Below are 47470 nucleotides of genomic sequence, written 5' to 3'. Positions count from 1 at the left end.
AGGTACATGACAGCGTTCCGGCCCCAGAGTTAATTCAGGGACTTCAGGCTGAATTTGTAGCCGCCGACAAGGCTTATGACTGCAACAGCTTCATAAGTCTCATTATCGGACAGAATGCCAAGCCTGTTATTCCGCCCAAAAAGAATCGTCGCAACCAGCGGAAATACGACAAGCACATTTACAAAGAACGACATCTCGTAGAGTGCTTTTTTTGCAAGCTCAAAGAGTTTAGACGAATCGCTACTCGTTACGAAAAATTGCAGATGACTTTCTTGGCAATGGTTACTATCGCCTCATGTCTCATCTGGTTGCGGTAATTTAGAAACACGCCCTAACAAAAACTAGCCAATCATCTTGATGATTCTTATTTCTTTCAGGGGGAGGTGATTATGAAGCCCGCTGAATTTGAACGCCTGTGGACGATAATTGAACCCATTTTTCCCCAATAGCCTCCCAAACCTAAAGGGGGGAGTGCTACGCATTCGCTATGAAAGAAGTGCTGACGCCTATCTTGCCTGTGTTCCTTGGCTTGCTCTGTCATTACTTTGTGGTTTTGTTAGTGGCTCTTAATTTTTGATTATCGAATTAGCAATTTCGATCGATATATCGATTTGTATAGATAATGTTGATTAATATAGCTTGTGTGGAATAATCTTCCGGCCGGTGGGCAGCGACAGGTAGAATTTTCTGGTCTCATAGGCATAAAATGGCATGAATCGGTGTATTGGCGATGTGATGCGTGCGCAGCGACGAGAGATCGACGTATGATGCAAATTAATGTCATTGACAGGGAATATCCTTTGTTGTGCATTGCCTATGTATTTTTTGGCATAACAACCTATAATTGAATGAGATTTTTTGATTTAAAAATGTAGGTGAGTCAAAAGGGAAAAGAAGAAAATCTTGCTTTAAGAGTTGAAAGTATACCCTATAAGGATGAATAAGTGAACCGTTTTTAAAATGGCATGATAGATGCTTCTCGTTGGGTGAGTTTACTTACAAAGTATACATAAACCTAATGAGGTTAATATTATGATAACTGACCCCACAGCAGATTATAAGCATTATAGCTTTAATAGTGTTCCAAGCACGTCGAAACAGACCTCGACAACAAGCTCCACAAGCAGTTCAAGTACATCAAGTGATTCAACGGATCTCACCTCAACTTCCGGAGCGATCCATTTTACCGGTCTTGGAAACGGCACCGACTTCGACTCTATGATCAACAGCTTGCTGGCCGTAGAGGGCATGCGCAAGACCACGTTGGAAAACTGGAAAGCATCATGGAATAACAAAATTGAGTATTTTCAAGCGTTGAACGTCCAGATGTTGAGGTTGAAGACAAGTCTTGAGGGTATGGATACTGTTGGGGAGTTTTTGACGAAAGAAGCAAATGTTACGGATTCTTCGGTGTTGACAGCAACGGCAGACGCTGACGCCGATGAAGGATCTCATACTATTGAAGTCAATCAAACGGCCCAAACTTCAGTCATGGTCTCTCAAGCGTCCTTTGCCAGTGAGGATACATCTGTCAATGGTACTGGAGGGGACCTTGTTTTCGCGTATTCCTATGGTTCCGATCCGACGGTCTATTCTCTCACAGTTCCCAATGGCTCTTCTTTGAAGGATCTCAAAGATATTATCAATGCGGATAGCGATAATCCCGGTGTCAAAGCGTCTGTCCTATACGACGGTACATCGTATTATCTTCAGATACGTAGTATGGATACGGGGGCAGACGAAGGGGAAATCACGATTGATGGCACGACAACCGTTACGGATTTCGACGACAACTCGAAATTTGATGAAACGCAAGTCAACCAGGACGCCCAGTTTAGAGTTGATGGCTGGCCTGCGGCTGGTTGGATTGAACGTTCGACGAATACCATTTCCGACGTCATCGCAGGACTAACACTGAATCTCAGGAGCGATAGTGGAGGCTCAACGGAAACAATCACGGTTGGGACCGATTACGAAGCCGTGAAAGAAAATGTACGTACTTTTGTCGATCAAGTGAACCAAGTCCGTAATCTCATTAAGTTGATGACGAAGTTTGATGAAACGACACAAAGAGGGTCTCTCTTGACAGGGAACTATGGGGTCCAGCTCATTTCGTCACAGCTCAAGACAACTGTTTCCGATAAAGCCCCTGGGTTTGACTACGATGACGATACATATTGTACCCTGTCTCAGCTCGGTATTTTGACAGATGCGGAGGAAGGATCGGTCAATGCGGGGTTACTTGTCCTTGATGAAGAAGAATTGGATGAGGCTCTTGATGCTGATCCGTATGCCGTCGCGTTATTGTTCTCCGCTGTGGATGTCGGCAGTACGAATTCATCCGATATTTCTTATGAATCGTGTATTTCTGGGACAACAGAAGCTGGTGTCTATACTTTTGAATATACCGTCGATGCATCTGGTGACATTACGTCCGCATCCGTCGATGGTGTAGCAGTCAATCCGGATTTTATTGGTAATACGAAGCATACGATTATGTCAGACTCGGGAGGTTCTCGCGGTATTGTCATTTCGGTCAATAACCTGAATGCGGGAACCTATTCGCATCAAGTCAATTTCAAGCAAGGAAAAACCGGGGAACTCATCGACAAACTTGAAGTATTGACTGCAGACGAGGTTGGCCCGCTTGCTATTTTGGAAGAGAACTATGACGATATCGTGGATAATATTGATAAAAAGATAGACTATGAAGACCGCCGTATTAAGACAATGGAGACGCGATTACGCGAACGCTATGCTAACCTTGACGCGAGATTGGGTTATTATGATGATATATTGTCACAACTGAAAAGTCAGATTGCCCAACTTGATAACTAACGAGAAGACGTAAATGAATTTTTCTTGAGGAATATCGTATGAGGGCGAAGCCTGGAAGCGTTATGATAATTTGTTCTTGTCAGGCAAGGTATTTCGGTGTTCACTTCGCGTGGTGCAATCTTTAATTACACCCCGTTGAGAAGGAGTGACCGTGCCCCCAGTTCGCGTTCTGCACGTTTGTCAAAGTTTGGGCCTTGGAGGAACCGAAAAAACGTTGCAGTACTTTGTCGAGCATCTCGACAAAGAGGCATTCGATCCCGCTGTTTTTGCTTTTTCTGATGGAGAACGTGGAAAGGCAATTCGCGCTGCGGGCATTGATACCTTTATTGGTAAGGACTTGTTTTCCTTTCTTGTTCGTATTCAACCGGATATTATTCACGTTCATCGCGCTGGTTCACCGAATCGAAAGGTCTTGATCCCCATCCAATTATATCAGCCGAAAGTACTTGTTGAGACCAATGTATTCGGTCGATATGATCCGACTCCGCTTGCGCAAATGATTGATTGTCATCTCTATGTATCCCATTTTTGTCTTGATCGTCTTATCAACGGGCTTAATCGAGAGTTTGATCCCTTCAAGCACAGAGTTCTCTATAATCCTGTCGACACGGATCTTTTTCGCATTCTCGTCCCTGGACATCAATTTTCTAATCCCATTGTGGGGCGGGTTTCACGTGCTGATTTGGGAAAATGGTCGACGCTCGTGTACGAATTTTTACCGCGTATTATTGCACAACGGAGCGATATCCAATTCAGAGTCGTTGGGGCAACAAAAGAGTTTGAAGCGTTTGTCAAAAATCGTGGGCTTTCTCACCATGTTATTTTGCATAAACCGCTTGTATCGGATATGGCCTTGGCAGTGTTTTTAGGAGGGCTCAGTGTGTTCGCCCATGCTAATGATTCTGGAGAATCTTTCGGCATGGTCATCGCGGAAGCCATGGCCTGTGGACTGCCTGTCATAACACACCCGGCACGGGAGGATCGCGACAATGCCCAACTTGAACTTGTTGAGGATGGAAAAACCGGGTTTGTGGTGAATACGGCGGAAGATTATGCCCACGCTATTCTTTGGCTGTTGAATAGGCCCGACCAGGCGCGTCTGCTTGGGGAAGCCGGGCGTGCCAAAGCTGCACGCTTGTATCGAGTCCAGAATATTGTCCGACAACTTGAAGATGTTTACCACGAACTGCTAGAAAAAAAGAAGGCGCAACGTATTTTATGAACCTCGTTGAGAGTTCCCGATATAGTGACGAAGTTCTGAATTATTGCCTTGGCCAGCCTGAAAAAGACGCCACTGTCTGTGCTCCTGTTTCTCAGCGAATAGAAGATCGCCTCATCAAGACAGCGCTTCGTCAGCCCGTAGCAAATATTGTTTTAGCCGGGGTCGGTTGCGGGCGAATTGTGGAACGACTTGTCCGCGAACTCCCATCAACGGTATCGTTGGTGGTTGTGGAATGGGTTATGGATGCGGCCCGACAGGCACGCCATGATTTTCCTGAACGGTCGTTTTATCTTGTGGCGGATACTTCCGCCATGGCGTTGTTTTGCCTTTTGCGACAATCCGGTTTGACTCCGGAGAATACGCTGTTTCTCAATAATCCGGAAATTGCAACCAGAGTGCAATCGGAGACAGGGGCGACGCTACGGCAATTGTTTTTCAAAACGCAGCCTGTTGCCGTGCATTCTTCTGACGAGTCACGAACCTTGACCACAGCCGCTATTCTCAGACCCGGTGAACCAGATTTGTCTGGGTTTGCTACAGCTCTGCCTGATTATGCGCATCAGACAGTCCTTGTTTGGGATGCTCTCGACGTTCCGGTTGAAGAGGGGGCATTGTTTTCCCATTTGCGGGGCATCACACAACGCGCCCGTCCCTTGAATGCCGATTTTGCGGCGCAACGCAATGCCATGCTTGAACTCTGCCAGTCGGAAATGGTTTTTTCGCTCGATGCGGATGAACGCATGTCGCCTGCTCTCCAGCAGATTCTGCCGACACTTGTCGGAATGGACTTTGATCTTATCTACTTTCAGCGTGTTACGTTGTATCCAGACACGCACCATACCAAGATCGGGTTTGGTCTCTGGCCAGATCTCCAACCGCGTCTTTTTCGTCGATATCCGGGAATCCGGTATATCCGACCCATTCATGAGCGACTAGAAGGAACCGGCTCTCGGGTGGGGCTTCTTCTCGGCGCACCCATTATTCACCTTCAGGGCATATTGAAAGACCACTGCACGCTTGCCGACAAGCTTCGCGTCTTCGACGCGGCCGCGTCGTATGGCATTAAGCATCATCTTAGTGATGAATATCCCTATGTTCCGCTTACGAGTCTTGTTTTGTCATCACCGGAATTGGTGTTACTTCCCTGACGAGTCTTCGTACAGCTCAAGTGGAAGCCGTTGCTGTTATGGCATGACCACCGGCGTTAAAGCGCTGGCACCGTTATGATTGATCGCTTGAATGGCGTATTGTGGGGCAGATGGAGGATTGAGGTCGGTATATACCTGAGCCGTGGTAATGGCGATCACGCTCGGGGTGTCCATCGTATCAAATCTGAAAATACGGTAGCTGGTTGCGGACGCCGAAGGGGTCCACGTGATTGCAATGTGTTCCGGACTTTCCGGGATACGGCCGGCTGCTGCAAGCGCAGGAGCTTCCGGCACCGCAGGAGTGTTGAGAGAGAGCACCCGTAAGTGGTGGTAGGGAATGGATCTGATGGAATGCTCATCAAGCAGACCGCTCCAATCGGCACTTCCTTCATATTCAATCATGATTTTGGGATGTCCGCCTTTATCCACAACAATCAGTCCATACGTTTGCATCGCACGGGCAAGAATGCGAGCCGGCTCGCTTAACCCCATTGCATCGAAATCTGCTTCAGTTAATGATGGATCAAGCTGGAGGCGTGCGCCTTCCGGGATATTGGAGATTGGGCCATCACCATCGCTTTTGATCGCAGGATAGACAAAAAGTGGTGATGGATCATTTACGGCGAGGGCCAGGGCGTGATCAATGTGTCCTTGCAGAAGTTCACATGGACGTACCAGCCCGGCAAGATAAGGCATGCCGGCTCCCCGGCTCATAAAACCGGAAGGAGGTACACCCGACCAGTGTGTATTGTAATGATACCCATTCTGCGTTTTGAACATGGGGCCCTGTTTTTTCGATTTCCAAAAGCCCCATTCGTCTCCTGTCACCGGATTGTGAAGAATAATCTGCGCGTCATGTCCTTGCGCCGGTTTGGCACCACGTGGTGCTTTGAGCGTCAAAGAAATATTTTTTCGTCGATCGAGTCTCGTTCCGTTATCAACGACATTTGAGTAGATCCCCGTAACAAGAAAAATGCGATCTGGTGTTGTTGGGGTAACGGAGTATACAGGATAGGTATATGCTGAAGGATTGCAGCCAAAAATACCATCAAATTGCCGAATGAAATGGTCGCTTTGTGGATCGATGACCGGATCGGGACCTATGGGAAGGTTCCAAGGAGAATCATCGGTGTACGGACGTAAGCATAGTGTTTCTGTGAATGCGAGACATGATAGTGCAAGATTGCATCCGATAGATATGATGAGGACAAAAAGAATTCGTTTCATGACTGATACTCTACACGCCCACGAAGGATGTCACGCCAGGCTTCGAAAATACTCACCATTCGGCTGCATTCACTTCGATCACCGATAACCAAAGCGGCAATGGCGATCAGCATCCGTGACAAGGTGTACCCGGTTAATGCGTAATAGAAAAAGCCCCAGCTCCACCAGCCTGTTTTGACGTAAGACTTGAAAAAGAGATAACGGCCAATGAGAAATTTGTGGGATATCTTGCCTTTCTTCGGCCGTGAGAGCGGAGATTCAAAATGTTGCAACCGCGCTTTGGGGGTGATGAACAACTTCCAATGCTGGGCAACGCGGTATGAAAAATCATAATCCTCATCAAGTGCGTAATTGTAGTAATTTGGGCGGAAAAGAAATTGCTTGAATACATCACGGCGAAACGACGATGTGCAGCCCATAAGAACATCGACCTGGGTCAAAGCGTGTAAGGGGAATTCGGTCGTATTATAATTGGTAACAAAGCCGGAAGGAAGAACCTTTCCTTCACGAAATCCGGAAATACCAAATGCCACGTTGACAGGGCGACGAAGCCGCATAATCACCCCCAATGGCTTGGGATTCGTGACATATCCACCAACACCGCCGATTTCATGCTTCGGGTCGTTTTGGTACACAGTGAGAATTTCTTTCAAATAATCGGGTTCGACAACAGTATCATCATCCAAAAAGCAGATGATCTCTCCCCTTGCGCGAGCGATACCAATATTGCGTGAAGTCGTCAGGTCAGGAGTGTCCTTGGGAATGCAGATAAGGGGAATTTGGGCCGCAGCAAAAGCATCATATTGATCGATATTGCACTCGCCACCATCGTCGATAACGATAACCTCGAGTGGTTTGACCGTCTGCGTGATGATGGAGGCCAAGCAATTGGTCAGTTCAACTGGGCGATTGAACGTCGGAATAATAATCGTGGCAGAGGGCAAATCAGGCATGCTCGGAGCGCTCCATATAGAGAATGCGGAGAGTATCCGCCGTTATGGTTAATGCAATAGCATCCTGGTCGCGTATGGGGCCAAAGGTGCTGCGCTGTTTGAACTGGGTGAGCAGGACGGTCTCAGCTTCATAGCCGAGATCCTGAATGCGGGTTGCTGCTTGCGCATGTTGGCTTGTCACAGCGCGAACGTGAAAACCGCGTTCGAACAGTTGCGTCATGACGGCGGGCATATTGCGGCCGTGGGTATAATACTGCGGATGAACTTCAAAAAAAAGTTTTGTCGGGCATAATGCCGGGGCACGATCATAGAGTCGGATGAGGGAGGAAAGCACTTCGACTTCACCGCCTTCGATATCCATACGTACCGCTATTGCCCCGTTGTGTGCTTCAAGAAAATCGCCCGTATCCTCAACCGGCACGGTACGTACGCTTTCGAAGGCATTGGCCGATTCGTTTTCGGCAAGGAGACGGCTCAAATTGGCTTCTGACGCTAAACCGAAACGAAGACTTCCTTCTGTATTGGATAATGCCGTTTCATGAAGGCTGACGCGGTGGTCGAGCTGGTTGATGGAAATATTTTTTTTCAAGAGGGAAAAACTACGTGGATCCGGTTCTACTGCGAGAATACGGCCGGAAGGTGCAATACAGGCGGCTTCATGCAAAAGATAATATCCAATGTTGGCCCCCAGTTCGAGGACAGTATCTCCTGGGTGAAGGAAACGGCGGAAGAGGGCAAGCTGGTCGCGCTCCCGTTCACCATATTGGAAGAGAGTTTTGGAAATTCCACCGGTATGGAGGTCAAGCATCATGGCAAAACCGTCGACGTGGCGAAGAGCCGTTTTTTTGCCAAGGAGCCGTTTAGAGATGTGGTACACAAAAAAGCGCCAAGTAAATTGTATGGTCTGCCAGACGCCATACAATTGGACACTTTGGCCGAGGACGGCGATTTTACCTTTGAGATCTGCCATCGGTCTTTTTCATCCATCGAGCAAGAGGGCTCGGGAGCCCGAGGTTTTGGCCGCGATCAGAGAGAATAACATACACCAGTAAGGCCAAAATGCAAAACAATGTACCGGCAAGTGCATGATATGCCAGCATGGAGAGATGAGAAAAGGCAAAATACAACATCCCATACGCGAGCCCGAGAATGAGAGGAGGAAGACTTAAGCGTAGATGTGTCCTTTTCCAGGATACGGGTTTTTCCGGGATGTGGCGATTCGTGAACCAAATAAGTCCGAGAAGTAAGGCGCATTGGCTTATGCTGGTTGCAATGGATGCGGCTTCGATTCCCATTCCGAGACCGGCAGGGTGGAGGGCTCCCCACATCAGTAGAGCATTGAGTCCAATAGGGGGAATAATAACCCACAGGACACGCGCCTGCAGACCAAGAGCCACAAGAAGGCCGCGAAAAACAAAAGAGAGCGACAAAAAGTAGATACCAGGGACAGCCCAGAGTGTTGCAACAACCCCGGGTTCATAGCGTGGCAGAGCATAATGGACAAAGGGCGGAAAAGCATAGAGCACGCCAGCAAGAAGAAATGGCATGGTGGCTGCTGTCGTTAGCAGTGGGCGAAGAAAAAACGATTCGATGCCCGCCAGGCGACTTTCTCGATTCGCACTTTTCGCTGAGTCGGTCATAAAGAGGGGTTCTATGACTTCCCGAGCCGCTCCGGGAATACGCATGAGTCCTGTAAACGCCATGGTGGATAAGCCATAATAACCGAGTTGGATATCACCGAGATACCCGGCGACGAAAAATCGTCCCATGGTGATCAGCATGGCAATCGCTAATCCAAAGAGCGTGATGGGGAGCCCTTTTTTGACCATTGAGACATATATCGGCCAGGAAAAGATTCCTCTCGGCCATGTTCCGGCAGCTCGACGGATGAAAACAATGAGGACGAGCATGACGAGGAATGTTGCTGCATACAATCCATAAATTGCAAATGCACCGGCAAGGGTGAGTGTGAGAACAAAGGAGAGCACCGGGCGGATATAATTGAGCCGTGAGAGCATACCAAACAATTGATGGGCTTTGAGCAAGGCCAAGTTGTACTCAAAGTACCAATTCAGCATGGTGATGCCGGCAAACGCAACAAGGCCGATGCGTTCAACAAGAGAACCCGGCCAAAAGGCAGCAGCAGCGATCAGACAAGCGCTCAGCGCCAGACTGGTCGCCAGGGAACCAAAATACAGTGTCCCGACAGCTTCTCGTGCTTTTTCTTCATCGCCACACGCCGTATAGACTGGAATTTGATACCGAACGATATCTCGTGTTCCGAAGTGCAAATAGGTAGCGTACATGGGGATGACGTTGAGGAGGTTCCAAAGGCCAAATTGTGCTGGAGTGAGCAGTTTGGGGCGCAGAAACGCCGTGACTGCGCTCATGAGCTGGAGAAAGATGTTGCTGATGGAATAGCCGCCGATTTTTCTCGCCAAAGACATGGAGGACTCCTCTTATTCGGTCGAGAGCGGGGCGGTCTTCATGCTTAAACCGATGCGTTGACGCGTTGTGTCAACATCCGTCACGGTGACCATGACGTGTTGTCCTACATTGACCATCGATGCCGGATCAGAGACAAAATGGTCGGCCAGTTGGCTGATATGGACAAGCCCGTCACGGTGCACGCCGACATCGACAAATGCACCGAACTTGGTGACATTGGTGACGATACCGGGAATGTGCATTCCCTGATGGAGATCAGTGATGTCATGCACATCGGCAAAGGAAAAGATTTCAAACGCCGGTCGAGGATCACGGCCGGGCTTGGCGAGTTCCGCCATGATATCGGTCAATGTCGGCAACCCGACAGAGTCATCAATAAATGCATCCAATGCGATGCGCTCTCGGGCGGAACCATCAGTCATGAGTTCTGCTGATGTCATGCCGAGGCTTTGAGCCATACGTTCAACAAGTGTGTAGCGCTCAGGATGGACGGCCGAAGCATCCAGAGGGTTCTTACCGCGCACTCGGAGAAATCCGGCAGCTTGTTCAAAGGCTTTGGGGCCGAGTCGTTTGACGGCAAGAAGTTGTTTGCGGTCTTGAAACGGTCCTCCTGCGTTGCGATGTTCAATAATATTCTGCGCCAAGCTCGGTCCCAGTCCGGGGACATATCCCAGAAGTTCTGGACTCGCCGTATTCACGTCCACGCCAACGGCTCCGACGCAGCTTGTGACGACATCGTCCAGAGCACGTTTCAACGCCGCCTGGTCCACATCATGTTGATATTGCCCCACCCCGATGGATTTGGGATCGATTTTTACCAATTCGGCCAATGGGTCCATAAGCCGGCGTCCGATACTGACCGCCCCACGTACGGTGAGATCGAGATCGGGAAATTCTCGGCGGGCTATTTCCGACGCAGAGTAGATGGACGCGCCGGATTCATTGACGAGAACAACCGGAAGGTCGAGGTTGAGAGCACGGACAAATGTTTCGGTTTCACGTCCGGCTGTGCCATTGCCCACGGCGATGGCTTCAACGGCGTGATCGTTGACAAGTCGACGGACAGTGGCCGCGGCCTCGTCCTGTTGTTTTTGTGATCCCGTCGGGTAAATAGTGGTATGGCTGACAAGCCCTCCCTGGGCATCGAGAACAACGGTTTTGGCACCGGTTCGGTAGCCTGGGTCCAGAGCGAGGACGCGCTTTTGCCCAAGGGGTGATGAAAGCAGGAGTTCGCGCAGGTTGTTAGTAAAAACGCGAATGGCTTCTTCATCGGCGCGAATTTTAATAGCGGTACGGAGTTCGTTTTCAAGTGAGGGCGCGAGGAGTCGTTTGTATCCATCGTCGATGGCTAAACCGACCTGCTCCGAATCTTTGCCACGTCCTTTAAGCACACGACTGCGAAGGCGGCGTATGGCCTCTTCTTGATCCGGTCGAATCGAAAGAGAAAGGATTCCTTCGCGTTCGCCGCGAAACATTGCCAAGGCTCGATGGCCCGCAATGGTGCGGGCCGCTTCGTCCCAATCGAACCAGTCGCGGTATGGTGTGGCTTCGGAAGCGTCTTGTTTCTTTTTGGCGACCTTGGAACGGAAACGTGCTTTGGTGGTGAATAATTCTCGTATAGCTGATCGTAATATCGGGCTTTCGCTCACCTGTTCGGCAATGATGTCTCTGGCTTGGGCCAGCGCAGACGTTTCATCGGGAACATCGTTGTCAGGATTGACGAATTCGTGCGCCAATTTTTGGGGATCTTGACCGGTTTGGGCAAAAAGTCGCACTGCCAGCGGTTCAAGTCCGCGTTCTTTGGCGAGCGCAGCTCGTGTGCGGCGTTTCGGTTTGTAGGGGAGGTATATGTCTTCCAAGTCCGCTTTGGTCTGAGCGGCCACAATGGCTTTTTCAAGAGCATCATTGAGGAGGTCACGCTCTCGCAGAGATGCGAGAATGGATTCCCGGCGTTTGTCCAGCTCAATGAGTTGGTTCAGAAGATCGCGCACGGACGCGACAGCGACTTCATCGAGAGAACCGGTTGCCTCTTTGCGATAGCGTGCGATAAACGGGACCGTAGCCCCTTCGTCAAGCAGGGAGACAGCGGCAGAAACGGAAGGGGCCGGGAGCGATAATTCTTTGGCGATAGCGTGAATGTGTGCGTCGTTCATATTTTCTTGCGATGATGTTAAAGGAAAGAGAATGCAGACTGTATAGGACTTGAGGCTGGTCGGCAATCGAAGACCTGTGAGGAACTGGGAGTTGATTGAGCTGGGAATCAATTTCTCGTTTGACCAGAGATCGTACCCGTCGTAGTATGAATTTTATGGCAGTCAGTACTCGTTGACACAGATGGCCGTATCGTCTTCCCCGTCGTTTGTTCCTTCGCACAGACTGCTTTCCGCGCTGTTCTCTTACGACAACACCATAGGCATGTGCCTACAATCAAAGGAGAGAGAGGAATGCTGTTGAATTGGAAAGAATTTCTTGGCAATGCTGTGAACGCTATTGGAACTTTGGCCAAGGGAAATCCCAAGCTTATGCAGGGGCTTGGTACCCTTGACGAAGCTGCCCAAGCCAAAGGAGCGCTTGATCCCAAGACCCGTGAATTGATTGCTCTCGCCGTGGCGTCGACCACCCGCTGTGATACGTGTATTGCCGTGCATGTGAGCAAAGCCGTCGAATTTGGTGCAACACGAGACGAATTGATGGAAGCGCTCTCTATGGCGGTTGCCTTGAACGCTGGCGCAGCGTTCGTGTATTCTTCACACGCTTTGGAAGCGTTTGACCAGATGACTGAAAAATAAGACACACGATTCGTGAGACCACAATGTTTGTGGTCTCTTCATTGAAATACAAGCCGGCCGATTGTGGCCGGCTTTTCTTTTTGGGGGAAGTGGTGGTATGCTCAAGGATGGAGGAAAATATGGACAACAGTACAATTCGCGATGTTTTTGAACAGTTTTTTGAAAAATACAAGAAAACAGAGGGGGATAGAACGTCATGGTCGGCTGTTTGGGGGGAACCTATGCCGTCGGGAGCGTATGTGGAAATCAATTTAACCAAGTGTCCGAAGGGAACGACGTTTAAATTCTTTCGTGACAAAAAGAAGCTGGGAGAACTTCTTGGATGGGACGATTTTTTTGAAAAGGCGCCGGAACTTCTCGGGCAAGATTATGATCCTGATCATTTTTTTGGTTCCATGCGGGATATGATGTAGGCTTTTGAGAACGTGCATACAGCCGTGCACCCCTTACGAGGGAGGAGAAAACACTATGGCAAAAACTCTTGGCTTCGTGGGTATGGGCATAATGGGCTTGCCGATGTCACTCAACCTACTTCGAGCAGGATTTCAGATCACCGTGTTTAATCGGACGGCAGAACGTTGTCAGGACGCAGCTGAAGCTGGTGCAACGGTCGCGCCGACTCCTCGCGCTTTGGCCGAAGCGAGTGATATTATTTTCTTGATGCTGACGGGTCCCGAGGCTGTCGATATGGTTGTATTCGGTCCTGATGGAGCAGCACAAGCTCTCACGCCAAGCATGACGGTTGTGAATATGAGTACGGTTTCTCCGGGGTATACCCGGAAGTTGGCTTCACGTATTGAAGCAACAGGTGCGCGCTTTGTGGATGCACCCGTTTCCGGGTCGAAAAAGCCGGCTGAAGACGGAACACTGGTGATTCTTGCCGGCGGTGAAGAAACGGATATTGCAGAGTTGCAACCCATGTTTGATGTTATGGGAAAGCGCACCGTCCATTGTGGTCCGGCGTCACATGGCGCGGCGATGAAAATGTCCATCAATTTATTGCTCGGCACAATGATGGCCGGTTTGGCTGAAATGCTTCATTTCGGTGGAAAGAACGGATTGGACGTTGACACCATGCTGGATGTCGTCATGTCCGGGCCTTTGGCAAACGGCTTGTTTCAATTGAAAGAGCCCATGCTGCGAACCAACGAATTCCCGACACAGTTTCCGGCAAAGCATATGGCTAAGGACCTGAAATTTGTTGTGGATACAGCGTATGAAAGCGGGGCAAGTGCTCCATGTGCGCACCAGGTGCTCCAACTTTTCAGTAAAGCGGTTGCGCAAGGCTTGAGTGAAGAAGATTTTGCTGCTGTAGCCAAAATTTTCTGAATGATGAGATGTAAAGACCTCGTTTGCAGGTTTGGTGAGACGCTAAAAAGGAGATCTCGCGTTATTTTGCAAAAATGATCCCAATGCGTTCAAGACAAAGTGGCACAATACAGACAAGCGAACCGATTCTTTTGGATACCAGACTCTGACCGGTGTTTTCATCACGCAAGAGCATTGCGGTGATGCGTCTTAACTACGCCAACACGATATCTTTGCCGGGAACTGGCGTTCAGCCCCTTTTATTTGTTGCCCAAGCACCCTATAGTGCGACCAAACATGGCAAGGAGGTTGGGTCTTGGGGCAGCAAGTACGATGTGGCCAGGGGGAAACGCAGCAATTGGGGATCATCGGCTTCCCTTTGGGACATACGTTGAGTCCGTTGGTGCATAATTGGGGATTTTCGAAGTTTGGCCTTGATGCCGTCTATACTGCATGGCCAACCCCTCCGGAAGATTTGGAAAGTATGGTCGAACGCATCCGTTCCGAACCTATTGCCGGCTTATCTGTAACCATCCCGCATAAGACAGCCATTATTCCTTTTCTCGATTCAATCACGGGTTTGGCGCACGCCGTCGGTGCCGTGAACACGGTCTTTTGGCGTGACGGAAAACTCTGGGGTGACAATACTGATGTCGCGGGGTTTGCCAAACCGTTGGCAGTGCGCGATGTGCGTTCAGGGTCGGCGTTAGTTCTGGGTGCCGGCGGTGCCGCTTTGGCGGTCATTGTCGGTTTGCAAGAACTCGGTATAGGCCCTTTGTATCTTGCCAATCGTACGGATGAAAAGGCCGAAGAGTTGGCCGCACATTTCGATATCAATTTTATTCCTTGGGCCGAGCGAGGACGGTGTCGAACCAGGATTTTGGTCAATACAACACCGATTGGAATGGCAGGGAAATTCGAAGGACTTTCTCCGTGGAACAAATATGATTTCGAGAAAGGGCAGCTCGCCTATGATATTGTCTACAATCCCGGAGAAACACGTTTTTTGCGTGAGGCTCAGTCTTTGGGTGTCAATGTGATCATGGGTGTGGAAATGTTCCTCTATCAAGCTCTTGAACAGTTTCGTATTTGGACGGGACGAGATTTACCCGTCGATGAAACGCGCAGGCTGTTGGAACAGGCATTATACGGCACATGATGACGCCATAGAGAGTGGCCACACGACAATCGGGCGGTACACCCTATGCGTACCGCCCGATTGTCGTGTGGCCACTCTCTCGATGACGGAAAAGTAAGTTTCTTATTTGTGAATGGTCAGACGCTGTCCAATTTGGAGTTTTGTGGTGCGCGACAAGTTGTTCCATGACAACAGGGCTGTCGGGCTTATTTGGAACTTGCGAGCAATACTCCAAACGGTTTCGCCGGAACCGACTTTATAGCTGAAGGCTTTTCTATCCTTGGTCGACAACCGTGTCGCCGATCCTGATTTTCCAGGAATGACAAGCTTTGCTCCACTGCGAAGACTATTCGGCGAAGATAAGTTGTTCGCACGCATAATTGTTGCAGAAGAGACGCCGTATTTTTGGCTGATGGCGTAGAGCGTTTCGCCCCGTTTTACTTTGTGGACGGATTTCGCTCGTGTGCTCGTTTTGGAAGATGTCGATGCAACGTGGGTATTTGTGCCAGGAATGGTCAATCGTTTACCAGCTTGGACATATTTAGCTGAGCGAAGACCATTGGCTTTCATGATAGAGCCTTGTGAAACACCATACCGTGCAGCGATGGCGCTCAGTGTCTCTCCCCGTTTGACTTTATGACGCACGCTATTTTTCGAGTAATTACAGGCAGCACTGGCAATGACTTTGTGTTTCCGCGTTTTTTTGATGCTGCTCAGTGCGATCATGGATTCTTGCTGTGTGCTATGGCCGGGAACTTTGACCGTCGTTCCGGCGGAGAGTTGTCCACCGAGTCCGGGGTTGAATTCACGGAGGGAGTCAATGGGAACTCCATATTGACGGGCTATATTCCACCAGGATTCCCCTGAACGCACGGCATACGCGGTGTAACCGGCTGGAGGATATTTGCTCGGGTCTTTGGAGAATGCCATGGCAAGCTGGTATTTTGATTTGGGGACATAAACCGTTGCTTCGCGGTTCGGTGGGCTGACCTGGCGCCGGAAGGCGGTGTTGGCATCAGAGAACTGTTCCCATGTCATGCCGCAAGCTTTTGCCATAGCGAGAAGGTCGGTACCGCCTTTGACCGGTACTTCCTTCATGATGTCTCCAACGTTCCAATTGACAGGTTTGAAACCGAGCGCTTTGAGGTTTTGGAAAATCATGAGAACAGCAAGAAATTTGGGGACATACATGCGTGTTTCCCGAGGCAGCTTTTTGGCTGCAGCCAAGTCGAAAAAGTCGACTTGCGCACTGCCTGTCATGGCACGAGAGACGCGACCTTCACCGCAATTGTAGGCGGCCAAGGCCAAATGCCAATCCCCGAACATTTGATGGAGTTTCGACAAATATTGCGCCGCGGCAACCGTCGATTTGTACGGGTTACGCCGTTCATCGACCCACCAGTCTACCGTCAATCCAAAGCGTCGAGCCGTGAGGGGCATGAACTGCCACATGCCGCCAGCTCCAACGCGTGAATAAGCACTTGAATTGTATCCGGACTCGATAAACGGCAGAACAATGAGGTCCGGCGGAAGGTCATAGCTCGCAAGCACAGCGCGAACATAGGGAAGATACGGCTCCGAACGTCGGAGCCAGCGCTCCATCGTGGACCGCTTGTCTTCCGCGAAGTATTGGAGAAATCGTTCAACTTGAGCCGTTTGCGTTACGTCGAGATTGAATGGAATCGTCGGCTTCGATGCAAGGGCTTTGCGTTCAACTTCAGTCAAGGGGCGGCCCCGCTTCACCGAGAGGAAATTTGTTTCCCACAACTCGGGTTCGAGGTTGGCCTGCATGTCGTAATTTTCTTTGTCCGCATAGTAGCCTTTGCCACAGCCGGACAAGACGATGGCGATAAAAAAGATGAGAAATTTGGTGAACTTTCTCATGAAGCCTCCATGAGGACAAAGGGGGGTATGGACACAAGACAACCCACTCAGGGAGCACACGACGCGCACGTCCCTTCAGGATTTTTTCACTTTGACATTGAGCTTTCGAAATTGGTACCGTATGTCAAGGCGCATTGCAACAAAATTTTAAGTATTACTTTAACTTTTCACGCCGTCGCCTCCTCTTGTTGATATCTTGCTTTCTTTAAATAATTCAAAAGGATATGTATGACATACGTTGAAAACGACGATGATGCTGCATTCGTTGTCGGGCGAAAACCTGTTCATGAAGCCGTCACGGCCGACCCGGATGCTATCGATGCCGTTTTTTTTCGCCAAGGCCCCATCCATGGCCCGCTCGCGGAAATCCGTCGATTGTGCAAGCAATACAATATTGCCTATAAATTTGTTCCGCAAAAGTCGTTGGACAGCCGTCACCCTGGAAATCATCAGGGCGTTGTTGCGCGTTTAGCTACAACACGGTTTGTAGAGCTGGAAGACGTTATGCAGGCGACGTTGTCTGGGCCGTTACCGATTGTTGTTGTTTTGGATCAGGTGCAGGATGGTGGTAATGTCGGGACGTTGTCCAGAACGCTGTTGGCGCTTGGCGGTGGTGGCATTGTATTGCCAAAACATGGAGGCGCCGGCATTGGGCAACGTGCGTTGAAGGCGTCTGCCGGAGCACTTCGGCGTTTACCCGTGTGTCGCGTGACGAATCTTGGCCGCGCTTTGGACGAGCTTGCCGAACATGGATTTCACCTGGTGTTGGCCGATAGTGGCGAAGACGCAATCAATGCTTTTGAAGCTGAGCTGCCGTTTCCGATGGTTCTTGTGCTTGGTGGAGAGGAAAAAGGGGCGCGGGCTTCCATCGCGAAACGATGCCCTGTTCATGTTCGTATTCCCATGCCCGGTGATTTTGAATCGCTGAATGTCGCACAAGCCGGAGCCATTTTGCTCGGCCTCGCGGCAGAACGTCGGTCTTCATCGGTACGATGAGATAAGGAGTCTGATATGACCGTGCTCGACGAGAAACCCTACACATTTGATCGGGTTGTACGCATGGCGATAATGGCCGCGTTGTTGTGGGGGCTGGTCAATCTTTTATCCTATCTCAGTGATGTCCTTATTCCCTTTGCTGTTGCGTTGTTGATGGCATACCTCATCAACCCCTTGGTTGTCTGGGTGGAAGCTCGTTTGGGATCGCGACCCGTTGCCGTGTTTTTGAGTTTGGTGCTTGTCTTTGGATCCATCCTTGGTTTGGCATTGTATTTTGTGCCGATCATTATGAATGAGTTCAGTACCATGGGGCGCCTGATGTCGGATTTTGTCGGGAATTCCGAGGTGGCGGCACGCGCAGCGCGGCACTTACCTCCCGATCTTTGGGCGTCCATCAAAGCATTTTTGAGCAGTGATGAGGTGAAATCGTTTTTTGCAACGGACAGCTTTCTTTCTTTGTTGCAGGCGACAGCGAAAAAGCTTCTTCCCGGTTTGTGGGGCGTCATTTCAGGGACGGCACGTCTTGGAGCCTGGGTTTTTGGACTGTTTTTTATACTCTTGTACCTTGTCTTTTTACTCATCGATTTTAAAGCGTTCAAAGTGCAATGGAAGAATTTTATCCCCGGTGAATATCGCGAGGCCGTTGTTGAGTTCACCAATGCTTTCGAAGCCGGGATGAACCAATATTTTCGGGGACAAGCCCTCGTTGCTGGACTGGTTGGCGTGTTGATGTCTATCGGCTTTTCAATCATTGGCCTGCCGATGGCCATTGTCCTTGGATTGTTTATCGGTCTGCTCAATATGGTTCCGTATCTTCAGATTGTGGGGACGGTTCCTGCCGTATTTCTCGCTATTGTTCATGCCTTGCAAAGCGGCCAGAATCTTTGGACCGTTCTTCTTATGACGGGTGCCGTCTTTGGTGTTGTTCAGCTCATTCAGGATGCGGTGCTCGTTCCGCGCATTCTCGGGAAAGTCATGGGGATGTCTCCGGCCATGATTCTGCTTTCCTTATCAATTTGGGGGAAGCTGTTGGGATTGCTTGGGCTCCTTATTGCGTTGCCCATGACGTGCCTTGTTGTTGCGTACTATCGTCGGATCGTTCCGTCGGTTCCAATGTTGGATATGGAGACTGAAATTGCGTCTGAACAGGAAGTGAAGGCAGAAGAGTGCGACTGCGAAACAACTCCAAGGTCATCGTAGAGACAAGGCAATGTTAGGGGATACATGTCAGGTAGTATCTATTGTTTTTTCTTCTCTCCAGTGAACCGTATGAAATACTGCAAGGGTGGTCGTGCTGATGCATTCACGATCTGATGTGAGGCAACCCGAATTTTTGCCTATGACGCGGGATGAAATGGACGCATTGGGGTGGGACGAGTTGGATGTTCTGCTCGTGTCCGGCGATGCGTATGTGGATCATCCCTCGTTCGGAGTGCCACTGTTAGGGCGTTGGTTGGTCGAACATGGATTTCGCACCGGGATTGTTGCGCAACCTCCTTGGGATCGTATTGATGCCATGACGGTAATGGGCCGACCTCGTTTGTTTGTTGGGATTTCGGCTGGGTGTCTTGATTCCATGTTGGCTCATTATACGGCCTTTCGTAAAAAGCGCCGTGACGATGCGTACACGCCGGGAGGAAAGGCCGGAGCGAGACCGAACCGGGCAGCCCTGGTGTACGCTAATCTTGCAAAGCGAGCGTTTTCCGGACTGCCTGTTGTGCTGGGGGGGATTGAAGCGTCTTTACGTCGTGTCTCGCATTATGATTTTTGGAGCGATAGTCTACGGCGGTCTTTGGTTCTTGATAGTAAAGCGACGGCTATTTTATACGGGATGGCTGAGGTTTCTATTCTTCAGCTTGCCAGAGCCTTGGATCAGGCCAGCCATGTCGGGAGCCTGGACGACCCTGATGTTGTTCGTACCATTGTAGCGAATTTGCCTGGAGTCGCCTATGCAACGAGCCTCGCTGAAGCTGAAACGCTTGCGCACAATGCGGAAGTTCCTCTTACCGAGTTGCCTTCGCATGAAGCCATCGTGGCCAATCCGGCCCAACTCGTCAGAGCAACACGTCTCCTTGAGCAACATGTTCATCAGAGCCGTGCAACGGCCATACAAGTTTCCGGCAAGAGGGCTGTTGTTCTGACTGCACCGGGAGCAGGTTTGGCAGGGCAGGCTTTGGATGGACTGATGGAATTGCCGTTTCAACGCCGAGCCCATCCTGTTTATACAGATTCCATTCCGGCAGAGGAAATGATTCGGTCGAGTGTTGCCGGACACCGTGGCTGTGGTGGAGGCTGCTCGTTTTGCGCGCTGGCACTTCATCAGGGGCGACGAATCCGATCGCGAAGTCGGGAATCGATTCTCCGAGAAGTCAAAAGGTTGCGGAATTTGCCGGAATTTCGTGGTTCCGTTACTGATGTCGGTGGCCCCAGTGCGAACATGTGGGGAGCACACTGTTCTGCAAATCCCGATGACTGCGCACGCGCAAGCTGTCTTTTTCCGGGAATATGTCCACATTTTATCGTGGATCAATCGGCGTTTGTCTCGTTGTTGCGTGATATTGCGGGGCTTGATGGTGTGCGTCATGTTCGGGTGGCGAGTGGATGGCGCATGGACCTCGCTTTGCAGGATAAAGCGGCGCTGGGTATCATGATTCGAGAATTTGTTGGAGGACAAGCCAAAGTTGCTCCTGAGCATATTTGTGACGAGGTGCTGCATGTCATGCGCAAACCGCGTGTGGGAGTCTTTGAACGATTTCTCCAGGAATTTGATCGGCAATCAAACAAAGTGGGGAAAAAGCAGTTTGTTATACCGTATCTGATGAGCGGGCACCCAGGTTGCACTCTGTCCCATATGCGAGAACTGGGTGAATATCTTGCCGCGAGAAATTGGCGACCGCAACAGGTACAATGCTTTATCCCTTTACCAGGAACCATGGCTGCTGCCATTTTCTATGCCGGGGTCGACGAACGCGGTCGCCCGGTATATGTCGCCAAATCTGACGCTGACCGTCTGAAACAACATGGCCTCCTTGTTCCGGTTGGAACAACACCGATGGGAAAGCGAACTGTAAAGCATGCAGAATCCGAAGGACCGCGTAAAGAAAAAGCAGCAACACGTTCAAAGCATTCATCAGAACGCCGAGAAAAATCTTTACGGGCGAAGCAGAACCATACAAAGAAAACGGGTGCTGCCAGACAAGGAAAAAAACGATTTCAACACTGAAGACTGCAATACTCTATATTCTAGTAATGGTACCGCATTTGTCTCGAATGCTGCGAGAGAACGTGTGCTTGGATACGGAATAGGGTTTGAAGGAGAAGTTATGGGCGAAAATGAGATTCAATTGCGGGCTGTAATGCACCTTGCCATCATGCGCCATGTGACACAAGGAGAAGAGCGGCGGCAGGAGGCTCTGAAAGAATATTTTGGCGTCATGTTACCCGATGTTTCCACTTCCGTCATTGACGAGGTGTGTCAGAATATTCCTCCGCTTTTGCCGAAATTATACGGAAAATGGATTGAGATGTTTGCAGACAGACTGTTTGAGACGGTCCCGTTGAATCAAATTGAGGTGTTATGTGATCGTACGTCTGATAATACGGCTGCGCTTGTGTTATCATTCATTATGTTTCTCGAGTCTGAGCGCATGGAAAAGCAAATTCCTGAAGATCTCAAATCTTGTGATTTTGCCGAGCATGTGAATGCAGAAGAAGCAGCGGGAGTTGTGATTTCGTTGTGTCGTCGCCTAGCAGGAGTTGATGGCTAGACTTTACAATCATCCATAGTATTTTGAGTCGTTGCTAAATTTTATCTTCTGTGAGAGCAATAAAATCACTATCAGCCAAGATAATAAACATTATGCGCCTAGGGGGATGCTTTCAGGGGGGAGGGAATATCTTCACTACTTTAGCTGTGCAGTAGAGGGTGGGATGACAAGAGAGAAATGCGTACAAATGCTGGTTTACAACAAGCCGGAAGAGTACAGGAATGCGGTGTATTACGTACAAATCCGGGAAAAGAGCCGCATAGCTTTTGTTTCCTATGACAAGGCCTTGTCTTTTGCTGAGACAGTCGCTTTGCAAAGCGAAGAGGTTCTTCTTTTGTGTGTCCCTCTTGGTGAAGAGGATGAAAAACCTGTGTGTCTTGTTGCTTTCCGTTAGGCTTGGCCATAATGCATATGGTGAAACGCCGGTATTATGCCGGCGTTTTTTATGCTGAACTCATGGTGTGCTCCTCCTCGAGATTATTTTCACTGCGCGCAACAATGCTGACAATCTCAGGAGATCGAAGGGACGCATTATCATTATAATGCGAACCGGGAACAGGAACTTGTGTTGGCGGTGGAGTTATTTCAAAATTATCCCGACGGATACAGCAGATTGTGATGGAATTGAATATTTTTGCGATGGAAATAGCAAAGTCAAGCGCTTCTTGATAGCTGATGAACGCCATACGCTTTTTGGAATCCGCTATAACATAAAAGACGGCATCCTTAATTTTATTTGGATCGTTGATAAAGAGACGAATTGTAATGTTTTGCATTCGTACTCTCCTGTCTTCTCTAGACGGTCAGCTTACCATGAAACGAAGATACAATGCTTTCAAGTTTCTCAACCGAGTGGTCTCGAATCGAAGCATACAGTTTCGCTTACTATGATATGGATTGAGAATATGCTTGTGCAATATAAAGTATCATTGCATCGTTTGTGTTGAATGCTTTAGGATTTCTTTGCATGATCTATATGCCATTTGTTAGTAATAGGTTTGTTGTGTTTCATTGTTTATTGCTGTTGTTTGTGTGACGTTTATAATTCTAGATGAATTCTTTTCTGTTGGCCATCTTAACGTGTAACGTTTGGGGCCTGTATGATGTGTGGCTGTTAAGGTTGCTCTTCATACAATTTAGTCAAATTATAAATCTCCCCAAGAGAGGGGGGAATGGTCAAAAAAAACTTCTCAGAGGTTAAGTATTTAACCTGTCTTTTTCTTAAACAACATCTCCTGTGTGCTATAATATATTTTTTTGCAGATCACCACGGTGCATTATGTCTCCAGCGCATCATTTTGAGGGAGCTTTATTTTCTGTTTATATTTTTAATACACAGACGTTCATGCGTCGAGAGACAATTGAGGAATAAGTTTGGCCCTGGAAATAGTTGATTGACCAATTGGTTCATTTGGTCTAGTTGTCGCGTATCGAGAGTATTGAAAGAGGAAGTTGTTGTGGAAAGCTCAAAGCGTAAATCGAGTCTGGAAGAGCATATGCAAGAGGATCAAGCTTTTCAGTTGGATAGACGAGGTGTTGCCGAACAGGTCGAGCAATGCATTTTGGATTTGGTCAACACGGGGAGACTTCATCCAGGGGATCGTTTGCCTTCAGAGCGTCGGCTTGCCGAAATGCTTGGCGTTTCGCGTGGAACAGTACGTCACGCTCTCAAGAATCTTGAGAAAACTGATGTTCTTGTCATTCGTCCGGGGAGTGGTGCTTTTGTTGCGAGCGGTGAAGATGAAGCCAAAGTTGATGCGCTTATGGCTTCGGTTGCGCGCGGCCGGAATACCTTACGAGAAGTCATGGAGGTTCGGTCGCTGCTTGAGCCGCATATTGCTGAGATGGCGGCGTCAAAGGCAGAGCCGGCGGATGTTGCGGGGCTTGTGCGGATTCTTCAATCCCAAAAACGAGCTCTTGAAGCTGGGCGAACTGGACGCCACGAAGATTCAGCGTTTCATGCTGCATTGGTTCGGCTGGCGAACAATGCTGTTCTTACCGAGTTGGTAGAAGGGATTACACACATCCTAGAGGAAAGTCGAAGCCCGCATTTACAATCGGCTATGCGGAAAAATGCATCCGTCAAATATCATGAAATGATTGTCGAAGCCATATCTAAGGGGGATCCTGAGGCAGCACGCAAAGCGATGATAAACCATATGGACCACCTGATGACACTGCTTTTTCCTGCAACTCACACGGACATGCCTCCAGTGGCTTCCGTGAAACCGTCATGACAAAGGATTCAATATGTTGACTGCGTTTCTTTTGTATATCGTCCTTGGCGTTTTCGCAGGGATACTTGCGGGGCTCTTGGGAATAGGGGGGGGGCTTGTCATCGTTCCCATGCTCACGTTTGCGTTTACATGGCAAGGTATTCCTTCAGAGCACTTGTTGCACATGGCCCTGGGAACTTCGCTTGCCACCATTATTTTCACGTCGATCTCCAGCTTCATGGCGCACCATAGGCGTGGAGCGGTTTTATGGGATGTTTTCTGGCGAATCATGCCAGGTATTTTAATCGGCACATTCTTCGGCGCTTGGGTTGCTTCGCTTTTAAGTACAGCCGTGCTCAAAATGTTTTTCGGTTTGTTTTTATATTTTGTCTCCTACCAGATGCTCACCGGCAAAAAACCGAAACCCAGCCGAACTATTCCAGGGATGATTCCGTTGTTCGGAGTCGGTGGTGGAATTGGTACTATTTCGGCATTGGTTGGTATCGGTGGAGGGACGTTGTCCGTCCCATTTTTGGTGTGGTGCAATACAGCCATACCTGTCGCCATTGGAACAGCATCGGCAATTGGGTTGCCCATAGCTCTTTCTGGTACATTGGGATACGTGGTAAATGGCATCGGTGTGGCCGGCCTGCCTGATTGGACGATAGGCTATGTCTATCTGCCCGCCTTGGTGGGGATTGTAGCAACGAGTTTCCCTATGGCACCTTTGGGAGCAAAACTCGCTCATACCTTACCAGTTGCGACATTGAAAAAGGTCTTTGCTGTTTTGCTTTTTATTGTCGGAACCAGGATGCTGTGGAGCCTTTTGTAAGTATACAAGAATTTGAGTCTCGTACGAAAAAAACGGCGAGGTCATGACTTCGCCGTTTTTTTAGGAAAAAGAAAATTCCTGCCTTGTCGCTTGTATGACGCGCATTGTCGAATAAGCGCAGAGAGAGGAGATGAGTGAATCTCAGTCTCTTCTGTGCTTAGAATGAGTGACGAACATCCATAACAGCATCTATCGTCGCACGATCGAATGTTTCATCGAGAAATGCGAAAAGTCCTGCTAATTTGTCCGGATCAGCGATGTATTCATCATAATCAACCATATAGCTGCGTTCTGGGTACTTTTCGCATGCGGCTTCTAAACGTTCAAGGCAGCGGGAAAGATTTTCATGCGAGCGTTCTTCCTCCGACCACCAACTTTGGCTCATGGATGTTTTGGCGATATCGCGTCTGTTATAGATGAAGCATGGTTCAGGGAAATAGTCTCGTAAGAAATCGATGTATCCATAAAAGTCTTCATCAGAAGCGATATGGAACGGGTCATGGCGGATTTCCTTGAATCCAACAACACGAACATTGCCTCGAGGTTTGAGGACGTGGTCAATAAAAGCGTTAGCGAGATGGCCACCGAATGCAGGAGGATCCACTCGGTCTATGCCGAACCAGGGGTCAATGGTAATGCGCCGATCTTTTCCGAAATGGAAACGAGCATAATCCAGTGCTTCGTATGCCTTGTACAATTGAAATAAAACAAGATTGGTTTCGCCACGGATAAGGTAGCCATCAATGCTGTTGAGTATACCTTGCAGCAAGGTGGATCCCGATCGACCATAGGTCAGTAAAAATAAAGTCTTAAATTTTGACATTGTGATACGCTCACGAGTTGGGACACCATGAAAGGACATTAGCCAGCTCTCTGCTACGTCATCGTAATACAGGCAGGCCGAAGACTCCAAGGGTAGTCCTATATGGCGCTCTTCCCGAGGCTGTCAATTGAATTTCATGTTTTAAGGAATACTATTTTCTCTAATAAATTGAGTTGGTAAGGGGTTGCACTCGGCTAAAAAACAGTGCGTCTTCGGGGAAGTGGTTCAACAACCTGACGTTGGCACGAATCGACGGGGCAAGTTGTGAAAGAACATGCTCATAGCCCGCGGGGTCAGATTTGGAGTGGACAAGCACAATATCGACATGCATGCCGGTTTTGGGCGTGAACCAGATGAACATTCTGGCCTCGGGGATGAGAGGTGAAAGGCGAGCCAGTTCTTTGAGCCCATCGTTTATATTGCCGCTTGATGACAAAACAATAAGGCTCACGTCCTTGGGCGGGGCATCGGCAGGGAGCGAAGGTAAGAGAATCGGGACCGTCTCCGTTTTTGGTGTCTGCGCCAAGTGTGGATTGAGGAGGTTCACCATGGGAAAGGTCTCTTGTGCAGGAAGACCATACAGGCGTACGAGAATTTGGTTGAGCTCGGCAGGTGTGGCAAGGACACCACCAAGAAGCATTGGGACCGAATTGGATCCTGTTGCATCTTGGGGCATAATCATTCCGTCGGAACGTGACGTGTCTCCAGAAGAGGGCTTGTGACCAAAGAGACCGAGAACGTCAGTACCAAGAGTCTTCGTTGTCATGCGTACTTTGGTAATGAACGAGTCTTCTGGTGTATTCGACCAGAAGCTCGGCGTAAGGAGAAGCGCGACACAGATGATTCCTGCAATACCAAGGAGTGCAACGGCCGACAGTGCTCGTTGTGTTCGTGATGCTGGTTGAGCGACGTCCGGATCTTTGGCCAGACAGGCTGCAATCATGGCTTTATCCGGTCGGGAAACATGCTCATCGGCCATGGCCATGAAGAGACATGCCGTAAGTCGAACGAGCATTTGCGGGTTGCCCTGGCTGGCGTGCAGTACATCTGCCAATGCGCGCCCCGTGAGCACGAAGCGTTTTGTCGTCCCTCCGTATGCTTCGCTTTTGGCATGAATCAGCCTCATAGCTTCGTCGCGTTCAAGAGGAAGGAGCGGGATACATTCATAACCGCATTGTGTCGCAGCTTTTTCCAATTCGGGATGGCCGAAAAGTATGCAATATACTGGAGGCTTTTCCTGCGTGAGAGCGCGTGCACCAAGGGCGCTTACGAGATAAACAACGTCTGTCGGATGAAGAAGCTGTGCTTCGTCGAGAAGAAGGATAACAGCTTGGCGACGGCGCAGGGCCAATTCGGAAAGACTCTCAATGAGACTGTCGAAGAGTCCTTGTGACGTCACATCATGGGGAGCATCGTCAGGCGGTGTTTTGGAGTGCGGAGCCAGGCCCAGACGGAACACGATATCTTCAACAAGTCCGATTGCGTCGGGCGATGCATTGACCAGACAAACAGGATGGTGTTTGGCTGAAAGATCGCGTTCAAGAATTCTGGCAAGGAGCGTTTTGCCCATGCCCGGGGCGCCGGAAACAAACTGGACGGCTTTGCCCGACTCAATACGTTTACTTAAGGTGATCAGGAGAGATTCACGCGAAGGCAGGCCAACGTACCCGTCGGCGTCAGGAGTTGTACTCCATTCGGTTTTGTCGGCAAAATCGATCGACAAGTGCTGTTCTTTCATAGTGGCCAATGGCGATTGCAGAGCTTATCAGAAAATGAGAACGTCGACGAACTAGGGGATATAATCAAAAAAGATATGGGAAGCATTGTTTTTCTCGTCCTGGGTGGATACGTTCACCATGTTGGTTTTTACGTGTTTCAAGTCCATGACAATAGGTTTGCACTAACAATTTGAAAGCGAGCCAAGAGGTTCGTTTTAGGTTGAAACTGCATAAATGTTCCTCCCTGCTCGATGGATGTTACGGTCTGTCGTTTTCGGCATTTTTGAAGCGATCGGCAATATTGTCGTTATCGAGTGGAAGAGAAAGAGGTGCTTCGGATGCCTATGTTGAAAACAACGGTGCAACGTCTGGATGAATATTTGAAACACGAGATTTTTTTGTAAACTCACGTGTTCATCCTTTCGCTACGAAACGTGGAGTATGGTATAAACACCTCAAGACAAGGGCGCAAGCGCCTGCGTGGGAAAAAGGAATTTAACTGACGTGTCGGAAAAACGGACTCTATATCTTGCAGCAAAAGACCATGTATTGGATGTGACTCGACAACTTGGGGCAGTCGTTCTTGACGTACGCGATCGGCTCGTTCTGACACGAGGTTCACAGCAGCCCGCCTATTTTGCACAAAATATTTGGAGAAATGTTGTTACCGTTGAAGCGCCGTCCATCGGACAGGCCGCGGCCAATCTGCGTGCTTTGCAGCGTAATTGGGTATTGTATTCAGCGGGACATCATCGTCGGGCTCAGTTGGTGCAATCCAAATTACCGGCGATTCGATTTCGTCCACATGTCTTTGGCGATCCTTTACCAACAGCTCCTTTGGGATCGTGGACGTTATGGGAGCCAGAGTTAATTCTGGCTTCAACCGATTGTACGAGCCCGTTCCCTCATGGAGACGTTCTCTTTGTTGAAGATAAAACTGGACCGCCAAGTCGAGCGTATTTGAAAGTGTGGGAAGCCTTGACTCTAGCCGGTGTCATGCCGCAGCCTGGAGAACTCTGTCTTGATATGGGAGGCAGTCCAGGCGGGTGGGCGTATGCTTTGGCAAAGCTTGGCGCCGATGTGCTGAGTGTCGACAAAGCGCCGCTTGATCCCAAAGTTGAAGCGTTACCCAACGTACGATGTTTGCGAGAAAGTGCCTTTGGGGTTGATCCGCGAACCATCCCCGGGGTGGATTGGTTCTTTAGCGATGTCATTTGCTATCCCAGACGACTTTATGCCATGGTTCAACGGTGGCGTGAGGCAAATGCGGCAACGAACTTCGTCGTAACGATCAAATTTCAGGGCGAAACCGATCTGGAAACAGCCAATGCATTCGCGGCTATTCCCGGATCCCGGCTTGTCCATTTGAGCTGCAATAAACATGAGCTGACATGGATCAAGCTGGGATCGAAAACAGGAAATTGAAATGGCGTACTATTCACCCAATGGACAGAAAATAAGATCGATATCACGCGGCGAGAGGCCGTAACGCCCCATGAGTGCGTGAACTTGCCCTCGGTGGTGGGTTTGGTGGTTGAAAAAATGGCTCAGACAGAGGGCCAGAGGCCGAACAAAAGGAATATTTTTAGTGTTCGTATAGCGTAATTCCTGTCGCAGTCCTGCCGGTGTGAGTGTGGCGACAAAGTCGAGGATGCGTTGGTCCTCTTGGGCTCTGGCTTGTGCAAATGCATCGAGCTTTGGAAAGGGGATGTCGGACAGGGACGGTATGGCCGATCCTTGTCCGGTAAAACGGGCAAGCCAGAGTTGATCACCGAGGAGAAGGTGATTGAGAATGCCCATAATCGAGCCGAAATTCACCGTTTCCGTGGCAAGAAGCGCTTCATCGTCCGCGGCGATGAGATCTTCCAAAAGACGAGTGTTGGCCCAACGATTGTACGTGGCCAGCGTAATGAAACATTCTGTCATCATTGCTCCGTTGTACAGGCGTGCAGTTTCTCGGGGAAACTGGATAAGCAATCATTCGTCTTCGAATTCATCGTCCGGAGTGGATTCGGATTTTGGCGTAAAGCTCAGGAGCTTTCCTTTCTTTTTGCTCTCGTGATCGTCTGATTCGAGTGATCCCACTGAAGAAAAGGGATTTCCATGCCCCCCCGCGGCTGATCGTGGCGGTGTCGGATGGGGGACAGCGTCGGCATTTGTTTGGCTCCAATGGTAATTGAAAAGTTGGTTTTTAAATCGGACAGCCTGGATGAGGTTGAGGACGATGACAGCCTCTTCCCATCGCTTTGTCGGTTCGAATTGACGCACCAGCTCGGCATACTTTTCCCAAAGCGCCATAAGTGATGCTTCATCGTAGGCGCCGAGTTGTCTGGCGAGTTTGAGAAGGGCTCGTTCCACCCTGCATTATCTCCTTGTTCTTCTGCGCAAAAAAGAAGGGCCGCTGTTGCAGTGTCGTGCTGTCTGTGGTCTCACAAACGGTCTTCACGCTAGCACAAAGTCTCAGCAAGGGCCAATTGCAAATTGCCGGGGGAATGGGATTTTGCTAGCATCCTTCCTCTTTCATCTTCCGTACCAGTCAGGAGAGACGATCATGAGTGATTTGAAAAAAATGTACCGCACCCTTCAGGACGATCCTTTTCCGAAGACGTTGCGGTTGACCGTAGGTGATGCCGAGTTGTCCTTCACCAAACGGACCTGGACAATTGATGGCCAGGAAAAAGGATTGCGTTATGGTGAGAATCCAGATCAACCAGCGGCGCTGTATGAACTCTCTGCCGGCGAACTCACCCTCGGCGGCGTTGAATTGCGTGGACCGGGAAAAGGTTTGGTTAGCGCAATCAGCGAAGAGAATATGGTTCAGGCCGGAAAGCATCCTGGAAAGATTAACTTGACCGATGTCGATAACGGCATAAATATTCTGCAGTATCTCACCGCAAAGCCGGCTGCTGTTATTCTTAAACACAATAACCCGTGTGGCGCAGCGTGGTCGAATGACGGCTTGGCAACGGCTTTTGAAAAAGCGCTTATGGCTGACCGTATCGCTGCGTTTGGCGGAACCATTGTGGTGAACCGCAAGATGGATGCGGACACAGCACAACGCATTAATCAATCGTACTTTGAGGTGGTGGCTGCGCCGGCATTTGATAAGGCTGCTCTGACGATTTTGACCTCAAAAAAGAATTTGCGCATTCTTGAAATGCCCGGTTTAGCCAACCTTGAGGTCTTAGCAGGAGAACCGTTTCTCGACATCAAATCGCTCACTGACGGTGGGCTCGTTCTGCAGTTCTCTTTCCGTAACCGGATTCTCAGTCAAGACGACTTCTTGCCTGCACAGGTTGAACATGATGGTAAGGTGGTTGCCTCTCGTGCTCCGAGCCCGTCTGAAGCTGAAGATTTGCTGTTTGCTTGGGCTGTTGAAGCCGGTGTCACATCCAACTCGGTTATTTTCGCCAAAGATGGCGCCACATTGGCCATCGGTACGGGGGAACAGGATCGAGTTGGCGTCGTTGAACTGACAATTCACAAAGCCCGCACTAAATACGCCGATCGCCTCGCTTTTACCGAGCAGGGCATGTCGTTGTACGAACTGGAGCTTGCGGCCAAAACCGATGAGGCCAAAGCTCAGGCGCTGGCCGATATTCGTCGGCGGACGGATGAAGCCAAAGGTGGTTTGGGGGGCTCGGTTCTTGTTTCCGATGGCTTTTTCCCCTTCCGCGACGGGGTGGACCTTGTGCTGTCACAGGGCGTCGAAGCCATTGCGCAACCTGGTGGCTCCATTCGTGACTATGAAGTGATTACAGCTGTCAATGAAGCGACCCCGCAGGCAGCTATGGTCTTCACCGGACAGCGATCATTCAAGCATTAATCGTCTCGACGTTTTGAAAAGTCTCGGAATGCTATTGCCGGGACAGACGGGAGGAAGAGGGAAGAGCCGCGTGCAGGCGCGGTTGCTTCCCTTTTCCCGGTACCGGCCGGAGGCCGGACAATGGAGGTCATCTGCACGAGACGGCATTTGACGGGGGAATGTTTGATATCGGATGAATAGCCAAAGCATGTCCGATATTTCCTTTTTGTGCTGGCTTCGCTGGCATCGTGGCGCGTCGGAGGCGCATTTCATGTCGAAACTGTTGACCCATGTCCCGGGGCCGGGAACCATTGTGGAATTCATGCAAGGGAACCAGCCCCTTCTGGCTATTGTCGTCGAGGAATCGGGCGGCAAACTCAAGTTGTTTACACATACCAGGCGCGATGCGAAGCTGGCTGCAGCCAGGCTCTTGCCCTGGGCTGGGCCGAGTTATGGACCGGGACTGAGTCGTGAAGACATGTTTGAAAAACTTGTTCAACACTTTGATTTACGCAATACGATTGCTGAAACGATTGATCCCATGGAGATATGGGAACTTGCTCAGGGAGAGGTTGAAAAAGCGTCCGCCACTTGGTTTGCGCAACTTATTTTTGACAAGCCTGGTACGGATGAACTTGCCGGTTGTGGGCGTGCGTTGCTTGGATGCAAAACCCATTTTAAATTTCATCCTCCTGAATTCGAAGTCTATCCGGCTGAAGTTGTCGAGAGACGTCTGTCTGAACTTGAAGCCGCACAGGAACGGGAGCGTGTGGTTGGTGCGGGAAGTGACTTTTTTCAGGCTCTGTGGTCGGGATGGGCATCGGGAAAGCGTACCGATGTTGAACGCCTGGTTGCCGGACTTGCCCCGGAAGCCGTGAGCAAATTGGCCGCAACGCTGAGAACACTCATTGCCACTCCAGATGATGAAGATGCGTTGACCCTCTTCAAGCTTCTGAAAAGAGGACTGCCCGATCATCCTATGCAGCCATATATTTTGGCAACAGAATGGGGAATTATAAAACCTCATCATAATTATCTGGCGGATCAAGCTGGATTTGTGCTGGATGAGTCATGGGTTGCATCATATACCGATGAAATAGCTGACATCGTTGCCTGTTTCGAGCGCAAACAGTGTGACCCTGAAGATACTCCTTTTGTCAGCATTGATTCGGCATCGACTCGTGATATTGATGATGCGTTTTATATTGAACAAAATGGTTCTGGTGGCTTTCACGTACATCTTGCACTGGCTTGTCCTGCGTTGTGTATTGACCTTACCTCTCCATTCGGCAAGGCCGTATTGGAACGTGCAACGAGCATATATTTGCCGGAAGGCATTAGTCATATGTTACCCGAAGTATTGGGCACGGATCAATTTAGTCTTGTGGAGCAGCAGTCCCGGCCGGCACTTGTCCTCGATATTGAGCTGAGCGAATTGGGAGAGATGCTTGCGTTTACCCCGCGCTTCAGTTGGGTACGTATTCAGGCAAACCTGACATATAGTGACGTTCAGACTGCTTTAGAAGAGCACACAGCGGAACAACATCTTGTCGATGCTTTTGATGCAGCCCAAATTCTTCGCCGCCGTCGTCTTGCGTCGGGGGCGGTTTGTATTGAGCGTCATGATCCCAAAACCACTGTCGAAGGCTACCCCGAGAATGTTAAAGTTCATATTGAACCGCCAGTTGTCACACCAATGTCACAACTTGTTGTCAGTGAATTTATGATCTTGGCAAACGAAGCGACTGCTTTGTTTGCGAAAGAGCATGGCTTCCCTCTTCTGTTTCGGGCACAAGATGTCGTTTTGCCTGATGAAGCCCGCGGAGTAAAAATTCGGCCAGAAGAAATTCATGCTGCGGTCAAGCACATGACCTCGGCGGTGCTTGATACAGAACCGGGAGCCCATGCCAGTCTGGCGGTCAAAGCGTATTGTTCCATTACGTCTCCGTTGCGCCGATGCATTGATTTTATCAATTTGGCTCAGATGTTGTCTTGGCTTGAAAACAACGCGCCTCGCTGGAACAAGGAAGAACTCAGTTCACTCATGCTGATGCTCAATGCTCGACTTGAAGCAGTCAGTCCTATTCAGCGTTTTCGACCGCGGTACTGGAAACTTGTTCACATGCAGGCCAATGCCAAGCAGGCAACCTGGCTGGCTGTCGTTGTGGAAGAAGCTCCCAACTTCATCACGTTGTCTTTGCCGGATTTTCAGATTTACGTTCGCGCCGGGCGCGAAATGCTGGGTGAAAAGATTTACATCGGTCAACGCTTTCGGCTACGAATGGGTAAAATAGATCCACTTGCTAATGAATTTCGTGTTCTTGAGGCATCGGAAGAACCGGATATGGACGATTTTCCTGAATTCGACGACCAGGCCACGGTGTAAGAACTGACGAGAAGTGCATTCAGAGCAACAAAGGCCCGATAATACCGATCCCCACTCGGTATTGTATGTGACGGCATCGATTGAGCGTGGAGGATATCATGTCTTATTTTCTGTGGTGGGTACTGACGTTTTTGGCCGGTTCAGTCCCGTTTGGGTTGTTTATCGCCCGCATTTATTACAACGTGGATCCCCGAGGTTCCGGTAGCGGCAATGTCGGTGCTACGAATGTGGCACGGTTATGTGGCTTCAAGGCCGGAGTGGCAACACTGGTCTTCGATTTTGCCAAAGGGTTTATGCCTATTTGGGTGGGCATGGCCATTTCTGACAATACTTTCTTTTTGAGCATGACAGCTCTTGCTGCCATTTTGGGGCATATGTACTCGCCTTTTCTGTACGGCAAAGGCGGGAAAGGAGTTGCCACAACCTTAGGTGTTTTCGCAGCTTTGGCATTTACGGCGACTTTTTTGTCGAGCCTTGTTTGTATTTTGGCAATTGTTTTGTCAGGATATGTCTCCATGGGCTCACTTTTGCTTGTGACTGTATTACCGATTTTTCTCCTTTTCACCGGAAAATATGCTCTTATTCCTGTTTCGTTAGCGGTTCTCGTTCTTGTTTTTTGGAAACACCGAGAAAACATTGATCGATTGGCCATGGGGCATGAAAAACCGTGGAGAAAGAAAAAATCCTAACGCCTTAAACAGCTTGGATTCAAGAGGTTCGTATTCCGTCTATTGCATTATGAATGTCCAGGGGGGGAGGGAAGCATCCTCCCCAGGCTTGTGAATACATACGAGACTGTCTCGTTACATCACGAGTCGTCCAGTTTATTGTATTATAATCTCGTTTTTATCTCTTCTTTCTCCATTATTGTTTATTTTTGCGATTCTTCACCGAAGAGACACCGAATTCCAATGAAAAAAGCGTTGCAGGACATGCCGCAGGTTCGTATGGTGGGTAATGGTTTGGTTTCGCTTGGCAAAGCGGAACCAGTGGTACAAACGTGCGAAACCAGAACCGAAGGCCGCGCACTGTATGCGTTTGCCGGAGATGATAATGAAAAAGCCTGTCTATTATGACGTCAGCCTGCTCACGGAGCACGACATCTATTTGTTTAAAGAAGGCAATCATTTTGAATTGTACAACAAACTCGGCTGCCACAGAATGACCGTGGCCGGCAAAGAGGGCGCTTTGTTTGCGGTGTGGGCGCCGAATGCCGAATATGTCAGTGTGGTCGGTGATTTCAATAACTGGGACCAGGGGGCACACCCCTTACAACAACGTGATGATTTTTCCGGAATTTGGGAAGGGTTTATCCCGGGAGCACAGAAGGGATTTACCTATAAATATCACATAGGAGGTCCGAACGGATTTCAAGCCGATAAAGGTGACCCATTCGCCTTTCTCTGGGAAGTATCGCCCAAATCAGCGTCGGTCGTGTGGGATCTTGAATATACCTGGGGAGACCAGGAATGGATGACCCATCGCAACGAGAAGAATGCGCTGGATGCTCCCATGTCCATCTATGAAGTGCATCTTGGTTCATGGAAGCGAGTTCCGGAAGAAGGGTGGCGTTCTCTTTCGTATCTGGAAATGGCCGAAACACTGCCTGCCTATGTCAAGGAAATGGGCTTTACCCACGTGGAATTCATGCCGGTCATGGAGCATCCGTTCTTCGGATCGTGGGGATACCAAGTTTTAGGGTATTTTGCCCCGTCAAGCCGATACGGCACTCCTGGCGATTTTATGTATCTTGTCGATCGCTTGCACCAAGCCGGTGTCGGGGTCATCCTCGACTGGGTGCCCTCGCATTTTCCGACGGATGGGCATGGGCTGTCTCTATTCGACGGCACGAATTTGTATGAGCATTCCGACGCTCGTGAAGGATTTCATCCCGATTGGAATTGTTATATTTTCAATTTGGGACGCTATGAAGTACGCGCGTTTCTTATCTCCAGCGCACATTACTGGCTTGATAAATACCATATTGACGGATTGCGGGTCGATGCTGTGGCGAGTATGCTGTATCGGAATTACTCCAGAGAAGATGGTGACTGGATTCCCAATAAGTACGGCGGGAAAGAGAATCTGGAAGCTATCGACTTCTTGCGGAAACTCAATGAGTCCGTTTACGAGGCATTTCCGGACACGCAGACCATGGCCGAAGAATCAACGGACTGGCCTATGGTCTCTCGCCCGGCCTATCTCGGTGGCTTGGGATTCGGTCTGAAATGGAACATGGGCTGGATGCATGACACGTTGGATTATATTGCTCATGATCCTGTTTATCGAAAATATCATCACAATGCGCTGACGTTTTCTATTTGGTACGCTTTCTTTGAGAACTTTGTTTTACCATTGTCCCATGATGAGGTGGTGTACGGGAAAGGGTCTCTCATTGGAAAAATGCCTGGCGATATGTGGCAACAATTTGCTGGGTTGCGTCTATTGTATGCCTATATGTATGCTCATCCCGGCAAGAAATTGCTCTTTATGGGGGCCGAGATTGGGCAACGGAGCGAGTGGGCGCATGACGGACAACTTGAGTGGAATTTACTTAAACATCCCTTACATAATGGGGTGAATCAATTCTTGAAAGACCTGAACAGATTGCTGATTGCTGAAAAATCTCTGCACGAATGTGATTTCAGTAATACGGGTTTCGAGTGGATTGATTTTCATGACGCGGAATCAAGTGTGATTGTCTTCATGCGTCGTGGTGAAGATGAAAATGATGTGGTTGTGGCCGCAATGAATTTCACCCCGATTGTGCGCTACAATTATTGTATCGGTGTGCCATTTGGGGGCGACTGGATGGAGATTCTCAACAGTGATGCCGCTGAATATGGTGGATCTGGAGTCGGTAATGCCGGCCAGGTCCGAGCTCTTGATCCCGAAGGCACGAAGGAGTCGTATACGCTCAATTTGACGTTGCCGCCGCTTGGGGCTGTGTATTTTAAACCCCTGCATAATAAGAAATAGGCGCATCGTTTGTATGCGGAACGATTGTTTTGCTTTTGTGGGATGGCACGTAATTTAGACGCTACGTCTCATGATTGATGTCTGATTGTGATCAGCTTGTGTTCAGCCCAAGTGCCTCTATTGTCTGGCTCTTGGGCTGTCACAATGTGACTCTTCCATTTTGAGTAGTACGTTTTTACCATGGAGTCCTTATGCACAGACGAGGTAGCGGAATTCTCCTTCATATTTCATCTCTGCCGTCCCGCTATGGTATAGGAGACTTGGGACCAGAAGCCTATCGGTTTGCGGATTTTTTGGCAGATGCCGGGCAATCCTATTGGCAGATTTTACCGCTTAATCCTACATCTTCATATATCGGCAACTCCCCGTATAGTAGTGATTCTGCTTTTGCCGGCAATCCTCTTTTTATCAGCCCGGAACTGATGGTGGAGAATGGAGATGTTGATCCACTCGATGTTCCCGAACTTGCATCAACACGCCCTGATCGTGTTGATTATCAGGCTGTTGAAGGGCACAGAACGCATCTTCTGAAAACAGCGTATGCCAAGGTTGAAACATCGTTGGAGAACGATTGCTGTTACGGACAATTTCAAAAGCTTAATGCGTACTGGCTTGATGACCATGCCTTATTCCGAGCGTTGAAGGCAGAGCATGGTGGTGTACAATGGACCAAATGGCCGGAGCCATTGCGATATCGTGATCCAAGTGCTCTGGCAGAAGCGACAGACCGTCTTGCCTCGATTATTCGCTACGAGAAGTACGTTCAATACCTTTTTCACAGACAGTGGTTTGCCCTCAAGTTGTATCTTCAGGATAAAAATATTCTGACGATGGGGGACATTCCGATTTATGTAACCCACGATAGCGCTGATGTTTGGGCTCATCAGGAGTTATTTCAACTTGATAGTGAAGGAGAACCCACCGTTGTTGCCGGTGTTCCTCCCGATTATTTCAGTAAAACCGGGCAACGTTGGGGGAACCCTGTATATGCCTGGGATGTGCACCGCCTGTCTCATTTTCATTGGTGGATTAAGCGGATTGAGCATAATCTTGATTTGACCGATTTTATCCGTCTTGACCATTTTCGCGGTTTTGCCGCGTACTGGGAAGTTCCGGTCGAAGAAGAAACTGCGATTAATGGTGAGTGGGTGGATGGCCCAGGACATGATTTTTTCAATGCACTCCTCAAACACTTTGCCAGATTACCCATTATTGCCGAAGATCTTGGCATCATTACAGCGGATGTTGAAGAACTCAAAAGTGCGTTTGACTTGCCGGGGATGCGTATTTTGCAGTTTGCCTTTGGTGATAATCTCGCAGATAGTCGTGATATCCCGCACAATTACGATGTGGGAAGTGTTGCATATAGCGGCACACACGACAATAATACAACGAAAGGGTGGTTTTCATCAGAAGCGTCCGAAGAGGTTAAAGAAAGCCTGTTTGCCTACATTGGGCATGAAGTTTCGGAAGACGAGGTGTCCACTGCACTTATTCGTCTTGCGATGGCCAGTGTGGCCGAGATGGCGATATTTCCTCTTCAAGACGTTCTTGGTTTGGGGGCTGGAGCGCGTATGAACACGCCATCTTTACCTGCGGGCAACTGGACGTGGAGATTGAAGCCCGGTTTGCTGTCCGACGAAATTGCACGTCGAATGCAGCGTTGGACAACGATGTATGGGCGATAACACGCCGAAAATTACTTGTTGTTTTTCTGAATACCATTTTTCAAACACGGCGGCTTTTTTTCGGACGGCCGCCGTGTTGTGATTTTAGCAGGGCAGGATAGAAGAGTAATATCGATGTATATGCGTGGTTTTTTGCTGCATAACCAGACCATCTCGATCTGCGTGGTCGGAAAACGGCATACGTTTAATCAATCATAGATGAGTATACGTTACCGACGAGTTTTTCCGAAGGGGTGAGCGTTTTGGAGCCGGGTTTCCACTTTGCAGGGCAGGCTTCTGCCGGGTGGTCTTTCAGGTAGACATTGGCTTCCATTTTGCGTTGCAGCTCATCAGCATTACGGCCCACATTATAGAAGTTGATTTCCGATGAAACAAGCAGACCTTCGGGGTTGATGATGAACGTACCCCGCAGCGCCAACCCGGTTTCGCAATCATAGACACCAAAATAGCGAGCAACTTTGCCGGTGGGGTCTGCTGCCATTTTGTATTTTACGTTTTCCAGCAGCCTTTCACTCGTTTTCCAGGCCATGTGCGAGAATTTGGTATCAGTGGACACGGAGATAACTTCGCAATCCATTTTTTTTAGCTCAGCATGCTTGTCCGCCAAGTCGGCCAGTTCTGTCGGGCAAACAAATGTGAAATCGGCGGGATAGAAAACAAGCACGACCCACTTTTTTTCGTCCAGGCATTTTTCAAGTGAGATTTCTCCAAAGAAACCTTCTTCGGGATCAAATGTTTCCATCGTGAACGGTGTCACCGGTTTTCCAACTTTCGCGTGGTCGAGCATATGATGGTGGTCATCGTGATGGTGATGTTCGTCACAACTCATGTGATATCCTCCAGAGAGTGCATATGAGCACCGTTTCAAAGGGTTTTTAATCTTAGTTTGGATTTATACTGAAAAAAAAGTCCATCGCAAGAGGCGATGGACTTTTTTCGATTCGTGAACGTAAAAAGGAGTGTGGACTTAACGCCAAGCCTTCTTCTTGCCGTCGTATCCGAAAATTTCGCGCATGGAGTGCTCTTGAGCGACGAAGGGGCCATTGAGAGCGGCTTGCTTGGTATCGGCAATGGATTTGTGGGTGAGCACCTTATAGCACATGTGGCCTACGTAAGGAGTATGGTCATAGTTTTTCTTTTTGACCTCGGTGCGCAGTGAGTTGAATTCGATTTCTTGATAGGACGCCACAAATTTATCTCCGATCTTCGTAACTTGCATGTCGGATTTTTTGGTGCCAACGCCAAGTTGAGCGGATTTTTGGAGCCAGTTTTGCGCGTATGCGTAAAATTCTTTTTCGATAGCGCTGAGCTTTGCATCGCCTTTGGAAGAGGAAGAGGTGTAAGCAGATTTGGGAGGCGTGATGGCGGCAACGAGCTTAGGTTTATCCTGGGTTTTTGCAGCTTTAGGGACTGTCTTGGTGACAGCGGCAACTGCGGCTGCATCTGGTGACTTCGGCGCGGTGGTTTGAATTGCTGCGACCGTCGTGGCCTTCGTCGGCGTGATGCTCATACTTCCGTTCATGGGGGTCAATTGGGAACCGGCGTGAACAGGGAGGGCAAGCAGACCGAGAAGACCGGTGATGACCAGGATACGTGCCTTTTTCATACAGATAGTACCTCGCTAAAAGACAAGATCGGGCCAGTCGGCATTGCCGACTGGCCCGAGGTTAAAAGGTGTATCGCCTACTTGAAGTTGATGTCGACGCGGCGGTTCATGCGGCGACCTTCAGCAGTGGCGTTGCTGTACTTGGGATTGAGTTCGCCGTAACCGACGGCTTCGATGCGCATGGGATCAACACCACGCTTGACGAAGAAAGCCTTGACGGAGTTGGCGCGGCGTTCGGACAGACCCTGGTTGTAGGGAACCGTACCAACGCTGTCGGTGTGGCCGCCGAGGACAACAGTGGCTTCGGGCTTGGCGTTGATGATTTCAAGACCTTCTTCGAGCACGGGCACGAATTCGGGCTTGATGTTGGACTTATCGAAGTCAAAGTAAATGCTGCGGAAGATGACGGTTTCGTCTTCTTCGATGTCTTCGTAGAGCGAGCACATCAGGAATTGGACCAGGTTTTCTTTGGCAACGAGGTCTTCGCCGATGGCCATGCAGGAGCATTCGCTCATGGCAGCGATTTCTTTCAGGACTTCTTCACCGTACTTGGTGTCGGCATAGCTGACAATGTGGAAGCAGATCTTGTCGCCGTACTTGTCAACCATCTGGCGGGCAACAACACGGGGATCGACACCACGGTTGGAGGCACCGTCAGAGAAGATGATGACAGCGGTCTTGCCGGACAGGCCACCGATGACCTTATCGACGTCTTCCAGACCCCAACCCATGGGGGTGCGGCGCATCAGGTTGTATTCGGTTGTAATAGCGTTGATGGCGGGTTCCATGTCAGCGCGGTTGTAGGTAGCCATCGCAGCGTACTCTTTGTACGGAGCAAAGGTGTACAGGCCGCCCTGGTAACCCAGTTCAGGAATTTCCTGATTCATGGACAGGAGCAGATTCTTGGCCAGGGCGATCTTGGAGATACCACCCATCTGGACATAACGGGAACCTTTGTACGCGGTGCCCATGGAACCGGAATGGTCAACGAAGAGGATGAAGTTGTCGACTTTGGGAACGAGCTTGGCGGCAGACGGGCCAGCGAAGCCGAGCAGCATCACAGCCATAGCGGTCAAAGCGACGAGTTTCATGGAAATCCTTCTCATAATTCCTCCTTACCAACATAACAGTGTGAAGTTTCAACACAATTGCCAAAAACACCCTCATGCTCACGGTGAAAAGCCCACCCTTCAGGCGACGCACCATGAACGTGCAAGATCGAGATCGATCTTGACAAAATCCGACTTCGTGCAGAAACCGGTATTTTGATTTAAAGAGTAAAACAAGATCGGACGGCTTATGTCAATAGAATTTGTTAAAAAAATGTGTTTTTTTTTGCATTCAGCACCTGTTCAGTGCAATTCTATTTTCATGGAGCCGAACGAGTTTACAGCTAGTAGTATTAGTCACTATCACCAGTATTTGTAAAGCCCGAGAGTGCGATTGCCATCAAAAAAACGCAAAAGGTTTGTTTTCTTTGTGGCCAGCAATGATTTGAACGCGACTTTAAAGAGTGACTTCTTTAGGATACCGTGTCCGGAGCGGGCGTGTTTTCTTGATGAGGACCCGTTCCGTAGCATGTGAAAACGTCGAACCGCGGCGCAGCAAAACGATTGATGTGCCGAATTCTAAGGAGAATGCATGTTCAAAGTGGAAGGATACGAAGTGATCCGGCAGGAGCACATCGCAGAATATGCCGCTGATGCCCTGTATTGCAGACATATTGTGACTGGTGCCGAGATATTGTCGATTCAGTGCGCCGACGAAAATAAGGTGTTTGGCGTTTCATTCAAAACACCCCCTTCCGATTCTACGGGGGTGGCGCATATCTTGGAACATTCTGTTTTGTGCGGATCACGAAAATATCCTGTCAAAGAGCCGTTTGTTGAATTGTTGAAAGGGTCACTCAATACCTTTCTCAATGCGTTCACCTATCCTGATAAAACCTGCTATCCCGTGGCCAGTGCGAACGAAGAAGATTTCTATAACCTGATTGATGTCTATCTCGATGCCGTCTTTTTCCCACGCATCAACAAAGAGATCTTCCATCAGGAAGGATGGCATCTTGATCCAACTGGCGATGACAACGGATTGTCTATTCGTGGCGTGGTCTATAATGAAATGAAAGGGGCATATTCTGCCGCTGATGGTGTTTTGTCCGAATTTTCTCAGCGTCTTTTGTTTCCGAATACGACATATGGAGTCGATTCCGGCGGCGAGCCGGCTGTAATTCCTGATTTGACATATGAGGCGTTTATCGATTTCCATAAAACCTATTATCACCCGGGGAATGCTCGTATCTTTTTCTATGGAGATGGAGATATTGAGCGGCGGTTCGCCAAGCTTGATGAATACTTGCGTGAATTCGGCCCAAGGGAGAAAAAAGCGGCTGTCGATTTGCAACCTTTGGCGACGTCACCGAAAACGCATCGCATGCCGGTGGAGCCTTCCAGCCCGGATATGGGGCTCATGATGACTGTGAGCTGGTTGTTCCCTGAAATTACGGATTTGAAAACCCGGCTCGGTCTTCACATTCTTGAACATGCGCTGATCGGATTGTCTTCATCGCCGTTACGTAAAGCGTTGATAGATTCCAATTATGGAGATGATCTTGCGGGTGTCGGACTCGAAGAAGAGTTACGGCAATTCTATTTTTCCACAGGACTCAAGGGCGTTGCTCCAGGGTATGAAGGGAAAGTGGAAAAACTTATCATCTCCACTTTGCAAGGACTGGCTGAAAATGGAATCGAGTCTGAAGCGATTGAAGCGGCAGTCAACACCATTGAGTTTTCTTTGCGCGAACAGAACACAGGGGCATTTCCCCGCGGGCTGTCGATGATGCTCATGTCACTTGCTGATTGGCTTTATGAACGTGATCCTATCGCCGGTCTGCGTTTTGAAGCGCCGTTGGCTGAAATCAAGCATGATTTGGCCGCCGGTAAACGGGTATTGGAAGATTTGCTCAACCAGTTCATTTTACAAAATAATCATCGCGTTACGTTGATTCTTGAGCCCGATGCCGGTTTGGCGCAACGACGTAAAAATGAAGAGCAGAACCGCATCAAGGCACTATATGAAGGGCTTGGAGAGGATCGGGAACAGCGCGTTGCCGATGACGCTGGAGCACTGGCGACGTTTCAGCATACTCCGGATTCAGCCGAAGCATTGGCCAGTATTCCGCAATTGATTCCGGCTGATTTGCCTCCAAAGAACATGCCAACGTTGACTATGGAACGATCGGCAGACATGGAACAGCTCTATTTCAATGATCTTGAAACCAATGGCGTTGCCTATCTTGATCTCGGATTCGATCTGACGGTTTTGCCCGAGCATTTGTTCCCTTACATCAATCTGTTCGGCCGAGCCTTGCTCGAAATGGGGACGGCCAAACAGGATGCAGTCAGTTTGACTCGCCGTATCAGTGCGAAGACCGGTGGGATCGTTCGGAGCCCCTCAATTGCTACGACAAAATCCGGGGATGTGGCGGCACGCCTCTTCTTGCGTGGGAAGGCGACGGTCGACAAATTTTCCGAGTTATCCGATGTGTTGTTGGATATTTTGACGACGGCAAATCTGGGAAATCGAGATCGTTTTCTCCAAATCGTGACGGAATCACGAACACGCGCCGAAATGCGTCTTATCCCTGCAGGACATAGCGTAGCCAGACTTCGTCTCGGTGCGAGCTTTAGTCAGGCTGGAGCGATGAATGAACGCTTGAGCGGGGTGGAGCAGTTGTTCTTCTTACGCAGGCTGGAAAAGCGCGTACGCGAGGATTTTGACGGTGTCCGCGAAGACCTTGAGGAAATTCGTCGTCGGTTGCTCATCAAAAATGCCATGGTCGCCAACGTGACCGTGGCCGAGCATCAGGCAGCACGCGTTCTGGACAATCTTGCCGAGTTGAGTTCGGCTCTGGAAACCGGTGATATCGAACGCCATCCTCAAGCATCCGTAACGCGGGCGAGCGCAGAAGGGCTGACTATTGCGGCGCAGGTCAATTATGTCGGGAAAGCGGCCGATGTGAAAAAATTGGGATACCAGATCAATGGCGCCACGCACGTTATAAGCCGCTATCTGCGGACGGGCTACCTTTGGGAACGTATTCGTGTTCGTGGCGGAGCATATGGTGCGTTCAGCCTGGTTGACCGATTCAATGGTCTTGTTGCACTGCTTTCGTATCGCGATCCCAATACTGATAAGACGCTGGTCGCCTACGATGAGGCTGGTGCCTTTCTTGAAGAGCTGACGTTGTCCCAGGAAGAGCTGGATAAAAATATCGTCGGTGCAGTTGGAGATCTTGATGCCTACAAACTGCCGGATGCCAAAGGCTTTTCCGGTATGATCCGGTCTTTGGTCGGTGATACCGATGAGGATCGGCAACGCATGCGTGAAGAAATGTTTGCCGTAACGCAAGAGGATTTTCGCGCATTCGGGACGGTGTTGCGTCAAGCCATGGCCGAAGCCGATACTGTGATTGTTGGGGCGAAAGATGTGTTGGAAAACACGAAGCACGTTGCGCTGTCACTGACAGACGTGATGTAGTTGCAAAACGTTTTGTACTTCAGCGGCTGGAGGGGGTGACCTTTCCAGCCGTTTTTATATTTCCGCCTCAAATGCCCAGGCGACGCAGTGTTTCCTGCGTCGGTCTGCCGGTTTGGGGATCCCAACCGTGCAAGCTATAGTACTCGTCGAGCATGGCTTCGAATCGTTCCCGGTCGATATATGCCCCTTTGCGGGGACCGTCTTGAATTGGGGTGAAGACCCACGGGGGCAGGGTATCATCGCGGCGCGTGATACCTTCGCGGTTCAGAAATAGGCGTTCGGTCGTCAGAATGCGTTCAGCTGCGTTTTCGAGTTCTTCGGCCGTCAGATCAATACCGCATGCGAGATTGAGGAGTTGCCGTATTTCGTCCGGAGAGATGTGATCGGGGCTGTTGAAGCGTTGGACAAATCGACAAAGGCCGAGCGCATCGCCAAGGGCGTATTCAAGTTCGCTTCGCCAGACCATAAAGGCTTTGCCGTCGTAAGCGTCGGGATCGGTGGGGATGGAGCGGCCATAGAATTTTTCGAGCGTGGCGGCATCCAGGTTGATGGCTTCCATTGTTGGCCGACTTCGTAAATGATCGGCCCCTCGCGTTGATGTGGCAACACCAAGAGCGAATCCCTTAAAAGCGCGCACGTCAACGGAGTCGGTTTGTGTGGAGTTTTTAACCTGAACGAGACGGTCTGTAGCTTCTTTGGGAAAATGTTCCATGAGTTCTTTGGGACCATCTGCGAGTGTGGAGCCGAATCCACGTCGATATGCAATATCTTCCACAAGTCGCACAATGGTTGGACCGTCGCCAAAAGACAGTTCAAGACCATCGGTGTCGGTCGTCGTGAGGAGACCTTCTTGAAACAGATCAATGGCCCATCCGATGAGATTGCCGGTGGCACAGGAATCTAAGCCGAGGTCGTTGGTCAGGTCGTTGAGATGTAAAATCGTTTCAGGATCGGTAATTCCGCAAATGGGGCCGAAGGCGCCCAACGTGCCATATTCGACACCAACGCCGCGGGAATGACACGATGTATCGGGACGAAGATACGTGTGGCGGCAGCCGATTGCGCACCCGAAGCATGCACGGTGTCCGTCATAGCGCTTGGCCAGTGATCGGGATCGCAACCCCTTGCCTTGGGGAAATTTGGAAAACCGGGCGTTGTGCGTACGAACCACGCCGCTGAAGTTGTGCAGGTCAAAGAGGTAGGCGGTTCCCAGCGTATGCAGTATCTCACGCGTTCGTGATGCTTTGATGCGGTCCGTGAGCTTTTTATTGAGGGCACGCAAGCCTTCAGGATTATGGATGGGGAGCGGGGTGTGACCTAAGGCCACAATCGCCTTGATACGTTTTGACCCCATGAGGCATCCGAGACCGCCTTTTCCCGCCGCACTTTTATATCCATGTCGTATGCAGGCAAATCGAACAAGGTTTTCTCCTGCTGGTCCAATACAGGCGATTTGAGCTCGCTTACCGTATCGTTCTTTGAGAAGTTCCATGGTCGCAATGGAGTCCTTACCCCAGAGCCCGCTGGCATCCTGAATGGATGCGGTGTTGTTTTCGAGAAGAATCAGGCAGGGTTCATCACTTTTTCCTGTCAGCACAAGATGATCAAAACCCGCTTTACGCATGGCTGGGGCGAAGTGGCCGCCAAAATTCGAATCAGCAAGAAACCACGATTCCGGGGATTTTCCGGTCACATTGGTTCGGGCTGCCGAGGGACACGGGAGGCCGGCTAATGGTCCGGCGCCGACAAGAAGTGGAGCTTCGGGGGCCAGTGGGTCCATCCCTGGAGATACGAGGTCATAGAGGAGGCGAATATGAATGCCTCGTCCCCCAAGATAACGCCGGCTCAAGTCGGCGTCGACGGGAGTCGATTCAATCATTCGCGTCGAGAGGTCGATGGAGCAGATAACATTGGACATAATGAACTCGTCGAATTCAATGATGAAACGACATGGTTACATATAGCCTAAACTGCGCAATTGTTCCATTATATCCTCTTTGTTCTGACCGCGTCCCATGCGCTCCGATGTATTTTCAAGATCCTGTTCCCAAGCTGGTATACCGGCAAATACAGGATTGGTGTTGTATCGGGCACCGATGGATCGATATCCTTGCGTGTAGAGTTCGCAGAACGGAATGCTCTTGTCGTGGGTCAGTGTCCAAATTTCGCGTTCGGTGATGGGCAAAAGAGGATGGATGCGGAGGTGATCTGGATTTTCACGCGGGCTTTCAAAGGTTTCTTCGCCTCGGGCCTCGTGTTCATCCCACCGTAAAGCAACGAATACTGCTTTGATACCGTTTGCTTCTATATAGTCGCGAAGTGGTACGATTTTGATAAGGTGGCTTCCTTCAAACGATTCAGGTTCGAAGCGAAAATAGTCTTCGTCAAATTCAATTGCTGCCAGTTCAGCTTGATTTTCCGGAGACAGGTCAGCCACGGGAATCGGCTCGCCAACTTCGGGATCTCGATCAAGAATATCTGTATTGCCAAGGCGGACCAACGGGAGGTTCCATTGGGTGGTGAGTCGGTCTACCGCTTCTTCAATTTCATCGAAAACGTCGCCTTCATCAATATAAACGCACGAGGGTAAGGGCAACCCCGTGCGTTTGCAGACATTGTGCACCATCCACAACAGGGTAGTACTGTCTTTGCCACCTGTGAAGCAGAGGGCAACGGCACCTTCGTATTGTTTCAACGTCGATTCAATCAGATCCTCGGCAAAATGGACCTTTTCGTCCAGCGTGGCATTGTCCCAACGTGTAGTGTCGCTCATCATCGTGTTCCCCCATTTGACTGTACTCGTGGAAAAAATAACGATTTGAGCAGTTTTGGCAAGGGGAACGCAAGGGACAGTCCGCTTTTATCCTCTTACGCCTTGAGGCGGGTGTGCGTTGCTGTTCTATGTACTGCCTCATTACGGAAAGAGGAGCGCCCCCACAAGAAGCGGCAAAATAACTTGGGCTCCAAAGCACCCCCTTCCAATACCTCTTTCTTAAGTCCTCAAATTTGTTACGCATGAGATGAGAAGACGTACCTTTTAAACTGTTCACGAGTTTAGACAGAGACACTTTCGGCGGATAATTCACGAGTAAATGCACATAGTCGTCTTCTCCGTCCATCTCAACCAGAGTGGCTTCAAAATCTTGGCATATTTTGCCAA

The 47470-nt window shown here is 49.6% G+C and carries 39 protein-coding genes and 1 pseudogene; 23 read left to right on the top strand and 17 right to left on the bottom strand.

Annotated features, from left to right (window positions below; genetic code table 11):
• The 4 genes from G451_RS30395 to G451_RS30390 all read left to right on the top strand — a co-directional run.
• On the top strand, positions 1–317 hold a 317-nt coding region (locus tag G451_RS30395; RefSeq protein WP_034642881.1), incomplete at its 5' end, for a transposase.
• Positions 318–1032: 715 nt separating this feature from the next.
• Positions 1033–2838 (top strand): flagellar filament capping protein FliD, encoded by a 1806-nt coding sequence (gene fliD, locus G451_RS0118930; RefSeq protein ID WP_084448661.1) that lies wholly within the window; start codon positions 1033–1035, stop codon positions 2836–2838.
• Positions 2839–2989: 151 nt separating this feature from the next.
• Positions 2990–4060: a glycosyltransferase family 4 protein gene (locus G451_RS0118925; protein ID WP_342663769.1), complete on the top strand. Its 1071-nt coding sequence runs from the start codon at positions 2990–2992 to the stop codon at positions 4058–4060.
• Positions 4057–5208, top strand: coding sequence for a glycosyltransferase family protein (locus G451_RS30390; RefSeq protein WP_051261684.1), 1152 nt, complete (start codon positions 4057–4059; stop codon positions 5206–5208). The genes G451_RS0118925 and G451_RS30390 overlap by 4 nt, the downstream gene beginning before the upstream one ends.
• A gap of 36 nt (positions 5209–5244) precedes the next feature.
• On the opposite strand, the gene G451_RS33100 is transcribed toward G451_RS30390, so the two are convergent.
• Genes G451_RS33100 through G451_RS0118895 form a run of 5 tightly spaced genes read right to left on the bottom strand, consistent with a single transcriptional unit; the run spans position 5245 to position 11989 of the window.
• On the bottom strand, positions 5245–6435 hold the full coding sequence (locus G451_RS33100; RefSeq protein ID WP_051261683.1) for a hypothetical protein: 1191 nt from the start codon (positions 6433–6435) through the stop codon (positions 5245–5247).
• Positions 6432–7388 (bottom strand): glycosyltransferase family 2 protein, encoded by a 957-nt coding sequence (locus tag G451_RS0118910; protein WP_027185486.1) that lies wholly within the window; start codon positions 7386–7388, stop codon positions 6432–6434. The genes G451_RS33100 and G451_RS0118910 overlap by 4 nt, the downstream gene beginning before the upstream one ends.
• Positions 7381–8358 (bottom strand): FkbM family methyltransferase, encoded by a 978-nt coding sequence (locus G451_RS0118905; RefSeq protein WP_027185485.1) that lies wholly within the window; start codon positions 8356–8358, stop codon positions 7381–7383. Before G451_RS0118905 ends, G451_RS0118910 begins: the two co-directional genes overlap by 8 nt.
• Positions 8339–9835: a lipopolysaccharide biosynthesis protein gene (locus G451_RS0118900; RefSeq protein WP_027185484.1), complete on the bottom strand. Its 1497-nt coding sequence runs from the start codon at positions 9833–9835 to the stop codon at positions 8339–8341. Before G451_RS0118900 ends, G451_RS0118905 begins: the two co-directional genes overlap by 20 nt.
• A gap of 12 nt (positions 9836–9847) precedes the next feature.
• Positions 9848–11989 (bottom strand): Tex family protein, encoded by a 2142-nt coding sequence (locus G451_RS0118895; RefSeq protein WP_027185483.1) that lies wholly within the window; start codon positions 11987–11989, stop codon positions 9848–9850.
• Positions 11990–12280: 291 nt separating this feature from the next.
• Between G451_RS0118895 and G451_RS0118890 the strand changes: the two genes are divergently transcribed.
• The 4 genes from G451_RS0118890 (at position 12281) to aroE (ending at position 15092) form a co-directional block, all read left to right on the top strand.
• Positions 12281–12625, top strand: a complete 345-nt coding sequence (locus G451_RS0118890) for a carboxymuconolactone decarboxylase family protein (RefSeq protein WP_027185482.1) — start codon at positions 12281–12283, stop codon at positions 12623–12625.
• A gap of 119 nt (positions 12626–12744) precedes the next feature.
• Positions 12745–13038 carry a hypothetical protein gene (locus tag G451_RS0118885; RefSeq protein ID WP_027185481.1) on the top strand — a complete coding sequence of 98 codons (294 nt, stop codon included), beginning with the start codon at positions 12745–12747 and terminating at the stop codon, positions 13036–13038.
• Between the two features lie 55 nt (positions 13039–13093).
• A complete protein-coding gene (locus G451_RS0118880) occupies positions 13094–13954 on the top strand; it encodes an NAD(P)-dependent oxidoreductase (protein WP_027185480.1) in 861 nt (286 codons plus the stop codon).
• 295 nt (positions 13955–14249) lie between these two features.
• Positions 14250–15092: a shikimate dehydrogenase gene (gene aroE, locus G451_RS0118870; RefSeq protein ID WP_051261682.1), complete on the top strand. Its 843-nt coding sequence runs from the start codon at positions 14250–14252 to the stop codon at positions 15090–15092.
• A 102-nt stretch (positions 15093–15194) separates the two neighbouring features.
• Here the strand turns inward: aroE and G451_RS30380 are convergent, their stop codons facing one another.
• Positions 15195–16955, bottom strand: coding sequence for a LysM peptidoglycan-binding domain-containing protein (locus G451_RS30380; RefSeq protein ID WP_034642877.1), 1761 nt, complete (start codon positions 16953–16955; stop codon positions 15195–15197).
• A 228-nt stretch (positions 16956–17183) separates the two neighbouring features.
• On the opposite strand from G451_RS30380, the gene G451_RS0118855 reads away from it, so the two are divergent.
• From G451_RS0118855 to G451_RS34250, 5 genes are all read left to right on the top strand, one after another.
• On the top strand, positions 17184–17951 hold the full coding sequence (locus G451_RS0118855) for a TrmH family RNA methyltransferase (RefSeq protein ID WP_027185478.1): 768 nt from the start codon (positions 17184–17186) through the stop codon (positions 17949–17951).
• Between the two features lie 15 nt (positions 17952–17966).
• Entirely contained in the window at positions 17967–19151 is a 1185-nt protein-coding gene (locus tag G451_RS30375) for an AI-2E family transporter (RefSeq protein ID WP_084448660.1), read from the top strand.
• A gap of 97 nt (positions 19152–19248) precedes the next feature.
• A complete protein-coding gene (locus tag G451_RS0118845) occupies positions 19249–21174 on the top strand; it encodes a YgiQ family radical SAM protein (RefSeq protein WP_027185477.1) in 1926 nt (641 codons plus the stop codon).
• Between the two features lie 100 nt (positions 21175–21274).
• Positions 21275–21718: a hypothetical protein gene (locus G451_RS30370; protein ID WP_051261681.1), complete on the top strand. Its 444-nt coding sequence runs from the start codon at positions 21275–21277 to the stop codon at positions 21716–21718.
• Positions 21719–21749: 31 nt separating this feature from the next.
• Positions 21750–22112: a hypothetical protein gene (locus tag G451_RS34250; protein WP_156921720.1), complete on the top strand. Its 363-nt coding sequence runs from the start codon at positions 21750–21752 to the stop codon at positions 22110–22112.
• 49 nt (positions 22113–22161) lie between these two features.
• Here the strand turns inward: G451_RS34250 and G451_RS0118830 are convergent, their stop codons facing one another.
• On the bottom strand, positions 22162–22494 hold the full coding sequence (locus G451_RS0118830) for a hypothetical protein (RefSeq protein ID WP_027185475.1): 333 nt from the start codon (positions 22492–22494) through the stop codon (positions 22162–22164).
• A gap of 681 nt (positions 22495–23175) precedes the next feature.
• On the opposite strand from G451_RS0118830, the gene G451_RS0118825 reads away from it, so the two are divergent.
• Both G451_RS0118825 and G451_RS0118820 read left to right on the top strand, forming a co-directional pair.
• Positions 23176–23955, top strand: a complete 780-nt coding sequence (locus tag G451_RS0118825; protein WP_027185474.1) for a FadR/GntR family transcriptional regulator — start codon at positions 23176–23178, stop codon at positions 23953–23955.
• A 13-nt stretch (positions 23956–23968) separates the two neighbouring features.
• Positions 23969–24766, top strand: coding sequence for a sulfite exporter TauE/SafE family protein (locus G451_RS0118820; protein ID WP_027185473.1), 798 nt, complete (start codon positions 23969–23971; stop codon positions 24764–24766).
• 157 nt (positions 24767–24923) lie between these two features.
• Here the strand turns inward: G451_RS0118820 and G451_RS0118815 are convergent, their stop codons facing one another.
• Positions 24924–25589 carry a sulfotransferase family protein gene (locus G451_RS0118815; RefSeq protein ID WP_169727910.1) on the bottom strand — a complete coding sequence of 222 codons (666 nt, stop codon included), beginning with the start codon at positions 25587–25589 and terminating at the stop codon, positions 24924–24926.
• Between the two features lie 160 nt (positions 25590–25749).
• Positions 25750–27312: an ATP-binding protein gene (locus G451_RS0118810; RefSeq protein WP_027185471.1), complete on the bottom strand. Its 1563-nt coding sequence runs from the start codon at positions 27310–27312 to the stop codon at positions 25750–25752.
• 499 nt (positions 27313–27811) lie between these two features.
• Between G451_RS0118810 and G451_RS0118800 the strand changes: the two genes are divergently transcribed.
• Positions 27812–28732, top strand: a complete 921-nt coding sequence (locus G451_RS0118800) for an SAM-dependent methyltransferase (RefSeq protein ID WP_027185469.1) — start codon at positions 27812–27814, stop codon at positions 28730–28732.
• Between the two features lie 9 nt (positions 28733–28741).
• On the opposite strand, the gene G451_RS0118795 is transcribed toward G451_RS0118800, so the two are convergent.
• Both G451_RS0118795 and G451_RS33095 read right to left on the bottom strand, forming a co-directional pair.
• Positions 28742–29236 carry a DinB family protein gene (locus tag G451_RS0118795; RefSeq protein ID WP_245587845.1) on the bottom strand — a complete coding sequence of 165 codons (495 nt, stop codon included), beginning with the start codon at positions 29234–29236 and terminating at the stop codon, positions 28742–28744.
• Between the two features lie 48 nt (positions 29237–29284).
• Positions 29285–29665, bottom strand: coding sequence for a hypothetical protein (locus tag G451_RS33095; protein WP_051261679.1), 381 nt, complete (start codon positions 29663–29665; stop codon positions 29285–29287).
• A gap of 193 nt (positions 29666–29858) precedes the next feature.
• Here G451_RS33095 and G451_RS0118785 point away from each other — a divergent pair, with 193 nt between their 5' ends.
• The 6 genes from G451_RS0118785 to malQ all read left to right on the top strand — a co-directional run bounded on the left by G451_RS0118785 (position 29859) and on the right by malQ (position 38165).
• On the top strand, positions 29859–31133 hold the full coding sequence (locus G451_RS0118785; RefSeq protein ID WP_027185467.1) for an IMP cyclohydrolase: 1275 nt from the start codon (positions 29859–29861) through the stop codon (positions 31131–31133).
• A gap of 250 nt (positions 31134–31383) precedes the next feature.
• A complete protein-coding gene (locus G451_RS0118775) occupies positions 31384–33498 on the top strand; it encodes a ribonuclease catalytic domain-containing protein (RefSeq protein ID WP_027185465.1) in 2115 nt (704 codons plus the stop codon).
• A 98-nt stretch (positions 33499–33596) separates the two neighbouring features.
• Entirely contained in the window at positions 33597–34187 is a 591-nt protein-coding gene (gene plsY, locus G451_RS0118770; RefSeq protein ID WP_027185464.1) for a glycerol-3-phosphate 1-O-acyltransferase PlsY, read from the top strand.
• 222 nt (positions 34188–34409) lie between these two features.
• Entirely contained in the window at positions 34410–34574 is a 165-nt protein-coding gene (locus tag G451_RS34600) for a hypothetical protein (RefSeq protein ID WP_169727909.1), read from the top strand.
• The gene (glgB, locus tag G451_RS0118760; RefSeq protein ID WP_425387519.1) at positions 34552–36477 is read left to right on the top strand and encodes a 1,4-alpha-glucan branching protein GlgB; all 1926 of its coding nucleotides are present in this window, start codon (positions 34552–34554) and stop codon (positions 36475–36477) included. Before G451_RS34600 ends, glgB begins: the two co-directional genes overlap by 23 nt.
• A gap of 191 nt (positions 36478–36668) precedes the next feature.
• Positions 36669–38165 carry a 4-alpha-glucanotransferase gene (malQ, locus tag G451_RS0118755; RefSeq protein WP_027185462.1) on the top strand — a complete coding sequence of 499 codons (1497 nt, stop codon included), beginning with the start codon at positions 36669–36671 and terminating at the stop codon, positions 38163–38165.
• A gap of 184 nt (positions 38166–38349) precedes the next feature.
• Here the strand turns inward: malQ and G451_RS0118750 are convergent, their stop codons facing one another.
• From G451_RS0118750 to G451_RS0118740, 3 genes are all read right to left on the bottom strand, one after another.
• Complete coding sequence (locus tag G451_RS0118750) at positions 38350–38994, bottom strand: peroxiredoxin (protein WP_027185461.1); 645 nt, start codon at positions 38992–38994, stop codon at positions 38350–38352.
• 138 nt (positions 38995–39132) lie between these two features.
• On the bottom strand, positions 39133–39771 hold the full coding sequence (locus tag G451_RS33090; RefSeq protein ID WP_027185460.1) for a hypothetical protein: 639 nt from the start codon (positions 39769–39771) through the stop codon (positions 39133–39135).
• Positions 39772–39848: 77 nt separating this feature from the next.
• The gene (locus tag G451_RS0118740) at positions 39849–40862 is read right to left on the bottom strand and encodes an OmpA family protein (RefSeq protein WP_281171573.1); all 1014 of its coding nucleotides are present in this window, start codon (positions 40860–40862) and stop codon (positions 39849–39851) included.
• 550 nt (positions 40863–41412) lie between these two features.
• On the opposite strand from G451_RS0118740, the gene G451_RS0118735 reads away from it, so the two are divergent.
• Positions 41413–44310 carry an insulinase family protein gene (locus G451_RS0118735; RefSeq protein ID WP_027185458.1) on the top strand — a complete coding sequence of 966 codons (2898 nt, stop codon included), beginning with the start codon at positions 41413–41415 and terminating at the stop codon, positions 44308–44310.
• A 67-nt stretch (positions 44311–44377) separates the two neighbouring features.
• Here the strand turns inward: G451_RS0118735 and G451_RS30355 are convergent, their stop codons facing one another.
• From G451_RS30355 to tnpA, 3 genes and pseudogenes are all read right to left on the bottom strand, one after another.
• On the bottom strand, positions 44378–46228 hold the full coding sequence (locus G451_RS30355) for an aldehyde ferredoxin oxidoreductase family protein (RefSeq protein WP_051261678.1): 1851 nt from the start codon (positions 46226–46228) through the stop codon (positions 44378–44380).
• Between the two features lie 36 nt (positions 46229–46264).
• Complete coding sequence (locus G451_RS0118725) at positions 46265–47086, bottom strand: phosphoadenosine phosphosulfate reductase family protein (protein WP_051261677.1); 822 nt, start codon at positions 47084–47086, stop codon at positions 46265–46267.
• Positions 47087–47192: 106 nt separating this feature from the next.
• Positions 47193–47470, bottom strand: a pseudogene (tnpA, locus tag G451_RS33780) (IS200/IS605 family transposase); the annotation flags it as partial.

Source organism: Desulfovibrio inopinatus DSM 10711 (genome assembly GCF_000429305.1).
GTDB classification, from domain to species: Bacteria; Desulfobacterota; Desulfovibrionia; order Desulfovibrionales; family Desulfovibrionaceae; genus Alteridesulfovibrio; species Alteridesulfovibrio inopinatus.
The sequence above is the reverse complement of the archived record's forward strand: the minus strand, read 5'-3'. Positions and strand labels throughout refer to the sequence as shown.

Coding starts and splice junctions, on each gene's coding strand:
- fliD (WP_084448661.1), top strand. CDS start 1,033: ATGATAACTGACCCCACAGCAGATTATAAGCATTATAGCTTTAATAGT.
- G451_RS30390 (WP_051261684.1), top strand. CDS start 4,057: ATGAACCTCGTTGAGAGTTCCCGATATAGTGACGAAGTTCTGAATTAT.
- G451_RS33100 (WP_051261683.1), bottom strand. CDS start 6,435: ATGAAACGAATTCTTTTTGTCCTCATCATATCTATCGGATGCAATCTT.
- G451_RS0118910 (WP_027185486.1), bottom strand. CDS start 7,388: ATGCCTGATTTGCCCTCTGCCACGATTATTATTCCGACGTTCAATCGC.
- G451_RS0118905 (WP_027185485.1), bottom strand. CDS start 8,358: ATGGCAGATCTCAAAGGTAAAATCGCCGTCCTCGGCCAAAGTGTCCAA.
- G451_RS0118900 (WP_027185484.1), bottom strand. CDS start 9,835: ATGTCTTTGGCGAGAAAAATCGGCGGCTATTCCATCAGCAACATCTTT.
- G451_RS0118895 (WP_027185483.1), bottom strand. CDS start 11,989: ATGAACGACGCACACATTCACGCTATCGCCAAAGAATTATCGCTCCCG.
- G451_RS0118890 (WP_027185482.1), top strand. CDS start 12,281: ATGCTGTTGAATTGGAAAGAATTTCTTGGCAATGCTGTGAACGCTATT.
- G451_RS0118885 (WP_027185481.1), top strand. CDS start 12,745: ATGGACAACAGTACAATTCGCGATGTTTTTGAACAGTTTTTTGAAAAA.
- G451_RS0118880 (WP_027185480.1), top strand. CDS start 13,094: ATGGCAAAAACTCTTGGCTTCGTGGGTATGGGCATAATGGGCTTGCCG.
- G451_RS30380 (WP_034642877.1), bottom strand. CDS start 16,955: ATGAGAAAGTTCACCAAATTTCTCATCTTTTTTATCGCCATCGTCTTG.
- G451_RS0118855 (WP_027185478.1), top strand. CDS start 17,184: ATGACATACGTTGAAAACGACGATGATGCTGCATTCGTTGTCGGGCGA.
- G451_RS30375 (WP_084448660.1), top strand. CDS start 17,967: ATGACCGTGCTCGACGAGAAACCCTACACATTTGATCGGGTTGTACGC.
- G451_RS0118845 (WP_027185477.1), top strand. CDS start 19,249: ATGCATTCACGATCTGATGTGAGGCAACCCGAATTTTTGCCTATGACG.
- G451_RS30370 (WP_051261681.1), top strand. CDS start 21,275: ATGGGCGAAAATGAGATTCAATTGCGGGCTGTAATGCACCTTGCCATC.
- G451_RS0118830 (WP_027185475.1), bottom strand. CDS start 22,494: ATGCAAAACATTACAATTCGTCTCTTTATCAACGATCCAAATAAAATT.
- G451_RS0118820 (WP_027185473.1), top strand. CDS start 23,969: ATGTTGACTGCGTTTCTTTTGTATATCGTCCTTGGCGTTTTCGCAGGG.
- G451_RS0118815 (WP_169727910.1), bottom strand. CDS start 25,589: ATGTCAAAATTTAAGACTTTATTTTTACTGACCTATGGTCGATCGGGA.
- G451_RS0118795 (WP_245587845.1), bottom strand. CDS start 29,236: ATGATGACAGAATGTTTCATTACGCTGGCCACGTACAATCGTTGGGCC.
- G451_RS0118785 (WP_027185467.1), top strand. CDS start 29,859: ATGAGTGATTTGAAAAAAATGTACCGCACCCTTCAGGACGATCCTTTT.
- G451_RS0118775 (WP_027185465.1), top strand. CDS start 31,384: ATGTCGAAACTGTTGACCCATGTCCCGGGGCCGGGAACCATTGTGGAA.
- plsY (WP_027185464.1), top strand. CDS start 33,597: ATGTCTTATTTTCTGTGGTGGGTACTGACGTTTTTGGCCGGTTCAGTC.
- G451_RS34600 (WP_169727909.1), top strand. CDS start 34,410: ATGAAAAAAGCGTTGCAGGACATGCCGCAGGTTCGTATGGTGGGTAAT.
- glgB (WP_425387519.1), top strand. CDS start 34,552: ATGAAAAAGCCTGTCTATTATGACGTCAGCCTGCTCACGGAGCACGAC.
- malQ (WP_027185462.1), top strand. CDS start 36,669: ATGCACAGACGAGGTAGCGGAATTCTCCTTCATATTTCATCTCTGCCG.
- G451_RS0118750 (WP_027185461.1), bottom strand. CDS start 38,994: ATGAGTTGTGACGAACATCACCATCACGATGACCACCATCATATGCTC.
- G451_RS33090 (WP_027185460.1), bottom strand. CDS start 39,771: ATGAAAAAGGCACGTATCCTGGTCATCACCGGTCTTCTCGGTCTGCTT.
- G451_RS0118740 (WP_281171573.1), bottom strand. CDS start 40,862: ATGAAACTCGTCGCTTTGACCGCTATGGCTGTGATGCTGCTCGGCTTC.
- G451_RS0118735 (WP_027185458.1), top strand. CDS start 41,413: ATGTTCAAAGTGGAAGGATACGAAGTGATCCGGCAGGAGCACATCGCA.
- G451_RS30355 (WP_051261678.1), bottom strand. CDS start 46,228: ATGTCCAATGTTATCTGCTCCATCGACCTCTCGACGCGAATGATTGAA.
- G451_RS0118725 (WP_051261677.1), bottom strand. CDS start 47,086: ATGATGAGCGACACTACACGTTGGGACAATGCCACGCTGGACGAAAAG.